Below are 57671 nucleotides of genomic sequence, written 5' to 3'. Positions count from 1 at the left end.
GCATACAAGGCCAATCCTACAAGCACCACTGTTGCAATCTGCATCATCGACAATACGCCTGAAGGGTACATCGAAGCGAAGGTACCGCCCAAAATAACTACCGCCGAAAGAATGACTGTTCCCATATTGCGCATAGCATGCAGGATCGCTTCCCGCACATCCCAAGTTTTATATTCGTTAAAGCGGGCCATTAAGAAAATACTATAATCTACTCCAAGTGCAATCAGCATAACAAAGCTGAAGAATGGCGTTGTCCAGGTAATCCCTTCAAAGTGCAGAAGGTGAACAAATATAGCCTCTGTAACACCCAATGCTGAAAAATAAGTAATCAAAAGAGAAATAATAAGGTAAATCGGCATTACGATTGAACGAAGCAGCAACACCAAGATAATGAAGATCCCACCCAGCATCAAGATTACTGTACGTGTGTAGTCTTCGTTGGAAATATTACGCAAATCGTTCTGGCTGCTTGTAACCCCGCTGATTGCAGACTCTGCATTTTCCAGCTTCGTACCTTTCACTGCACGATCTACTGCTGCTTGAATATCATCAACACTGTCAATAGCTTCTGAACTATATGGATTCTCAGTGAATACTACATCCAGCGTCATTACCTTACGGTCGTCAGACAAGTAGGTATTAAATACCTGCTCTATGCCTTCAGCTTCAAGAGCCTCAGCCGGTACAAAGAATCCACTCAGCTCATCATCCTTAGCCGCTTGAATCTGATTCAAATAATCTTGTGCAGAGCCCAGCCCACTGGTAATTTGTTCCAATCCGTTTGCACTGTCGCTTAATCCAGTAGTTAAGGCTCCTATCTGCCCTGTTAATTGACCAAACCCATCCGCAAGCTGCTGCTGTCCACCTTGCAATTGATCTAGGCCACTAGTAATGGATGGAATTTTATCTACGATCTGTCCTTGACCTGCTGCGGCCTGCTCCAGCCCAGATTGCAGCTGACCGATGCCCGCAACAAGCTTAGCTAAACCTTGTGCGAGTGCAGTTTGCCCAGCCGAAGCTTTGGCATAGCCAGCATTCGCCTCATTTAAGCCTGCTGCTGCTCCTTTAAGCTGCTCTGAGATCTGCCCAAGACCCGCTGCCAGCTGAGCAGCCCCAGTACCACTCTGCGTTACGGTGCCTTTAATGGTCAGATAATTAACATCCTGCAGAATTTCCGGATAACTGCTCTCAAGACCATTAAAAGAACCATCAAGTCCCTTCAACGCTTCTGCCACACCTTGCAGCTGCTGCGGAAGCTGCCCAAGCCCTTGATCCAGCGCAGTTAAACCGCTGCCGATTTTTTTATATCCCTCCAGCAGCTTCGTATTGGCATCCGCAAGCTGCTTGGCACTAGCAGCTGCCTGTTGAAGTCCTGCTTTGATCTCTCCTGCACCAGCTGAGCCGCTTTTTATTCCGCTCTCAATACGTGCCAGCCCATCGCCTAACGCGACGATTCCATCTTTCAGTTCTGCTGTGCCTTCCGTCAGCTTAGCGCTGCCTTGAGCAGCCTCTGTAAGCTTAGGTGCATTTTCACTCAGCTGTTTACTAGCTTCAGACAATCCCGTTTGAATCTTGGTCAGTCCCTCACTGGTCTGATCCAGACCGTCAGATAAAGTCCCCACCTGATTCGGGATTAAGAAATCACTGATCAGCTCTCCGGTTGGACGAGACATGCTGCGCACTGATTTTACGCTGTCCACTTTTTCCAGCTCGCGGCTGATTTTTTCTGCAAGTCCAAGATATTCTGAAGTATCCATCCGGTCATCATTTTTGATTACGATCTTGCCAGGCATGGATTCACCCGGCCCGAAGCTATCCGAAATGATGTTAAATCCTTTTACCGAGGCATATTCCGAGCCAATTTCCTCCAAGCTGTTGAAGGACAGCTTTCCGCTATAGGTAACAAGGAACGGAGCTACGATTACTGCAACAATTAGCAGCGCGGCCCATGGTCTTTTTAAGGAAAAAGAACCTGCTGCTCCCCAAATACGGCTCTCACTGTGCTCCAGCTTCCCGCGTGAAGGCCAGAAGAGCTTTTTGCCAAGTACCGCCATGAAGAATGGAACAATGGTTACAAGCGCCAGCAGCATAACCGCAATCCCCACGGCAACGGCTACCGCCGAGCGATACAGAATGAATTTGGATAATCCAATCGCTACAAAACCTACGAATACCGCAAGTCCGGAATAGAACACCGTTCCCCCAGCCTTACGGTAGGTTGCAATAATAGCACTTTTGGTATCTTCTGCTGTCATCATTTCTTCTTTAAAACGACTAATTAACAGGATACAATAATCCGTACCAATCCCGAACATGACCGCAACCATAAAGATTTGAGTAAATGTAGATAATGGAAAATCATAACGGTCCACTAAAAAAGCCACAACGGACTGAGAAACAATATAGCTGAGTCCTACCGTCAGTAGCGGAACAAACGGTGCCACGAACGAACGGAATACCACGAACAGGATAAGTAAAATAAAGACTACCGTAATATATTCCGATTTCTTAAGCCCGGCTTCCGAGCTAGCAATCATATCCTCAGTAATCAAACCCTCACTGGTTAAATAATGATCCGCCTTAACATCTGTGAGTAATTCATCCACTTTATCAGGAAGTGCGGTGACAGACTCTCCTCCGCCCTTGATAGACAACGCCACCATTATCGTCTTGCCATCCTTGGCAATCAACGTTTCCTTAAGCTCACTTTGTGAAAAAGAATCGGTGATGGAATCGATCTGCAGCGTCTCCTTATTCGCAGCCAACTTCTCAACGCCCTGCTGGATACTAGCTGTTTCATCGGCTCCGATTCCCTCTGGATTATTGAATACAAGAGCTACCTGATGCAGTGTCTCTCCGCCCTTATCATTCGCCGCTTCCTTTAAGATTTCTGCCGCTCTAGATGAGGAATAGCCATCAGGTACAGTAACCTGCCCCTTCTCACGTACAAGATCAGAGAACGAAGGGGCCGTCATGACCAAAACTACGGCCACAGCGAGCCAGATTGCGATAACCGCCCATCTTGCTTTTAGAATCGTCTTCATGGATTCTTCCCTCCATCATCATTCTGAATTAAATTCGCCAGCTTCTCGAACATCATGACGAACATTTCAATATCCTTCTCTTCAAAATGAAACAAATACGGGGAAATCACTTCATGTACCTGCGTCTCCGCTGCTTCAAAAACTTTTTTTCCGTGCTCAGACATCGACAAATACACCTGGCGGCGATCATTCTCGTCACGAGTTCGCTCGATTATACCCGCTTGCACCAATCTGTTAATGATTGCAGTAATGGAGCTTTTACCCACGCAAAAAGATTCAGCAAGATATGTAGACGTACATTGTTCCTGAGCATTAATCAACCGAAGAATTTGATACTGATCATTCGTTGTCTCCGCAGCAATACTATCTTTAATTCTTGCTGCTACTTGTCTTGTCACAATCAAATAAGCATCCATGTAGCGATTGATCCAATGTTGCACTTCGTTATCCAAAGCTTCCTACCTCCAAAATATAGTTCAACTATCGAACAGTTTCATTGTCAAACTATAATACCTGCTTTTATAAAAGTCAATTGGCTTTTTTTCGGGCATTTAAAGGCAAAACGCAAAAAAAACAGGCCGAGATTCCTCTCGACCTGCCATTTTATGACCTTCAAAGACTTTTTAGTCCTCATCCTCGGTCTCTTCAACTTCGTATACACATCTTAACATTTCAATTCCGGCTTCATTCTCTCCTAAGCTGTACACCATGAACCCTAGACTGCGATAAAAATCTGCGGCGATTTCATCCTCAGTCTCAGCTACCAGATAACGCGGCTGACGAGTAGCGAGCAGCTCCAGAATCATTCCCCGTGCATAACCTTTCCCTCTATTCTCTGGCAAGACGGCAATATGCCGAATGTCCAAAGAACCGTCTTCGGTTTCTTCGAAACCTACAAGACCAAGCAGGAGTTCTTCTTCTTCCCAGCCATATAACTGCAGCCCGGCTTGTTCGCTGTACTCAGACGATGTCTGCTCCAACGCGTTGGGGTCATCAATGACCGCATACGTCAACAGCTCGTTCACCTCAGGCGAACCAATAAGGGATTTAAGATCTACCAACATTGTTCACATTCCTCCTTCTCTGTTGCTTCTGTACCCGATTCGAAACATACAGTAACCTGTCCATATCCCTAACATGTTTAACAATAGATCATCAATATCAAAGCTTCCGACATGCAGCAGCATTTGCAGAGACTCCAAAAGCAGGATGCAAGGAACAGCATATAAAGAGATTCTTTTCCAAGAAATTGGCCGTGTCTTTGCAAGAGGAATTAGTATACCAAATGGAATAAACACAACAACATTTCCAAGCAGATTCACAAACCGGCTGATCAGCGATAACCCGTTATTCATGTCGAAATAAAGTGACACCGTACGTAATGGAATCAAATTGTACTGAAGCGGGCCACCTGTATGGATCTCACGCCCAAAACCGATGAACATCCAATAGATAACAGTAGCACTATACAGAGTCAGCCCTATCCGTGTCAATGCTCTCAGCTTCCGTAAACTGCTAGATTCTCCAGATCTACGAATGATCAATTGCCCGGCTTAGCTTCTATAATTTCAATACTTCCATCTTTTTTACCCACAATAGCCATTGCTGCAATTCCAATAAATAAGCCGTGTTCCACAACTCCCGGAATACTTTGGATGGTCAGTGCCAGCTTCGGTGCGGACTCAATGACTTCGAACCGGCAGTCTGCGATGTAATTGCCGTTATCTGTCTTGTACAGCTCTTCTCCGCTACGACGCAATTCAGGATTGCAACCCAGCTTGGCAAGTTCAGCCACAGTCCATTCCCATGCAAAAGGAACAATTTCCACAGGCAGCGGGAATTTGCCAAGTGTGTTTACCACTTTACTCTCATCAGCAATAACGATCATACGAGTACTGTTACTCGCAACAATCTTCTCCCGAAGCAGCGCGCCACCGCCGCCTTTAATAAGCTGTAGACTACTATCCAGCTCGTCCGCTCCGTCAATGGTCAGGTCCAGACTATCAATATCTCCAAAAGCTACGATTGGAATCCCAAGTTCACGCGCCTGTTCTTCGGAAGCACGGGAGGTTGCTACAGCGGTAATCTTTAGACCTTCACTGACGCGCTCACCAAGCTTGTTGATCGCCCAATAGGCAGTAGATCCAGTACCAAGGCCGATCTTCATGCCATCTTTTACAAATTCCACTGCTTTTTCCGCGGCTAATTGTTTAACATTGATACTCATTTTATTACCCCCATGTTATCCGTTATAATGATCTATGATGATGTTGAAATCACCTATTGTTCAGGAGGATTCCGGATGAGAACCGAAAACCAAATTCAATCTAAAATCAACGAATTGACACTGCAGCGCAGATCTCTGGAATCAAGATTAGCTTCATTAACAGAGAAAAGCCCACAGCAAGATAACCTGCAAACTCAGCTCACTAGAGTTGAAGATATGATCATGATGCTGGAATGGGTGCTTAATGCACCCGTAGGGAGATATCATGCCTAAGTGCTGACTGGCATCCATTATTTTACCAATCAATGTGCCGGTAGCTGTGTTTAACATAAAACGCGATTGCTTCCGGCTGTTTGATTTTTTTTTATATCCAAATTTGTATTATGCTTTGCGCAGAGCAAAAAATCAATATCTTTCACCCTACTCTATGTATATTGTAAATTCACTGCATCCTCTAGATTGAGAATCATCTCTTTTTCTGTGTGATTAGCCGTCCTGTGTAAGTAGGCTTTATGCTCAGAATACGCATTCAAAGGCATTGGCCTACTAATCTTCTCAAGCATATTACGCTCGACATCAGCCAGTAAGTAATCCCCTTTTCCCGCTGCAACTCTGCACAAAATAATCAAAGCTACAGGCTTGTTCACAACAACCGCTCCATTCGACCGCGCAAATACAGTGTATTGAAATAACGGAATGGCCTCAGGTTCTTCAACACCAGCTGCACTAGATTGGTCAAAGATAGAATACATAAGGGAAGGATCACCTGATGAAGTACCGAGTTTCTTCTGATTAGACACCAACTTGCTGTTTTGGTATGTAAGGAATCCCGCTGCTGCCAGCACAAGCACAAGTAAAATAACCAATATCGCATACATCATCCCATCCCCACCTCCCACTCCAAAATAACAATTCCGGTTATATATTATCATGGAGGGAGGCCTAAGCCAATCTTATATTATCTGAAATTCAGCGCATACAGGTAATACTGATTCTATAAAGTTATTTTGAAATATTCAAAATAACAGTTGAAACTTTGATTTGCATGTCTCATAATGTAAATATGAATGTTGCTTGTCAATCCATATGGAAATCAAGGGAGGAAATTTAAAATGAAGTTTTTCTTGGATACCGGAAACATTGAAGAAATCAAACGTATTACTCGCCTAGGACTAGTGGATGGCGTAACGACTAACCCTTCGCTGATCGCTAAAGAAGGAAGATTGTTCAAGGATGTTATCAAAGAAATCGTTGCAATCGTTCCAGGACCTGTAAGCGCAGAAGTAATCGGACTTACAGCAGAAGAAATGCTTAAAGAAGCATACGAAATTGCTGAATGGGCTCCAAACGTTGTAATTAAACTCCCTATGACTGAAGATGGCTTGGAAGCTTGTTATGAGCTTACTAAAAAAGGCATCAAAACTAACGTTACACTAGTATTTTCCGCGGCTCAAGGTTTGATGGCTGCTAAAGCAGGCGCAACTTATATCTCTCCTTTCGTAGGTCGTCTGGATGATATCGGTGTTGACGGAATGAAGCTGATCAAGGATCTGAAGACTATCCTGACTAACTACAACTTGAAATCCGAGATCATTGCAGCAAGTATCCGCAACATTGCTCATGTTGAACAAGCAGCTATTGCTGGTGCACACATCGCTACAATCCCAGGTTCACTTCTGCCAACCCTCTGGAAGCACCCGCTGACAGATAACGGTATTGAACGTTTCTTGAAGGATTGGGAATCTGTTCCACAAGCCTAAGAATATCTTTTATTCTTTTATCTAGAGGGCTATCCCACAAGCTGCGGCTACGCAGCTTAGGGATAGCCCTTTTTTCCATCCAGAGACATTGAGGAGGTTTGGCGAACACGTTTCGGCCAGATCGGAGGAATTATCTTCTCTTTGTCTTTAACGCCTGGCTCCCCCTTTTCCCCCTTACTCGGAGTTACTGCAAACAAGGTCAGTAATCCACCAATTGCCCCTACTGTAGCCATCAACGCGAACAAGACCCAATGCCCGCTGCTTAGCAGCAACGATACCACCGGCGGCCCCAACGCTACCCCTATAAATCTCATACTACTATAAAGAGCGGTTATTGTGCCGCTGTTCTCCTTCTCAATCCCCTCCGTGATTAAAGCATCCATACAGGGAAGTACAATTCCGATTCCAACACAACCTAACCCCATAAACCCTACTAAAAAATAAATACCTTTGTTGAACCCCGCACAAATCATCGCCGCAGTCAGTAACACCATGCCCCCAAAACCCAGCCATTTCATTAGCGTTTTATTCTGACCAATGATCTTTCCTGTTCCATAGGAGGACAGACATAAGAGGGCAAGCGGTATCGCCAGCACAAACCCCTTCGTCGCCCCGTGCATTTTATATTTAGTTTCCAGCATTTCTGATAAATAGAATTGGACACCAAAGGTCACAAACATACAGATGCCGCCTATGGCAAAAATAGCGTACAACCAACGTCCCTTTTTACGTAAAACGCTCACAATTCCAGATAAAAACGCCCGAAGTTCCTGTTTCTCAGGTTCATCCTTTGCTTCGGGTTTTCGGACCAGAAATAAGACTAACAAAAATGAAATTAGACATAGAATGGGAATTGCAATAAAAGGAGCAAACCAGAGCCATATCCCAAGATAGGCACCAAGAATTGGACTGAGTACTTTACCAAACGTATTGGAGGTCTCAATGATTCCCAGACTTTTGCTCACATCTTCTTCTTCCTTGAACAAATCGCCTACAAAGGGGATTACAATTGGAAAAGCACCCGCTGCACCAATTCCTTGCAACAGACGCCCCGCTAAGATCACCCAATAAGCGCTAACCCCCTTCATAAACCAAGCAGCCACCACGCAGACAGCACCGCCAATTGCGGCAATGATTAAACTCGGAAGAATAACCTTCTTTCGCCCAAAACGGTCTGACAGATAACCTGCAATAGGGATCATTACAATTGCCATCAATCCATACACGGTAATCAGCATACTGACTTGAAAAGCGCTAATGCCGAGTTCTTTGGAGATCTGCGGCAGAATAGGCAGCAGCATGGAGTTACCGAGGGTCATTATTAGTGGGATTGATGCTAAGGCAAGCAGATCCCATTTTCTTTCCTTCATGAACTGACCACCTTTGTCATTGTGTACAACATTCTTTATTGTGGTTTGTTCGCCCTTCTTTATTCATGAAAACAAAAAGACCGTCCCTCCGCTGCTGCGGAAAGGACGATCTTAAAATGAAGAAATCTATGCTTACAGCGACCCGGCGCTTAAAGATGCCACATTAGCGGACGGTATAAAATGGCTAGGTTCACCCAGACTAAAAATGTGCAGCAAGTGCATAGCCCGAGTGCACGCCGTATAAAACAATTTGCGTTCACTTTCTCTGCCATATTGTTCAGCCGAGCCATCATAGATGACGACCGCATCAAACTCCACGCCTTTGGCTAAATAAGCAGGCAGAACCAGTGTCCCCTTCTGAAAATTCGGTGTTTCCTTTGTAACAAGTCTCACCGGCAGGCTACGATTCAGTTCAGCATGAACCCTTGCGCTTTCCTCCGCTGTTTTGCAGATGACCGCCACATAATGATATCCCTCAGAATGCAGCTTGCGGATATCCTGTTCCACAGCATTCAGAAGCTCCTTCTCGCTGGATACCACACTTATCTGGGGTTCTTCTCCCCGCCGATTAAAAGGTACGATTCGTTCTCCTCCAGGGATCATTGACCGCGTAAACTCCACGATCTCATACGTTGAACGGTAGCTTTGGGTTAACGAGATCACTTCTGTGTTCTCTTCACCATATATACTTACGAGACTAGACAAATCCCCCAGTACCTCACCTTGCGCATAAATGGCCTGGTTCAGGTCCCCTAATACGGTCATTTTTGCTCTTGGAAATAAACGCCGCATGAACTCTAATTGGAATGGAGAATAGTCTTGTACCTCATCTACAATCACATGACGGATCAGTGTGTTGGTCCGGAAGCCTTGGCTTAACTCCTTCAGATAAAGGAATGGCGTAGCATCCTCATAAGCAAGCTCGTTCACTCCAATGGATTCCAATGTCTGCTCACAGATATCATCCCACACCTCTGGTAAAGGATAATCTCCATTGAGGCGCACCATAAGCTCGCGATCTGTAAATAACGTGCTGTACAAGCCCTTAACGTCCACAAAACGACCCCGTTTAGTCCAACCCCGCAGGGGTTTGAGCCGCTGGCTGACTACATAACGAGATAACACTTCTTTTTCCGTATCAAAATCGTCAAAGCTATCCTGCGAAGCTTTCTTCTTCCGACGCAACATCTGATATGCACGGTGATAATCGCTGGAATCCAGCAGCTCGATCTGATCTTCGACCCACTTCGCATTTCTTTCCTCATGAGTAAAATCTGCGATTTTCTTAAGCAGCCAGCGGATCATCAAATCCACACGATTTGCAAGCTTTATGGCAGGATCGTACGCATAGAACTGGCGTTCCATTTCTTCTTTACTGACCACTGCTTTCCCTTGAAACATTAAAGGCTTAAAAAGCATGCCCTCCTGTTCCAACAACGTAGCATACCGCCGAATCACATCAAGGAAAGGGACAGACGATTTATAGGCAATGCCTTCTCTGCGTATAGCAACCTCAGGACCCTCAGGAGCATTAAGTAAACTTTCGGTCTGACTAAAGACATCTTCCAGCAGGAATTCATGTCCAAGACGATGTTCTAAATACATTTGAAACGTTGTTTGCTGCATATTTTCTTCGCCTAGCTCCGGGAGCACTGTAGATACATAGCTGTTAAACAGCGGATTCGGTGAGAACAGCAGCATTTGATCTGCTGATAATACTTCACGGTATTTATATAGAAGATAAGCTACCCGCTGCAATGCAGCAGAGGTTTTTCCGCTTCCCGCTGCTCCTTGCACAACTAGCATCCGGCTTTTGTCGTTGCGGATTATCGCATTTTGCTCTTTTTGAATTGTAGCAACAATACTTTTCATTCGATCGTCAGCGCTATGACTTAGCACCTGCTGCAGCAGCTCATCCCCGATCGTAACCCCAGTGTCAAACATAACTTCAATTACACCGTCAGCAATAACAAACTGGCGTTTAAGATTCATTGTTCCGGAGACTAATCCTCCAGGTGTTTCATAAGCTGCAGGACCTGGTGCCCCGTCATAATACAGACTGGAGATCGGCGCACGCCAGTCATAGATCAAAAAGGTGCCATCATCCTCCATCAAAGATCCAATCCCTAGATAAATCTTTTCCAGCCCGCCCGTTGGTTCCTCTGTGAAATCAATGCGGCCAAAGTAAGGAGAGACAACCAGCTTTTTATATTTTTTCAGCGCCTTGCTTGATTGCAAATGATGACGTTCCCGTTCATTTAGGATTTGGGACTGTTGGCGAAGACTTGTTGAGGTTTCTCCCAAATCATCCGGGCTACTGAAGTTTACGGTTACCTCTTCCCAGAAGTCTTTCCGCATATCCACTACATCACTGCGATGAAGTCCAAGCTCCTCTGATAAATTGCGAATATGGGCGGACAAAAGCTTGGTTACTCCGTCAACCCGTTCCTGTTCCTCTTTCCACTGACTTTCATTGTTATCCACTACATTTCATCCCCTTTTGGAAGGTTGACTTTCCATTTGAATCATGATATGATAAATTTGCATATTTATGTTTTTAAATGCATACTTATTCGATATCTTACCATTTTAGCAATTTCAGTTTGAGAATTCAAGTATTCTCTTAAATAGATGATCCGGTCCCTGTGGAACCGGATTTTTTGCTGTTACAAAGCTTATATGTTGCTCTTCACAAGGTTATGTTTAGGCTTCATGCACAGATTCTTTATCCTCCGCTATACGATTCATCTGATCGGCCACTTTATCTAAGCGCTCCAATTGATATCCGTAATCATAAATCGCAGCAGCCACAACATATAAACGCAGCTGACCTATTTTCTCTGCATTATACCCCAAAATCGCGGTATTCAGGAATTCATCATTGTCTTCTCCCAAGGGTTCGGATTCATTGGCATTGGGCTTTAATTTGTCTTCAAACTTAAGTAAGATATGCTGATGATATTTGATTAAATGTTCCAAATGATTATCAAATAGAGCATCTGTATGTTCGGTCCGATCCGCCTGGAAATAATGCCGATCTACGGCCTCGAGAACATCGTAACCTTTTTGCAAAGAAGCTAACAGGTTCTTATACACAACCATTTGTCTTGTCTGGCTATACTTGGCCCGTTTTAACTGCTTCTGCTCCTCCTCAAACAATGCATACTTATCAGCCAACGATTTTATGGATGAATGCAAAGCATTTTTTTCATCACGAAATACACTTTCCTTCATCTCATGAGAAACCGCTGTTCTCAGCAATAAAGAGAGGCTTGAAAAAACATTCTCAATTTGCTTAATGTATTGCTTACGAGGTTTTGGAGGAACGACAATAATATTGATTAGAAATGCAGAAACAATACCTGTCAAAGTTAATAAAAAACGATTAAGTGCGAATTGCCATTCACCCGAAGCCTCCATCACTGTTATTACAGTAACTAACGTAAGACTTATCGTATCCGCCCGGTTGATTTTCATACTGATCATAATGACTAGAATACAGACCAAACCGACTGCTATTGGGCTGTTGGATAACAGCATCCCTCCAAGTAAAGCCAGGACGGCCCCCATTGTACTAGTCGTGAGCTGGTCAAGAAAATAACGCCAAGAGCGATAAATAGAGGGCTGCATAGCGAAAATCGCCGCAATCCCTGCACCCACGGCAGAAGGAAATTGAAGCATTACAGCTAAATACAGGGCTAGCGTAACGGCCAAACCTGTTTTAAATATGCGAGCTCCTAAAGCCAAAGCTATCCCTCCTAAAAATTAGCCCACGCTACAATATGAACATCAGCGAACCCTCGTACTTCTAATTACCCCAGCCTGGAGTTGATGAATTTTAAGAACATTTAAGCTCTCACTCATGTTTCTTTCAGCTTTCAGGGAATACTAATTCGAGTAGTGCCTATCACATAACATACGAGGTGAGTGAATGAATAACAATATCAAAAGATTAATGACTTTCACGACCGTTATTTTTCTCAGCCTGTCTCCAGCTCTTGCGCCAATCGGAAGTGCTTCTGCTGAGAAAGTAACCCCTACAGCCACCGCACCTGGTGCCCATCCTTCAGAGAAAGGTCACGGTCACCATCCAGGAAAAGACGGAAAGGTTAGGGCTGGTGGACATTTCATTATTTTTGAAACGGCTAAACTGCTGGAAATGGATCGTACAGAGCTAATCAATAGCCTGAAAGCAGGCAAAACGCTCCCGCAGCTTGCTCTTGAGAAAAAAGGCTGGACGGAAGATCAATATATTCAGAAGCTCTGCGAATCGGCAAACCAACGGCTGGATCAAGCCATCACCGAAGGACGTCTGACAAAAGACGAAGCCCAAAAGCTTAAAGCAGGACTTCCTGCGATGCTGAAGCAAAGAATAAGCAAAATGGGGCAATTCCAGGATCGCAAAACATCTGAACAACATGTGACGACTCCTTAAACAATCCTCTTACACATAAAGACGGATATCTTCATGCGCTATGAAAGATATCCGTTTTTGTATCTATCCTACTTCTTACGCGAGCTCTTGTAGATTTGAAATAAACAAATGGACAACATCAGCCAAGCGCCACTAGCCATATATCCCCCAATTACGTCACTCGGGTAATGAACACCCAGATAGATACGGCTCCAGCCAATCCCCACGGTCATGAATACGGCGAACATTATTAATAAGACCCGTTCATGCCTCCGCCGCAGATGACGCCACAATAAAAAGGCAATAACGCCGTACAAAGAGAATGCTGCCATTGAGTGCCCGCTCGGAAAACTATAACCAATCTCTTCAACAATGCGATGTAAATTCGGACGTTCTCTGTGAAAACATAACTTCATTATTGTATTCAAGAGCTGTGAGCCTAATCCAACCCACAGGAACAAGATTAATTCAAATCGGTGTTTCAGCAAAAAATAGAGCAGTGCCATGGTAACGATAGATAGGCCAATAGCGATCTTAGAGGAACCAATCAGAGATAAACCTTTGGCGAATGAGGTCAACCCCGGTGATTCCGCTGACTGTACCCCATCAATAATATAGTTATCAAAGGTTGATACCTTATTCATACTTACAAGGACAGCTATAACGGCGAAACAAGCAGCAAACCCTAAAAAAAAGCGAAAAGCTCTAGACCAGTTCTGATAATAAAGCATAAATACCTCCATGTCTATTCAGGTGACTGTTGATCTCATTTCCAGTGAGGGACTAACCCATGTTATAATTATTGAGAGAAAAAAATTCACAGAAGATGGAGTGCTGCCAAAGTGGAGAGTTTAAAATTGCAAGAACGATTGTTGAACCAGTTCATTTCCACAAAGGTGCCTGTGACGATTTTTACGACGAATGGTGTGAAAATGCAAGGGCTCGTAACCTCGTACGATGCTTTCACAATCACTTTACAAGGTCAAGGTGATGGCAGGCAAAATGTACTATTCAAATCTGCAGTATCCACTATTGTACCTCTTAAGCCCGTTTCGCTCAAATAGTCTACTCCCTCATTCACCTCATCAACCAGATAATCACAGGCTTTTATTTTCAAAAAAAGGGAACACCGGACTTTATATCCGGTGTTCCCTTTAGCATTTCCCAAGATCACTGATTCACTCTTCAAATGGAGTAACTTTATACAGGAACAATTACGGGCTTCACACATACCGGTTTGGATACTTCAGCTGTATTTCCAGTAAATTCGAGTCGGCCACTAGCCGCTTCAATTGAAAATACAACCAGATTATTCGCATCACGATTTGCCACGATAAGATAAGCTCCATCTGGTGTCAATGCGAAGTGACGTGGATGTCCCCCACGAGTAGATACATATTCCAGATGTGTAAGCTTAGCAGATGCATTATCCACAGCATACACAGCGATATTATCAGCCCCACGGTTTGAAGCGTACAGATATTTTCCGTCCTTGGAAATGGCGATTTCAGCGCAAGTATTCTCTTCGTTAAAATCATCAGGCAGCGTCGGCACTGTATCTACAGTGTGCAGAGTGCCTGCGGCACTGTCATATGTAAACGATGTAATGGTGGAATCCACCTCGTTAATTACATAAGCAGACTTTCCGTCTGGATGAAAAGTGAAGTGGCGTGGTCCCGCTCCTGGATGCAGCGCCGTATCACCATGCACTTCTAGCTTGTTGGTTTCTCTATTGATTCTATAGGCACGAATTAAATCAAGCCCAAGATCAGATACAAACACATACTGCCCGTCCGGACTGAAAATAGCGGAATGGGGATGAGGGCGGTCCTGCCGTTCAGGATGCTGGCCATGACCTGAATGTACGGCCACATCAACTAATTGATCCGCAGCTTTCTCTTCATTTAATTTGATCAAACCAACACTTCCACCATGATAACTACATACAACAACGTATTCATCATTCAAATCTCTATTGATATGGCAGGTGGTTGTTTGACGGTTGCCAGAAGCAGGCATGGAGGGAATGCGTTTCAGTTCACTCAATTTCCCGTCCTTTGGATCAATGGCAAAGGTAACAACCTCGCCTTCTTTTCCACCCTCACCATTCGGTTTTTCTCCTATAGCATATAGACGTTTTTCAGCGGCATCTACATTAACAAAGGTAGGATTAGTTAAGCCCTGCACCGAATCCAGCAGCTTTAGCGTACCACCTGCAGCTCCATCGAATTCAAACACCTGCACTCCGCTTTCCGCGGCACTTGCATAAGAACCTGTAAACAGCAATAACTTATTCTGCTCATTCATCTCTATATTCCTCCTCAAAAGTATTGCTACTTCACACTCATTAGATGTGATCATCTATATAATCTACAATTTTTAAACGTTAATTACAAACGATAAAGTTAGAAATGTACGAAACAATTCAAAAATGGGTCTTTCCAACGATTAACTGTTGTGATATAATGAAAGCGCTAACATTAGTCTTTTATTCCGTATAAAGGGGGAACATGAATGAGTAGCATCCTGCTGGAAGCCAGAAATGTGTACGAGGACTTCGAGGTGGAGACAGACATTCTGTTCTTTAAGGTCGGGGACCATGATTTGGTCATTTTTCACGGCAGAAACTATAACATAAAAAAGAGAATGACTGCCGAGCAATTAAATCGATTGTTGTCCAATTCAAGTTATTATCATGTGTACGGTGGCTGTTATGTCAACCTGAACAAGATCAGCTCTATCGCAGATGACTGCATTTATTTCGGTGAAATGGGCCTGTATGCTAAAAACGTACGTGTCCCAAGACGAAAACAAGAAAGCATTCGTCATCTTCTGAAAGGACTGAAGTAGACATCTTATTCCCATTAGCCGGAAGGGCATGTTACTGATGCCATTTCCGGCTTTTTGCTTTTTATTAATAGAAACTTAAAAAGATCCTGCCTTTTTTTATACTTTCTTAAGGTTTAGGATTAGGATTTCTGTTAAAGTTGTAAATAGACAAGCAACACCTATATTGAAGGGAGTCATTACTAATAATGGACAAAAAAGATCTGAATGGAAATGAGAACTTAGAAAACAATGGTACCACGGAAGAAGAATTGAACACTTCCGAGATTATCAATGAAGAGGTTGAAGTAGCGCAAGTTGCTGCTGAGGAACCTGTGAATACAACAAAAGCAGACAGTATTCCAGTAATGAACAAAGTCGGTGCGAACAACGCTACGCCACCTACACCTCCGACTGCTCCTAGAAGCAATAAAGCTTGGATGATTGCCTCTATCGTATTAGCTGCAGCACTAATCATTGTTCTGGTCGTCCAAAAAGACGACAGCAAAAAAGCTGTTGCAACAGTAAACGGAACAAAAATCACAAAAGAACAACTTTATGATAAATTGATCGAAGCAGGCGGAGAAAGCACGCTGCAATCTATGATTACAACTGAGCTTGTTGATCAAGAGGCTAAAAAAGCTAACGTAACTGTTACAGATGAAGACATCAACACTGAACTTGAAGATCTTAAAGCTCAATTCGGCGGAGAAGCTGCCTTTAATGCTGCTTTGTCCCAAAGCTCAATGACTGTAGACGACTTGAAAAAGCAAATGCCGCTGCAAGTAAAGCTGCGTAAAATCCTTGAGCCACAAGTCACTGTAACGGATGATGAAATCAAAGAATACTATGACACAAATAAAGCTACTTTCAGTGAAGAAGAACAAGTTCGCGCTTCCCACATTCTCGTTGAGACTAAAGAAGAAGCAGATGCAATTCTGAAACAACTGAAAGAAGGCGCAGATTTCGCTACTCTTGCCAAGGAAAAATCCTCTGATACGGGTTCCAAGGATAATGGCGGAGATCTAGACTTCTTCAAACGTGGCGATATGGTAGCTGAATTCTCTGATGTAGCCTTTAAGCTAAAAGTTGGTGAAACCAGTGATGCTGTGAAATCCGATTATGGTTATCACATCATTAAAGTAACCGACCATAAAGATGCTAAAGACTATACACTGGAAGAAAAGAAAGATGAAATTCGTAAAACTCTAGTTTCGCAAAAGGTTTCCACTCTGTCCTCCACTTGGTTGTCAGAAACAACTGAAAAAGCAAAAATTACGAACACACTTACTGACGCTAAAGAAGATGCAGCTGCAACAGCTGAGCCAACTGCAAGCGCAGCAGCGGGAAATGAATCCACTAAATAATTGTGCCCGTCAAAAAGCAGGACAAGCGTTAATAAACGCTGTCCTGCTTTTTTATTTCTATGCTCAGGCCTTTGATTAAGCCTTAATGGCCTTTTTTACGGATTTGTTTATCGTGGTTCTCCCCCCACTCTTTCGCCTGCGCTGTGGCAATTGAAATCGCCCGCCCCTCCTCATAACCATCTTCGAGGAGCGCATTCGCAATATCGATTGCCTTATGGCGAACAGGTGCTGTGAAGTTCTTTAATGATTCTGGATAATCCTCTTTGTTCCATGGCATACAAAAAACCTCCTTAACCAGTCTATATACATACTTAGCCTGGTTAAGGAGGTTTCAAACGCTTATCTCACTTATTTAAAGACTTTAACACGATCTTCAATCGGTTGGAATTGTTTCTCACCAGCAGGAGTAACGGTTTTACCAAATGGCAATTGAGCAATCAATTTCCATTCTTGCGGGATGCCCCATGCTTCTTTTACTTCATCATCAATCAGTGGATTATAGTGCTGCAAGGATGCACCTACACCTGCTTCAGAAAGTGCTGTCCATACTACAAATTGCAGAATACCAGAAGATTGGTTAGCCCAAATTGGGAAGTTCTCAGCATATAGAGCGAAGTTCTCTTGCAGGCTCTTCACTACCGTTTGATCTTCGAAGAATAGTACGGAACCGTAACCTGCTTTGAAAGACGCTAATTTTTGCGCTGTTCCTTCAAATTGTTCGGCAGGAACGATTTTACGCAATGTTTCTGTAGTGATATCCCATAGCTTATCGTGTTGTTCACCAAGAAGAACAACGGCTCTTGAGCTTTGAGAGTTGAATGAAGTTGGGCTATGTAGCACCGCTTGTTCAACGATTTCTACAATTTGTGCATCCGAAATCGGAGATTCTTTACTGAGGGCATATATGGAACGTCTTCCTTTTACTGCTTCAAAGAAATTGTTAGACATAAAATAACTACCTCCATTAATTTTAGTAACTTACTTTTGTATATCTTAGCACCTTTTTTCTGAAAACACAACAGTTATTCACAACTTATTTTGTCGGATATATTCGTTGCCAACTCTTATTGTCGCATTTATGGGCTTAATTATGCACCTGATCTATTAATCATTAATCACTTCATGCGGGCTAGAAACTGCCCTCTTCCTTTTCCGATATACACCACGAGCTAAAATGCGCTACAATAGTGCAGCAAATGTATAGAAGGAAGGTTATAATCATGAAATTCCCAAGCGAGAAAGCCCTTGTTCGGCATAGAAAATCAGCCTTAATCTCATTGTTGCTGCTCCTTTCCCTGAGCTTGGCTCTAACTAGCTGTAAAGACACAAATTCGTCTAATTTAACCTCGACAGCACTAGATCCGAACGATCTTCACCCCCTCACTTTCTGGGTGGCAACGGATACTCACTTCTTAGACAAAAAGCTACAGGATGGCGGTACAGCTTTTCAAAAATATGTAACTGGCGGTGATGGAAAAATGCTGCCTTACAGTGATGAAATCCTTGAAACCTTGGTTTATGACGCTGAGCAGCAGAAGCCTGATTTTCTCATCCTCAGTGGAGATTTAACAAATAACGGAGAACGCAGCAGCCATCAGGAGCTAACCCAAAAATTAAAGCGAATCGAAGCGCAGGGAACCTCTGTTTATGTCATTCCAGGCAACCACGATTTATTTAATCCTTGGGCCAGATCCTTCAGCGGGGATAAGCAGCTTGTTACGGATTCCATTACAGACAAAGACTTTACCAAGATGTATGAGGATTTCGGTTACAAAGAAGCTGCATCACGTGATAAAGAATCACTAAGTTACATCGTTAAGGCAGCGCCAAATTTATGGCTCCTTATGATTGACAGTTGCCAATATCATAACAATCAGAAATACGGTTTTCCCCAAACGGACGGACGCCTGACCGCCTCTACCCTATCATGGATAGATAATTCTGTTAAACTGGCTGCCAAGGAGCATGCTTCTGTTCTCACGGTTATGCACCACAACCTACTAAGCCACACCTCTATGTCTGTTTCAGGCTTAAAGCTTAACAACAGTCAGGAAACAATAAAGCTACTTCGTGAAAATGAACTTAATTTAGTCTTGTCAGGCCATATCCATATGCAGGACATCCGGGTAGAACCGGCAACTTCTTCGGAAGAAACACCAATTTATGATATCGCAACAAGTGCAATGGCTGTCTATCCACATCAATACGGAGCGATGACCTTCGATCCCCTGAGCAGAACCGTCAATTATGAAGCAATGCCCTTAAATGTAGAGGGATGGGCTAAAGCTAATGGCATTACAGATCAGAATCTTTTAAACTTCAAGACCTATGCTGAGGATACTTTTGCTACAAACTCTTATAACAAAGCTATCGATGGTTTAAAGGAGAGTTCCTTTACGCAGTCTGAAAAGGCATCGATGGCAGAGGTAATGGCCAAGCTAAATCTAAGATATTTCGCGGGGACAGCCGGCAGCTCCTCAGAAGATATTAAAGCGATGCCAGGCTACAAGCTTTGGGAAGGCCTACAAGAAGGCTTCTTAGGTGGATACATCCAAAGTATGACAGAGGATAAAGAACTTAGTAATATAGCTTTAGAGGTGGTATTAACGAAGCAATAACTGGATTATGCATTTCATATAAAAAACCCAGCCTCCACCCGCATTTATGCGTCAGATGGAAGCTGGGTTTATTGTGTTAATTGATCGTTAAGATACAACTATTTCCGTACAATAGTAATCCAACCATCTTCATCTACCGACACAGTAGCATGAAGCGCTTCAGCAAGCAGACGCAAGGATACATATGCATCGCCATACTCGTCAACAAATACAGGTTGGGCAAGCTTTACAGCCGTGCCGTTAATCAAGGCTTCGGAAGAACCGATTTTGAATACCAGTTTATCTCCGTACACCCCATCAGTAACGTTAATTGCACGATTGGCCGTATCCCATTCTACAGTAGCATCTAAATCTTCTGCCAAATAACGCAGTGGGATATAAGTAGTGTTCTTGTCTACAATCGGGTAATAATATTCGTCATCAGGTTCGATAACAATGGTTCTCTTCGTGATGCCCAGATCATCCTTCAATATACGATATACATCAGAATCTGGGGCAAAGTTTCTCAAAGTCTCTCCAGGCGTAAGCCCGGAAGAAATATCAAGTGCACCTTCAGTGCTGATTGGATCAGCAGTTACAGCACCGCCAATGTTCCAAATCTGACTGGAAGCTTTAAGCGAGAGGCTCTTCAGTGGGAAATCCTCGGTACCCGGAAGCGCCACTTTCAGATCAACATTCTGTTTACGCACATGCAAAGCACTATCAACGAAAATATCAACAGATAACTTCGTATCCTTACTCAACACGGTCTTCATCTCAGGAGTTGATTTGTAAAGACTGTCCACTTGATTGTCATATACTAGCAGCAATGCATCAACAGCCAATTTGGCAGCATCATGCAATACAGTTACGACAGCTTCTTTATCATCCAGTGGAATATCTCCGAATCCCAGATTGAAAATATCGCCAGAACCGTCTTCATCCATAGCTTTGATCACAGGGTACAGATAGTCGTAAAGACCACCCACCAATTCAGTAAAACCTTCTGTGTCTTTGGAAACAGACTTCAGGAAGCCTTTTAACAATGCAGGAAGCTCATCACCAGTCACTTCTGCATGCAGCTTCGTCATGTTCAACTGCTCACCATACACAGCATCACTAACCGGTGTAATGTTGATTACGCCAGGATTCGGAAGATTCTTAACAACGAATTTCGTCAACAGCTTACTGACATCTTCAGCTTTTGCCGTATCCAAGCCTACTTCACCTAAGATTTCATCGTATCCTTGTACAGGGAAGTAGAACGGTTGTTTTGCTCCTTCAACTGTAAAAGCAAGTGTTTGTTTGTCCATAAACAAGGTGAATGGAATATTCAATTGTTTATAACCAACAGTTCCTTGGGCCGATAAACTCCCATTATCTTGTAACTTAGCTTTACTAATATTCAAGGAAAAAGAATTAATAAGATCAACCATTTCCTTATCTTCCGCGCTAATTCCCTCTATGGGCTCAGCATTCATGGAAAAAGTCATACTGGATTCTGATGATTTAACATCAACATCCCCAATCAACGCCTTATTAACATCGAACCCCCCTACCGACTGACAGCCGGCAAGAACTAGCATCAGTGCGACAAAAGGCAAAAACCACTTCAATTTCGCTTTAACTCTACTCATAGCATGTCTCCTTCATCTTATTTTGTGAAATCAATCCATTATCTCAGCTAAGGTAAGTTTTGTAAATCAAAGTTCCTTTTATTGTAAAATGTTTAGATATTCAACAAACTTCGCCATTCGATCTGAGCCCAATCCTTGTAAATTACAGCCTTAATTATCGCCAACATCAGTAAATGTGCAGGATAAAATGACCACCACATCCAGCGCGGAACACGTTGCCGCTCCAAGCGATTCCAAATTAAAGGCGTAAAAGCAATCAGCAAGGTAGGTAAAATACTGAGCATCTGTACAATCCAATAATTATAAAACATATAGAATAGATTCAGTGCCAGGTGGGCTCCAACAAGCCAGTACGATTTCGTATAACGAAAAATCAATACTAAGAGCAAACCGTACGCATTATAATCTATAGGGTAATAATCCATTAACACTATAGCTGCAATTACCACAGGTATACCAAGCCATAGTGAAGGCAGCTTGTCCAAAATAACCAATACGATTGCCGACAGCAATAACGTAAACACCACGTTCCAGCCACCAGAATTTAGCGCTAGATTATAGGGAATCTGGGCAATAATCGCAATCAAGAGCAACCGAAATAAATATTTAGGTCTGGATGAAGTATGGATATGTCCCTGCACAAGCCCATAACAATAAATCGGAAAAGCTATTCTCCCTACATATCTCCAAGCAAGATTCTCCGGGAAAAAGATATAGCCAATATGGTCGATTAGCATCGTCAGCATGGCAATAATCTGCATTAAAATCCCCCTTAAGCATGTTGAAATATAAATTCGCCAAGTCCTTCCTCATTTCCTTTACCAATAAGCAAATGAAGTCCGCGGAGAAACGATCATCCGATTTCTGTGCACCTCCCCCCCTTGACTTTATTGAATACTATTGAGTAATATTAACTAGCAACAGAATATGGCAATGATCAAAGACATGATTTCCTACACGAACTGTCCAGAGAGAGAAGTCCAGGCTGCAAGCTTCTCCAGTTACCGGTTGTGAAGTTACCCCTTTGTAGCCGTGGCGCTGAATCCGTAGAACTTTGTTTTTTCGGTAGTATGTGGCACCGATTTATCCCCGATATCGGATACCAATGAGGTCCTGTCTATATGACAGGTCGAATTAGGGTGGAACCACGAGCTGAACGCACTCGTCCCTTTCTGGGAGAGATGCGTTTTTTTGCGTTCACAACTAACAATATTTGAGAAATGGAGGCTAAAATCATGAAGATCAAGGTAACACTGCAAGATGGAACAATTAGAGAGGTACTGCAAGGAACAACGATTAAAGAAGCAGCAGGTGCCATAAGTACCAGTCTGAAAAAAAATGCTGTAGCTGGAAAAATTGATGGAAAATCTGTTGATCTAAACCAAGCGATCGAACATGATTGCCGGCTCGATATTGTTACGTTGGATAGCAAAGACGGTCTTGAGGTTTATAGACACAGTACTGCACATATCATGGCGCAGGCCATAAAACGTATATATGGAGATAAAGCTGTCCAGCTAGGCATAGGTCCTGTTATCGAAGACGGCTTCTACTATGACATTGATATTGAGAAACCTCTATCCACTGATGATCTTGCTGCAATCGAACAAGAAATGGCGAAAATCATCCAAGAGAATCACCAGATTGTCCGCCGTGTGGTGAGCCGCGCAGAGGCCATTAAACTTTTTGAAGAGCTGAATGAGCCTTTAAAGCTGGAGCTTATTCATGATCTGCCGGCAGACACAGTATTAACTATTTATGATCAAGGTGAATTCTCCGATCTTTGCCGTGGGCCACATCTTCCCTCAACTGGCTTGGTCAAAGCCTTTAAGCTGTTGAATGTAGCGGGTGCCTACTGGCGTGGAGATTCCAATAACAAAATGCTGCAACGTATTTATGGAACTGCCTTTCCAAAAAAAGCGCAGTTAGAGGAACATTTACTGTTTCTTGAAGAAGCTAAAAAACGTGACCACCGTAAGCTCGGCAAAGAACTTGAGTTGTTCATGTTCTCAGAAGAAGCGCCAGGCATGCCCTTCTATCTTCCCAAGGGAATGACAATCCGTACAGAGCTTGAGAACTTTGCCCGGGAATTACAAAGACAGAGAGATTACGATGAAGTTCGTACACCGCTGATGATGAACAATCGGCTTTGGGAGCAGTCAGGGCACTGGGATCACTACAAGGACAATATGTATTTCACAGATGTAGATGAAACAAAATTTGCCCTTAAGCCGATGAACTGCCCTGGGCATATGCTAATTTTCAAAAATAATCTGCATTCCTACCGGGAACTGCCTATCCGTATCTCGGAATTTGGTCAAGTGCATCGCCATGAATATTCCGGAGCATTGAACGGGATGATGAGAGTCCGCACTTTCTGTCAGGATGATGCTCACCTCTTCGTTTTACCAGAGCAAATTGAGGATGAAATAAGACGGGTAATCTCACTGATTGACCATATTTATCAAGTGTTCGGCTTTGAGTATAAGATTGAATTATCAACTCGGCCGGCAGATTATATGGGATCTGAAGAATTATGGGATCAGGCTGAACAATCTTTACAAAATGTATTAGACAATCTCGCTATCGAATATCGTGTGAATGAAGGGGATGGCGCGTTCTATGGACCTAAGATTGATTTCCATATCTTAGATGCGCTAAAACGAAGCTGGCAATGTGGAACAATCCAACTAGATTGGCAAATGCCAGAGAAATTCGATCTTACTTACATCGGGGAAGATAATCTTAAACATCGCCCGGTCGTAATCCATCGCGCTGTTTATGGGTCGATCGATCGTTTTATGGGGATTATTACTGAACATTTCGCTGGAGCTTTCCCACTGTGGCTCGCACCTGTTCATGCGAAGTTATTGCCAGTCTCTGAGAACTATGTTGACTATGCACTGCAAGTGAAGCATCACATGGAGAAGGCTGGCATTCGTGTCGAAGTAGATATCCGAAATGAGAAGTTAGGCTACAAAATTCGTGAAGCTCAGCTTGAAAAAGCACCTTACATGCTCGTACTTGGAGAGAACGAAAAAAATTCCGACACTGTCTCTGTAAGAAAACGTGGTGAAGGTGATCTTGGTTCGAAGAATATCCAAGACATCATTGAACAGATTAATGAAGAGATTATTAGTAAGAGATAAATTTAAGGGGCTGTCAAATCGTAGAAAAACTACGTTTGAGACAGCCCCTTCTTTATAACCTATTCATGTTCACAGGAACTCTATTTTACGTACAGGCGGCTGCTTTCTTCCCAATATTCGCCTGGTTTCAGGCTGAATAAGCCGATTTCATCAGCAGGAAGATCTACCATTGGTGCATTCACCAAGTTAATTTGTGGCTCAGGGCAGAAGAACTGTTCTGTAGCACCGTTATTCCAGATCATCCATTGTTTGTACGAAGTCCCTACATCATACACCAAGGTTACTCCAGCTTTGCTATCGGTAAGCTCCATCCGGTTGCGTCCGTTCTGAGGTACAGCCGTGTAGTGATTGTCCATCGATGCAAAATATGGATTCACACCTTCTTCACGAAGCTGAACTTCCCCTGGCTCCAACGCCTGGAATTTGCCTGTTGGCAGCATGCGGTCGTTGAGCTCCCAGCGCTCGCCAATAGTAGCTTTTACGCGGTAATCTTGTGCACTGCTTCCTGGTGCGAAAGGTGCGTTAATGGCAGTGTGGAATGCCAGCAAGCAAGGCATCACATCTTCTCCATCATTGTGTACCAGCACCTGTTGAGATAATCCTCCTTCGCCGAGGGTATAACGCAATTTGATCGTATACTTATGTGGCAGGTACTGATAAGAAGGATGATTCTCATCCACCTTGATGAATACGGTTACGAAGCTTTCATTCTTACCGCTGCCAAATTCTTCGACTTCCCAAGCTGCAGTATGTAAAAATCCGTGTAAATGGTTGCCCGTTGCAACTTCATTTACTGGGAATTGATAAGTTTGACCATTCCATGGAAATTTACCATCCTCATAACGATTTGGAGGAAATAATACAGGAATTCCGTGAATCCCCGGACTTGCCTTGAAGGCTTCCATTTCTTCAGCTCCAGGCTCATGCAGGAAGCGATATCCGTTTTCGGTATCTCGGAAACAGATCAGGTTGCCGCCAATGCCTGGCAGAATAGCTGCCTCATAACGACCGGCTTTCAACCAGATAGCTGCTTCTCCTTCATATAGTTCTTCATACGCTGTGATTGTCATAATATATTGTTCTCCCTTCCAGTGTCTGATAATTGTCTCCACTTGATAGATTACCACATCTAGTCATGAGGTGACATGACCTTTTTACAATTGCTCCACTTCTACGCTCATTACATGTTCAATTTTCTTCACATCGTAATAGATTTCTGTTGCGTAATCCCGATCCGGTGCTGAGATCACCATATCGATCATTTGTCTGCCATCTTCCAAATCTTTAATTTTCATTCTTCGAATCGCTCGGGATGGACCTCTAGTACTACGCTGCGAACTGACCTGAGGCCGCTCGATTTTTTGGATCACTTCCGTAAGCACAAAATTAGCTTCCATAATGATCCTCACTGAAACTTCATGTTTATTCAGTACTTCTGGTCCTAGCGAGCGGATTAAATGAGGAACTAAATTCACAGCAAACATCAGCAGAATAACCGCATATGCTGCCTCAATATAGAATCCCGCACCCACAGCTATACCAATTCCAGAAGCTGTCCAGATGAGTGCTGCCGAAGTAAGACCCGAAATGGCATCTCCGCCTCTACGCAGAATAACACCCGCACCCAAAAAACCAATCCCGCTGACAATCTGAGCCGCAAGCCGCATTGGGTCCATGTTTGGATGCTCTGGTCCCGCGAACTTATCAAAGGCATGGATAGACACCACTGTGACAAGACAGCTCGCAATGCTTATGACCATACTGGTCCGTATCCCCAGCGGTTTCTGCTTGATCTGTCGGTCAATCCCGATGAACAGCCCGAACAGCATGGCCACTAGTAACTTCATTAATGATTCCAATTGAAAATCCATATCGCAATCTCCTTTCTCCAGAGATACTCCATTATAACGGAAATTGGAGATAATGATTAGCTTTATTTTACAACAAAAAACGGCATAACCATCCTCAGCGCATATGCTCTTTCGACCCGTGTGGTCCGGCATAGCGACGAGGATGGAATCCGTTATGAGAGGCCAAGATTATGTTGAAAAATTAACCATGCAGAAGCGACTCTGCACCGTCACAATAAATTTCCGTCCCCGTAATATGATCTGAATCTTCAGACGCCAGAAACAGCGCCAGCTTCGCTACTTGATCAGGTCGCCCCGGACCTTCTTCCAGCGGTTGATCTCCCTCAGGAAATTCTACTGGGATTTTCACTTCTTTCAGATCCTCTGATGGAAAAGTGTTGTCATCTATATTGGTTTTTATAGCCCCAGGACAGATCGCATTTACGCGGATTTGAAATTGAGCCAGTTCCAGTGCCGCCATTTTCATAAAAGCAACCTGTCCTGCCTTTGTCGTACTGTAAGCAGAAAAACCAACATTAGAAAATACACGATTTCCGTTAATGGAGCTGTTGATCAGGATGCTGCCTCCGCTTTCTTTTAGATGCGGTATCGCATATTTAACAGTCGCGAAGGTTCCACGCAGGTTAATATGAATGGTCTGATCCCAAGCTTCAATATCCATCGTTTCAATAGGCGTCATCGCCCCATTAATCCCTGCGTTGGCAAAAACAACATCAAGACGACCCCATTTCGCGGCCGCCTTATTTATCGCCGCTTCCACTTGTGGTGGTTCAGCAACATCACATTCGATAACTAGGGCTTCTCCACCCTCTTTCTCCACTTGCTGTCTAACCTTTTCAGCGTTCTCTACAGTTCTGTCCAATAATACAACTTTGGCTCCGTTACGTGCGAACTCAAGCACGGTTGCCCGGCCAATTCCTGAGCCGCCTCCGGTTACAACTGCAACCTTACCTACAAGCTTTTTATCTGCCATATCGTGATATCCTCCTTCTTATCATGCAAGTCTTCCAGTTAAGTTCTTTCCTTAACCTTAACCTTGCATACAGAAGTTGAACCGACAGATATTTACTTTTCCTTTAGGATTATTATTCTCCCTGACGAAGATGAATGATGAGATCGTTTAATCCGGCTTCCCGGATCCCTTCCACTATAAGCTCAGCTAGAAGACGAGCCCCTAAAATCTGAAAATGTGTATTATCCTGCACGCCACCTGGATGCGCAATAAATTCTCCTGGATAGCTCCACATGAATAAATCTTTTGAGCCCTCTGAGCCATAAGCTTCAAAGAGCTTGCGGCTCTTCTCGGCTAAATCAATCAGTGGAACCTGCTCGGTATCTGCGAGTTCCCGCATGGCGATTAAATAATCTCCATGCGTGTCTACAATTGCTTCTTCACTATCAAATCTTCGCCGATGTACAGAGCTCACAAGAACCGGATAGGCCCCCGTTTCTCGTGCGACTGTAATCAACCGGAGCAAATGTTCTTTATATGTAGTAAAGGGCTCGGTATGTCTTAAATCATCAGTTTTGGAATCATTATGTCCAAACTGGATGAACAGATAATCTCTGGGTCTGATATCTGCGGCAATGTCCTCCAAATGCCCTTCCTCAATAAAACTCTTCGAACTGCGTCCAGAAAGTGCTCGGTTATCTACAGCTATTCCGGCTTTGAAGCAGCGTGGAAGCAGTTGGCCCCACCCCGCATAGGGGTAACCTTCTTCCCCTTGATCGGTCACCGTGGAATCTCCCGCCAGGAACAAGACTAGCGCTTCATTGTCCACCTGAATGTCCAAGGCATTGATACGCGGTGCCGCACCCGAGAACGATAGCTTTAGCTGCCCATCCTTAATCCTAATTGCAAAGGATTCGCGTAAGTATTGGCCTGCAGGCACATTTAGCGTGTCCAATACGAACTTGCCTTTTCCAGCTTTGATAAATGTGCTGGTATCTGCCAGAGCATCACCCAACAGCAGCGTAACACGGTAGATCCCATTCGGGAGATCCAGAAGAAAAACTGCTTTCTGTGGGATGCAGCAATCGCTTCGCAGTATATCTGTTCCCCCTCTGAAACGACCAAAGACGGTGGAATCAGAAGTGAAACCATACCCTGTTTCCTTAGAATAAGATGTGTCCGGCCGAATTTTGGTGTAGCCAGGCTCAGCTTCCTTAATCCCAAAATCAAAACGATAGCTATCCAAATTCAGCCGCACCTTTCTTAATTAGAGATTTAAAACATTAATATTCGTTTGCTGAAATCAACCTTTCAAACCACTGGTGCTGATTCCTTCTACAATCTGCTTTTGGAAGATAAAGAAGATAATCATGACTGGTGCCAAACTTAGAACAGACATGGCGAACATTGGACCCCAGTTGGATACAGACTCACTGTCCAGGAACATTTTCAACCCCATCGAAACTGTGTATTTAGAAGGTGAGTTCAAGTACAATACCGGTCCAAGCAAGTCTTCCCAACGCCAATAGAAGGAAAAGATTGCCGCAGTAGCCATAGAAGGACGGATAAGCGGAAGTATGATTCTGAAATAAAGTCCAAATTTCCCACAACCATCGATGGTAGCCGCTTCATCAAGTTCAACAGGAATGGTCCGAATAAACTGCAGCATTAGGAAAATGAAAAACGGGACACCGAAGAACTGTGGAACAACGATCGGTTTGATACTGTCGAGCCATTCCAATTTGGCATAGATAATGTATTGAGGGACGAGCACCACATCGGAAGGAAGCATCAGGGTCATCATCATGATTCCGAACCATAAGCCATGGCCTACAAATTTATTGCGGGCAAAACCAAAGGCAACCAGTGAAGATGAAATGACTGCGCCCAGTGTTGCGACAATGACAATTACAAAAGAGTTCTTGATGAAGACACCAAAGGAGTAACCTGCAATACCTTCCCAGCCTTTAGCATAGTTCCCCCATTCCCATGGATCAGGTATAAGGTGCTGCGCTGTAACAAACACAAGCCGGCTCTCTTTAAAAGAACTCATGATCATCCACAGAATCGGATACAGCATAACGATAGCGAGGCCACCTATAAGGATGTGATAAAGCGGCCATTTCAGTTTAATTTTCGCCATGGATTATTTTCCTCCTTCCGACTCGTAGAAGACCCACGATTTGGATGTCTTGAACAAGATTCCGGTCATGATGCCGACAAGCAACAACATCACCCAAGCCATAGCCGAAGCATAACCCATATTATTAAACATAAAAGCCTGACGGAATAAATAGAGAGAATACAACATAGTGCCGTCCATAGGTCCGCCTTCACCTTTAGAGATAATATAAGCTGGAACAAAGGTCATAAATGCGCTGATCGTCTGCATAACTAGATTAAACAGAATCACTGAACTTAAGAGTGGCATAGTAATCTTGAAGAACTTTCTGAAGAATCCGGCTCCATCCACACTAGCTGCCTCATACATTTCACCAGGAATATTTTTGAGACCTGCCAGAAAGATCAACATGGATGAGCCAAACTGCCACACAGATAGAGTTATCAACATGATAAGCGCAGCGTTCGGATTGCCAAACCAACTTACCGGTCCAATTCCGAAAAAGCCAAGCATGCCGTTAATAATTCCAGTATCACTAAAAATATTACGCCACATGATGGAGACCGCCACACTACCACCTATAATAGAAGGTAAATAATAAGTTGTCCGATAGGCTCCTACCATACGTGATTTCGTATTTAGAATCATGGCCACAAATAATGCGAAGGTTAGACGTAAAGGCACACCGATAAATACGTAAAGCAGCGTTACCTTTAGTGAATGCAAATATTTCGGGTCATTTGAGAACATTTTGATGTAATTATCAAATCCAATCCACTTAGGTGGAGCGAATAAATTGTATTTGGTAAAAGAAAGATACAGCGAAATGATCATCGGGATCAGTGTGAAGCAAAGGAAGCCAATGACGAACGGACTGATGAAGGCATATCCTGTAAGGTTGCTTCGTAACCGCCGGCCGGTGAGGTTCTTTTTCTTAACAGCCAATGGATTCGAAGGTAGGGGATTCGTTAATGCCAAGGGTCTCCAACTCCTTTTTATGTGAATAATATGGGAAACGGGATGCCGCCTAGCGAAATGGCACGCCGTTTCCCATGTGAGACGCAGTATAGTTATCTGTTACCCTACGATTAACGGCTGGAGAGAATAGAGTTCGCTTCTTTTCGGAACTGTGCTGCTGCTGCTGCTGGATCGATTTTTCCGAAGTTCATTTGTTCAGCAAGGTCTGTAAGCAGGGCTACAACCTCTGGTGATCCTACCGGTGGACTCATAGGTGAAGTAGTAGGCTCCATGTCAGCAACAAACTTAAATACTTGCTTACCGGAATCAGTTAATTGTGTAGCTACAGATTCTTTGATTTTGCTTGAAATCGGTACTCCGCGTTCGCCTTTGATCAGGTTGTTAGCTTCCACATCATTAATCCAGAAATCAACGAACTTCGCTGCTTCTTCCTTCACTTTAGAGTTAGAAGTAATTGACCAGTACATACTTGGCTGCATGTAAAGCCCTTTATCCATATCTGGACCAGGCATTTGTGCCAGCTCCATAGGACGATTTACAGCGATTTGCAAAGCAACGTATTGGTTCGACCATTGCCATACACCGATACCTGTCCCTTTAACAATATCCGACTCTTCAATAACCCCTTTATTTTGGCTCAGTTTGTCTTGTGATGGGACCGCTCCATCTTTAATCAAACCAGACAACATTCCGAAAAAGTCAGTGAACAACGCATCGTCCTCATAGCCAAGTGCGGAACCATCATTGTTATAGAGTGCCAGCCCTTTTGTACGCAGATAATAGTTGAAGAACACGTCTGCTGCCATGGAACCGTCCATATACAGTCCAGCCGACTTAGCTTTTGCGGCGATTTCCTTGTATTGATCCCAAGTCCAATTCTCTGGGATAGAATCAACACCTGCCTTTTTCAGCAATTCTGGATCATATTGAAAACCAAGTACGTTAACCCCTAACGGAATTCCGTATTGCTTCTCACCGATCACTCCAGTACTCAGCACGTTCTCATTCACATCGCCGACTTGAATCTGAGAGTTCAAATAAGGTTTCAAATCTTCGAGCTGTCCATTAGATCCATATTGATTAATATAGGAAATATCCATTTGAACGATATCAGGAAGTCTATTTGCAGCAGCTTGCGGAGCAAGCTTTTTCCAGTAATCATCAAAGGATGCATATTCAGGCTCAATGGTTACATTCGGATATTTGGCTTCATACATATCAATAACTTGTTGTGTATAAGAATGTCTTGTATCTCCACCCCACCATGCGATTCGCAGGGTTACTGGTTCTGCTGAGGTTGTGGCCGCAGGTTTCGTTTCTGAAGGAGTATTTGTAGCGGAATCCGTAGCGGCAGCATTATTATTGTTGTTACCTCCACCGCAACCAGCTAACATCGACGACAGCAATAATGGTACGGCTAGTAAAGCGAATCTCTTTTTCAATTTCATGTCCCCTTTTCCTATGATAGTGTAAAGGCTCTGATCCCTTTAGGTAGCGCTTTCATTGGTTAAATTTTCTCAAATATTCCGTGATTATTGAATACAAAAAACCGTCTTGTTTGTTCAATAATCAGTTCGCTTGAGGGGGTTTCATGAAATCTGTAGGGGTCTGGCCGGTTACTTTTTTAAATACCTGACTGAAATATTGTGCATTTCCACCGAAGCCGAACATTTCAGCCAGCTCAAATACTCTTACATCCCCACTTCTCAAAATATGCTCCGATGCTTTAGCAATCCGGTAATTGGTTACGTAATTCGAGAATTTCTCTCCGGTAATTTTCTTGAATATTTTGCCTAGATAGTCGGGATTCATATATAACATTTCAGCAGCGACCGAGCTAAGCGACAGCTCTGCATTCTTGTAATCCTCTGCGATAATTTTGAACATTTTGTCTACAATAAGTGATTGCCGGGAACTAAAATGTCGGTCATACATCGCTGTTAAGCGAACCGCTGCCTCTTTGACGTATGCTTTTAAACCTCCCAAGGTTCTAATTTCGGCAAGCTCCGCCAAGCCTGATGTGAAGCTATTTCTTTCATCAGGGACTGCTAAACGAATCATAGCGGAATATAACTGTAAAACATAAGAACGCGTCACGTTAATATCTAACCGCTCATCTGCGAGCAAGTTGAATAATCGTTCCAATTCCAGCTCAACCGTATTTTGATCGCCTGCTTTTATAAGTAGACAAATATGCTCTTCATCTAGCTCGATATCATTTCTTCCACTTAGCTCATCACTTGGGATATCACTCCCGGTAATCAAACCGCCCGCCTCCAAATAAAAACGATGGTTCAGGCACTGCAAGGTCTGACGATACAATCTCCGGGAATGAATCATAAGGTCAGCATCACTAATCGCGATTGTCACATCCATTTTATAAAACTTGCAGAATACCTCTCTTACTTCAGCGATACGTTTAAGCAAGGGGCTATTCCGCATCGTATTTCCTTCGTCTTCCAGTAATATTAATAAATGACCGCCTATCGTCGCACTCAGGAGTGTTTCCTGAAGTACGTCCTGGGCAATATTTTGCAGAGCGAACAATTGCTCATATTCGTAAGAACCTTCTAGTCGGAACAGGAGCAAGCGTACCGTTTTGTCATTGAGTTCAATGCCGAATAATTCCTGATAGTACTCTAGATCCTGACTTCCATAAGTTTTGTTAGAGATCCATTCCTTCAAAAATTGTTCTTTCACATGGGGCAATACCTTCTGAAGACGTTGTTTCATGCTATTTACGAATTCGCCCCGGCTCTTCTGTTCATCGAGCTCTGCTACCAGCTCAACCAGTGCATCATGGATCTGATTCTCATTGCACGGCTTTAAAAGATAATGTTTAACCCCGTTCTGCATAGCAATACAAGCATAATCAAAATCCTTATAACCAGTCAGCATAACGAATTTCACGTCTGGAAATCGTTCACTGCATTTTTGCACCAGTCCCAAACCATCTAAACCAGGCATAGAAATATCCGTAATCACTATTTCAGGGTTAAGCTCCTCTATTTTCACCAAAGCCTCAATCCCGTTCCACGCCGTGCCTACAAGCTCTGTTCCCGCTCGTCCCCAGTCCACAACCTGCGATATCCCTTCCAGAATCAAGCGTTCATCATCCACCAGCAGCAGTTTATACATTCTCTAGCACTCCTTTTAAGTAAGGTATACGCACATGTATAGTTGTTCCTTGACCCGGTTTACTTTCTATGGAAGTGCCCCATTCAGGGCCAAAGACGATTTGAATCCTTTCCGCGATGTTAGCTAAGCCGATGCCTTCTCCACGGGTCTTAACTCTTCCCATCTGCAAATCTTTGATAAATTCAGCGCTCATTCCCGGTCCATTATCACTGACTCTGATATCGAGGCCCTGCTCTTCTTCACTAACTGTTATAGAAATGGTACACGGTTCAATATTAGGCTCTAGTGCATAGCGGATAGCATTTTCGATTAAAGGCTGCAAGGTCAGCTTCGGAATCAAAGCGTCATGCAGATGTTCAGGTACATCCATCCGGAAATCAAGCCTCTCATCAAACCGTGTTTTCTGGATAATGACATAATTGCGCACGATAGTGATCTCTTTTTCTAGTGTAATCAGCGGATCCTTTAGACCAATAGAGCTGCGGAACAAGTAACCGAGCGCTTCTACCATTTCTGAGATTTTGGCTTGTTTGTTCATTTTGGCTAACCAGTTGATTGATTCCAGTGTATTGTACAAAAAATGCGGATTAATCTGGGCCTGCAAAGCTTTTAGCTCTGTCTCTCTAATAATCAGCTGCTTCGCATAGTTCTCATCAATAAGCTCTCTGATCCTGCGGATCATCATTTTAAAAGTCCGGTTTAGCTGACTAACCTCGTCCTGCGCAGTCTGTGAAACCACACCTAATGACTGTTCCTCCAGATTGTCCAGATCGCCCTTCTCGATTTGCTTCATTTTTTTGGTCAGCTTAGAGATCGGACGTACAATACTGCGAGCAAGCCTGTAGCCTAAAAGGAGACCAATTAATAAGATTAGTGCGAATATGATGACGACCAGCTTTTTGACAAAAGTAATATGTTTGAACATCTCATTAAATGGAGTGGCATTGATGTAGATCCAATCTATATAAGATGATTTCGTCTTGGTTATAAAATAAGTACCTTCTTGATATTTGGCCGTGCGATATAGCTCCGGACGTTCTGTCTCTTCTTTAAGCTCTTCTGGCAAAAGAATCGGCGCTTCAGGATAGATTGCCTGTCCCGTCGTGGCATCAACTGCGATTAATTGGTCAGTTTCGCTCGTACTATCCGCAATGATTAGATCGATCCGAATACGGATCACGAGTGTACCCAGATCATCCAGCGTAAACGTTGACCCTGTATAAGATTTAATCTGCCGAACCGCCAAAAGTGAATTTCTGTTTCCTTGCGGATACCACACTATACTCCCGCTAGCTTCCGCAGCTAACGGCTTTAACTGATCCTGCAGATCCTGTGATACTCCTTCACGATTGCCCGCAGTCATTACTCCGCCACTCGTATCCATCAGCATCATGGAATAAACGTATTTCTCTGCCCCTGCAAAAGCAACCAGCCTGTTTATGATCTTGTTATGTAGAACTTGTCTTTCATAAGGCTGTGGATCATTCTGCAATTGGCGCAGGCATTCCTGAATTTGCTCATCAGACACCACTGTAAAAGAAAGCTGATCCAATTCTCTTAGGGCATTTTCGATGCTAATGGAGGACATCCCCAGTACCTCAGAGGCCTTTTCATAAATTTGCTTGTCATAGATACGATACACATATTGTAAAACGGTCAAAGAGAATAAAAAGGAAAGTAGAAGCAAAAAGGAAATAATCAGTATCATTTTGTTGAAAATGCCCGAACTTCTGTAAGCGCTAACATTTTTCCAAATCATCTGCATTCTCCGCTCCCTAAATATGATAATTTTCATTTATTATCACTATAATTCCATTATAAACCATAATGTTCCATTTGGGTAAATTTCCGTGAACTGAAAGATAAGGATAGTATAATGGCTCGGCGAAAAAATTCCTATGTAAAAAAGGGCTCGAAATGAAATCCAGAATCAGACTTCACTTCAAGCCCTTATATTGAGCTACCTTCACAGCTACAACTGACTAGCCCAGCATCATTCGGTCATCTGCCAATTTATGTCCGCTGATTGTCTCGAATTCTCCGAGCAGCCGTTCTACAGTAAGATCTTTTTTACGTTCCTCATCGATATCCAAAATAATACGGCCCTTATCCATCATGATCAGACGATTGCCAAGACGAATGGCCTGTTCCATGTTATGAGTAACCATTAGGGTGGTTAACTTCATCTCTCGGACAATGGACTCTGTCAGTTTAGTAATCAGCTCCGCACGAGAAGGGTCAAGGGCTGCTGTATGTTCATCTAAAAGTAAAATTTGCGGTTGAGTAAAGGTCGCCATTAGCAGACTTAGCGCTTGTCTCTCTCCCCCTGACAACAACCCTACTTTTGCCCGCAGGCGATCTTCCAGCCCAATCCCCAGACGGCTTAGCTCATCGCGAAACAAAGCTCTTTTAGCTTTATTTACGCCAAAGGTTAACCCTCTGCTTTTGCCTCTTTTATAAGCCATAGCTAAATTTTCTTCAATCGTCATATGTGGAGCCGTACCCGCCATTGGGTCCTGAAAGACACGGCCGATCCAACGACTCCGTTGAAATTCCGCCAAATGGCTGATTGAATTTCCCTCAATGCTGGCTGTACCCAGATCCGGCTTCATGACACCGGAAATAATGTTCATCAACGTAGATTTACCAGCTCCATTACTTCCAATGATGGTGACAAAATCACCGGGAAGAAGCTCCAAGTCAATGCCGAGCAGCGCTATTTTCTCATCGGGTGTTCCGGGATTGAACAGCTTAGATACGTTCTCCAGTTTAAGCATCGATGGTGCCTCCTCTCTTGCTGCTTAGCGCCTGCTCAGCTAATTCAACGGAACGCCTCCGCGCCATATTCTTCTGCTTCAGGAAACGCTGAATCGACGGGAATACAAGAGCGAAAATAACGATAATTGCTGTGATCAGCTTAAGATCCGAAGCTTTCAGCCACGGTACCCGCAAGGCAAGTGCAACTACGATCCGGTAAACTATGGATCCGAGCACAACAGCCAATGTGGCCCGAAATACATTTTTAGCACCGAATATGGCTTCACCGATGATCACCGAAGCTAACCCGATTACAATCATCCCAATACCCATAGAGGAATCCGCAAAAGTAGAATACTGAGTGATTAACGCCCCCGAGAGCGCCACCATTCCATTGGATAAACTGACACCAAGAATAGTGGTATTATCCGTGTTCACACCCAGACTACGGATCATTCTTGCATTATCTCCGGTAGCCCGCAGCGCAAGTCCAAGATCTGTACGCAGGAATAAATCCATTACTATTTTCACAAAAATAACTACAAACGGCAGAACGAGCAGAGGATCAATGGAAGTGAACAAGGTAGTGTCGCCCATTAAAGACCAGTTCGGTTTGCCACCAAATATCCGCAGATTAATGGAATAGAGTGCAATCATCATCAAAATCCCGGATAACAGTCCATTAATCTTGCCTTTCGTATGTAATAGGCCCGTACACATTCCTGCCAGCATTCCACCAGCAATAGCGGCCAGGGTAGCAAGCCATGGTGCATAACCGTTAGTAATCATAACAGCGGCAATGGCACCACCAGTGGTAAAGCTCCCATCTACAGTCAAATCAGGGAAATCAAGAATACGAAAGGTAATGTATACACCTAAAGCCATAAATGCGTAAAGCAGTCCCATTTCAACGGCCCCGAGCATCGAATTTAACATAGATGACTTCCTCCTTCGAGCGGAAAGGGGCGTTCTCACGAAATCGCCCCTATATAATGGCTTATTGAATAATATTGTTAGCTTGATCGGCAACTTCTGCCTTCATTGCATCAGTCACTTCTATGCCTTGCGCTGCTGCAGATTTCAGGTTAAGAATGAGATCGAGTTTTTCTTGCATGGTTACTTTCATATCAGCTGGCTTTTTACCATTTTTCAAAATATCCACGGCCATTTGACCCACTTGATAGCCATGATCGAAATATTTAAAACCAACGGTGGCGAAAGCTCCCTTTTCAACCGTATCACGGTCACTGGAGAAGAAGGGAATTTTCTTGTCATTAGCTGTTTGAATAATGGTATCCACTGCACTTACGACTGTGTTATCCAAAGTAATGTAGAATGCATCTACACGACCCACAAGTGATTCTGCAGCTTGTTTGACTTCAGAGGTATTCGTGATGGCAGCCTTCACTAGCTCGATTCCATGTTTATCCAACTCTTTTTTAGCAATCTCAGCCATAATTACTGCATTTGGTTCACCTTCATTAATAACGATGCCCAGCTTTTTCACGTTAGGAAATTGGGTAGCTATAAATTGCATTAATCTGTTAATCGCTTCGGGATTGGTGTCCGATACCCCTGATACATTGCCACCTGGATGCTCCAGATCCGTGACAATCTTCGCGTCGAGTGGGTCAGTTACGGCTGCGAATAAAATCGGTGTATCCTTACTTGCTTTGCTGAGTGCTTGAACAATTGATTGAGCGGAAGGCGTTGCAATTGCCAATACCAAATCATTAGAGTCAGCGGCAATCTTTTGAGCAATGGACAAGTTATTCGCTTGATCAGCCTGAGCATTCTCAAGGTCAACCTTCAGGTTCTCACCTTCAACGATTCCTGCATCCTTCAAAGCAGCGAGAATTCCTTCACGTGTAGCATCAAGTGAGGGGTGCTCCACATATTGCGAGATCGCAATTTTGTACGTTTTTGAATCTGCTGCTCCTGCATTCGTAGGGGAATTACCGGAATTCGCTGCATTTCCTGCGTTTCCCGCAGTGTTATTGTTACCACAACCAGCTGCTACGAGCATGAAGCATAAGCTTAATCCCGCCAAAATGTTTCTCTTTTTCATCAAAGTACCCCATTTCATTAGTTTATTAACGCATACATCAAGGTGAGCGACTCAGCATTATCACTTTTATCGATAAAAGCATTAAAGCATAAGCTTACACGTACCTCACATTAATGATAGAAATCTATTAAACCTATATTATATGGAGGTTGTTTATCCGTCAATCACTTATCATATTTCCATAGATTTCAAATTCTGAAGAATATATGACATCAAAACAGGTAATGCTTGGTTGTCTCTTACAACGATTGCCTTCGTTTCTTTTACATAAAAAAAATCGCCCTGCACAAACTTAATTTACAGTTTGAAGATGGAGCGTGTTAAATGGCTAATAATCACAAAAGACTACTAACCACCGCTACTGTATTGCTTGCTGTCGCTTTAACGAGTTCATCCTGCGGTTATTCATCTCAATCGCAAAAACCTAAGGTTAACGCGCTAACTCCTGATGGAACAAATGCCTCCAGTTATTATGAACAATCTGCAATTACTGACGCTCAGGGAAAGTACTGGATTCCACTTAAGCCTGCGGTTACTTCGCTCGGATATCGGATGAAAGATGATGGTTCAAGTGATGGATACACTAAAATCGGTTATAGCGATGTTATGTATATGCTGCGCCCTGGCTCACCACAGGTATTCTCACTTGGGGAAAAAATCACACTGCCACAAGCCCCTAGACGACAAGAAGGGCAAATCTATATCACCCCTTTAGCCTTGTCCAAATTTCTGCAAACAGAAGTAGGCTGGAATCCCCAGTCGGGTGAGATAAACATTGCTACACCGTCCGAACGTAAGACTATCGAAAAATTATCGACGGTCGAATCCACGAGTGAATCTAAATCTTTACGCATTCAAAGTATTTCTGAAGCGGATAAAAAGGAGTTAGTCGCTTTTGCCAAAAATTTCTTAGGTGTACCCTACGACTTTGGCGCTGGATCTTATGAAGAAACCAAAAAATTTGATTGCTCTTCTTTTACAAAGCATGTTTTCAAAAAATTCGGTGTCAGCTTACCTCGTTTAGCTAAAGATCAAGATAATTTAGGTACTCGTGTAAGTCGAAGCGAACTGGATGTAGGAGATCTTATCTTTTTTACCGTTCCCGGCCGATTTGAAAGTGATGCTATACCTGGTCATGTCGGTATTTACATTGGAGACGGAAAGTTTATCCACACTTGGGGCGAACCCGGAGTTCAGATCAGTGACCTCGACTCAGGTTATTGGAGTAATGTAATCCTCCACATGCAACGTGTTTTATAAGCTTCCCATACTTTAAAAGAAATCATTCAAAAAGCCTGAATCCCTATTGAAGGGATTCAGGCTTTTTGACTACAACTCTTAACCAAATTCTTAATCCCAGCTCTTGCCCCTTCCGCTTATCCGGACAAACAGCTTTACAAGTTCTACTATGACAATAATCGCTACAGCTGCTGCACATACTATTCCCCACTGTAATCCACTTAAATGTGAGACACCAAACCAGTCGTTTAAGCCCGGGATGATGATCACAAGCACAAGCATTAGTATAGAGATCAGCGACGCCCATAACATATACCGATTGCTGAACCAACCGATCTGGAATAGCGATTTTTTATTGGATCTGACGTTAAAAGCATGGGCAATTTGCAGTAATCCTAATGTGGCAAAGGCCATTGTAACCGCAATACCTTCATTGTAATGCGTATGCGCCCATTGGTACACGAATAACGTAAGCGCCGCTTCTATAATCCCTTGATATATAATCCCAATCCCCACGCCGCCAGCAAAGATGCTACTGCTTGCTTTACGCGGCTTCTTCGCCATTACATCCTCACCGGCTTTCTCAAGCCCGAGGGCAAGTGCAGGTAAAGTATCCGTAACGAGATTAATCCACAGGATATGGATCGGCTCTAGAATACGCCAACCAATCATAGTGGCAATAAATAATGTCAGCACTTCCCCAAGGTTAGCGGAGAGAAGGAACTGGATTGCTTTGCGGATATTGCTGTAAACTTTCCGTCCTTCTTCAACGGCAACAACTATAGTCGTAAAGTTATCGTCGGCAAGCACCATATCTGATACACCCTTGGCAACATCCGTTCCGGTTATCCCCATACCCACACCGATGTCGGATGATTTAAGTGCAGGAGCATCATTTACACCATCTCCGGTCATCGCCACAATTTTTCCTTTTTGCCGCCAAGCCTTAACGATACGCACCTTGTGTTCAGGAGAGACGCGTGCATAAACCGAATAATCGGTAACCTTCTCCGCAAATTCCTCTTCGCTGAATTTATCCAGCTCACTGCCCGTTAATACACCTGATTCATCTTCAATAATCCCTAATCTTTTGGCAATAGCCGCTGCTGTATCACGATGATCCCCTGTAATCATTACAGGTCTTATTCCCGCTTTACGGCAGATGGCTACCGCATCCCGTACTTCCTCACGCGGCGGGTCTATCATACCAACCAAACCAATAAATACTAACTCTTTCTCCGTGGTATCTGGTGAGAGATCGGTCGGCAGCTGCTCCTCATCTCGGAAAGCAAACGCCAACACTCGAAGTGCGTCATTTGCGAGCATTTTATTACTCTCCATGATATTCCGCTTATGTTCGTCTTGTAGAGGTACAATTTCTCCAACCACATAAATATGGCTGCATTTGGACAAAAGTACATCTGGTGCACCCTTTGTCAGCACACGATATCGACCATCTTCTACCTCATGAATCGTTGTCATCAGCTTGCGATCAGAGTCAAAAGGCAGCTCATTTTTACGTGGATATTTCTTTTCAAGCTCCCTTTTGTCAGTACCTATACTAAGCGCATAATCGACTAACGCGGTCTCTGTCGGGTCGCCGATGATTGCTTTTCCGCTCTTGGTTTGGGGATCCTTGTTTCCAGCTTTTGCTTCAGTTTCACTAGGAGTCTTTCCTTCGTCAATGCTGGAGTCATTACAAAGCGTCATAGCTTGAAGCAATAACTCACCACCAGGAATCCCTTCAAGTCCTGCACTGGAATCAGTGGTCTTTCCGTTGACATGTACTTTTTCGACAGTCATTTTATTTAATGTTAAAGTACCTGTCTTATCGGAGCATATAATCTCTGTACTTCCGAGTGTCTCCACGGCAGGAAGCTTGCGAATGATCGCTTTTCGTCCCGCCATTCGCTGCACACCAAGCGCGAGAATGATCGTAACAATTGCTGGCAGCCCTTCCGGGATAGCCGCTACCGCAAGTGAGATCGAGGTGAGTAGCATATCCATTAGCTCTCTTCCCTCGAAGATCCCAACGGCAAAGATAATCACGCAAACGCCAAGAATAATAAAGGTGAAATATTTCCCTAGTTCATCCAGCTTTTTTTGCAGCGGTGTTACATCATTATCTTCCTCCGAGATATAACCGGCAATTCTACCGACCTCCGTCTGCATTCCTGTTGTTGTAACGACACCAACCGCCCGGCCATAAGTAACACTGCTGCTCATATAAGCCATATTGGTGCGGTCACCGATTACAATGTCGCTGCCTTCAAGCACACCGGCCCGCTTTTCTGATGGCAATGATTCTCCTGTAAGCGCGGCTTCCTCCGTCTTTAACGATGCGGCTTCCAAAAGTCTTATATCCGCCGGAACTACATTTCCGGCTTCCAGTAATACGATATCCCCGGGTACGAGGTCTTCACTTTTTATCTCAGTAACCTGACCGGAACGTCTTACTCTGGCATGCGGAGAGGACATGCTTTTAAGCGCATCGAGTGCCTGCTCCGCCTTATTTTCCTGAATAACTCCAAGCACCGCGTTCAGAATGACTACAAGCAAAATAATAATCGTATCCGTCCATTCCCCCAAAACTCCTGACAATACAGCTGCTACTAGCAAAATAAAGATCATTACATTTTTAAATTGTTCGATAAACTTTTCTAATAGCGATTTAGCCTTCGCTTCTTGCAGTACATTCTTCCCATATCGCTCCAGAAGTTTAGCCGCTTCATCGGAAGATAAACCCTCTTTCCGAGTTTCCAGCCTATTCAGCACTTCTTCCTCGCCCAGTGTATGGAAGGGTACCAGCCCTTGCGATTGTGAATTATTTGAATTCAAGACCATAGCCTCCTTCCAGAATTGAGATCTGGTAAAACCTCTCATATGAGTTTTACCCAAAACAGGCATGGTGATTCTTAAATGGTATGTACTTTTTTAGAAATTTAGATGTTCTTTCTTCAAATCGCGATTGAAGCTTTTAAACCTAGTCCCTTGATATAGGAGTTCACCTCGGTCCCCTTCTACAATCAGGCCAAAATCCTGATCTCTTACCTGCAACTCTAAACGAGAGCCATCGGCAAACTCAAACGTAACGTAATAACTAGTATTTGCTCTCGATTCACCGGATCCACCCCATACCTCGGTTCGTTTGGTGACCGCTGTGCAGTTTGCTTTTATCAAAGGACTTGCGTTATTGGACATCCAGATTCTCACTGATTTAACAATTATAAAAACGAAAAGGCCAAGAAAAAGCAAAGCAAATAATTTAAAAAACAGTGGCATCTCATGAATGAAACTTCCGAAAAAGCTGCGCTCATCAAAACCGTTAAAATCCTGCCATTCGCTCAAATTTATCCCTCCTGACTGAAACTAGATAATAAAAGTTATCTATGCTGCGAAATACGTCATTTTTCCCGTTCGGTTTCATGTTTTCATCATCTATATATGAATTTTTTTCACAAAACAATTTGGATTCAAAGGAAAAGGTATGGTATGCTTTTTATACTACATACAGTTGGGAGGTGTTATTTCGGTGCAATATATAGCGCGTTTATCACTACATTGGTTTCTTCGTATCGTCCTAATTCTGGGAATGATGTTTTCTTTTCCACCTGCCTGGTCTGGAGGAATATTCACTACGGAGCAAGAATCAACGACATCCGAAATTGAACGCTACGAGCGAAAGTTTACACCTCCCGTAAGGATTGCACCTCAAATAACCCCTCAGGTAGGAGCCATCAAAATAACTGAACAGTGGGGAGCGAAGTCCCTTGCGGTAATTGCAATACTCCCTGTACTTTCTTTACTGTTCCGTCCAGTGATTTATAAATTCCTGCTTCGACTGCGGCTGTACCTGTTAAAATTCACGTCTCATTTTCTAATTTCACTCCACTAACGAAGTTCACCTCTGCCCTAAATGAATGTCGGCTGAAGGGAATTTAGAACTTCAATTGATAAAAATCTTAGGTTCATGAATTATAGAGATGCGGATTTCCCGGTGGCTATACATGCTCGCATTGCTCATCATCCACTGGAAGAAAGCAAGTATCTTGGCTGAACCATGTTCTGGATATCCGTTCCGGAGCGCTTTTACATTAGTAATATTCGCAGCACTATTCTTGATTGCTGGATTCTCCGAGAGTACTCGTCTAGCAGACAGAAGTTATTGGCGCACTACTAGTGGACTTGTCCTCGCTGAAACCGAACATGTTAGACGAATTGAAAAGCTCGTGATCCTATTTCGTTATTTCTTAGGTGCCATCTTCTTCTTCAGCTTGAGACTAAGTTACATCCACCCACCTTAGGCGGTGAGGCGCTCTGGTACTCCCTTGCAGCAGTTATCGTTATACTGATTGGCGCAACTTCGTTGCAGGCTTACTGGCCGGACGTAGCGTTGGTCACAGCCTTCATGCTTCATCTATCATTGGATGCCTATAGTCTCACGGGATAAACTTTAAATTGTTTTAGCCAATTTGGGTAAAGCAGGCGGAGTGCTGGCTAGTCTTCACTATTTGCAGCCATTTGCAGCCGTTCGCAACCATTTGCAACTATTTGCAGACATTCCCAGCCATTTACGTGCTGATCCATGTTATCCTTGGACATCGTCTGACGAAGGAATCTAAATAGATTTGTAAAATAACGGATAAAGTATTCAACTTTGAGAAACGACATGATGCACGAATATTCAAAAAATCTGCCATAGCCACTGAAAATAAGTAAGGTCGTTTCCCCTGTTGAAGGAGGAAAAACTATGCAGAACAAAATAAATCAACGTCAACAGCTACAAAGAAGCTCTACCTTCCGAGTTCTCACAGTCATTGCCGGCGCATTGCTTGCTGCTGTAGGATTGGAATTATTTTTAATGCCACATGGCCTTGTTGTCGGCGGGATTACAGGTTTATCCGCATTATTCGCTCATACTACTGAAATGCAGCTTGGATTGTTTCTATTTCTATTCAACCTGCCCTTTATATTTATGTCGCGAAAACAAGTAAATCTCCGCTTTGCTCTTTACACTGTTTTGGGATTAACCTGCCTAACCATCGCGTCTCTTGCGCTGCATCGTTTTCCTGCTGTGATTAGCGATCCTTTACCTGCCGCAATGGCAGGAGGCATCTGTCTTGGAGTAGGTATTGGAATATCTGTGAGATTCGGCGGTGTAAATAAACAAGCCAGTGACCAGGGGTATTCTCTGCTGAGCGGCGGACCTCCAAAATCAACGGAAGTCGTTATTATGATCCTGAACTGTGCAATTCTGCTTTTTGCAGGAACATTGTTCGGTTGGGAGCAAGCAATGTATTCTATTATTGCCTACCTGCTGGCTTTCGAAGGTGTTCGTATCTCACTACGGGGATTATCCCACTCCCGCACTGCTTGGATTACCAGCAGCCGATGTTTGGACATTCAGCAAGCAATCGCAAGCTCCCTAAACCGAGAAGCTGCGATTGCTGAAGGTTCAGGGCAAGATGGAGAGGTTAGCACGTTGTTTTGTCTGACGAACAGAATGGAAGAAGAGCATCTTCGGGCACTCGTTCTACAGTGTGATTCAGAGAGCCAAATTGTGTTCAGATCAGCCACTAAAGATCATAGACAAACACGCTTACACGAATAAAAAAAGGGAGCGCCCTTAAGCCATGAAAATGGCTGGAACGCTCCCTTCTTTTTGAATTTAGCCTTTGATCGCAACCAATTTTTCTGAGCGAGACCTAATTTCTTGAGCGAAGACTCCTTTTTTTTGTTTGAGACCCAAAACTTCTTGATCGAGGCCTCAAACTTCGCTTAATCTAACATGTTTGCGCGATTGAGGCAGCTATCGGACTTAGGAGACCTTATACGCGAAATAATCCTGAATTTTGGATGCTATCGGACCCATAGCTCCTATTGGCACAAAAAACGCCAACTATGAGCTTATTTCTTATGAATAACTGCACTGGGGTCCGAAACCTTGCTCCAAAGGCGATATATTTGTGAATAACGTCATTGGAGTCCGAATGCCACAGCGGATGATCATGATTCGGCGGTAGCGACTTGCGGATGATCATGATTCGGCGGTAGCGACTTGCGGATGAACAAGATTCGGTAGTACCCTACAGCAGATGAACTTGATTCGGTAGCATCAGACGATGGATAAATATAATTCAGCGGTACCCCACGGCAGATGAATGGAATTCGGTGGCATCGGGCACAGGAGACCTTATACGCGAAATTACCCTGAATTTTGGATGCTATCGGACCCCATAGCTCCTATTGGCACAAAAAACGCCAACTATGAGCTTATTTCTTATGAATAACTGCACTGGGGTCCGAAACCTTGCTCCAAAGGCGATATATTTGTGAATAACGTCATTGGAGTCCGAAAGCCACAGCGGATGATCATGATTCGACGGGATCGACTTGCGGATGAACAAGATTCGGTGGTACCCGACAGCAGATGAAGTTGATACGGTAGCATCAGACTATATATGAACATGAATCGGTAGCATCAGACGATGGATAAACATAATTCAGCGGTACCCCACGGCAGATGAATGGAATTCGGTGGCATCGGACACAGCGGACCTTATACGCGGAATTATCCTGAATTTTGAATGCTATCGGACCGCATAGCTCCAATTGGCACAAAAAACACCAACTACGAGTCTATTTCTTATGAATAACTGCACTGGAGTCCGAAACCTTGCTCCAAAGGCGATATATTTGTAAATAACGTCATTGGAGTCCGAATACCTCAGCGGATGAACATAATTCGGCGGGATCGACTTGCGGATGAACATGATTCGGGGTCAGCGGACGGTGGATGAACTTGATTCGGCGGGATCGGACAGTGGATGAACATGATTCGGCGACATCTTACGGCGGGTGAATGTGATTCGGGGTATCGGACGGCGGATGACTATGATTCGGTGGTATTAGACGTAGGATGGATATAATTCGGCGGGATCGGATAGCGGATGATCATGATTCGGCGGGATCGGACGATAGATGAACATGATTCGGTGGCATCAAACGATGGATGAACATCATTCAGCGGTACCGGACGACGAATGACTATGATTCGGAGGCAACGGTTGTCCGGAATAGAGACATATTGCAGCTTGCCGTAACTACGGCCAAAAAAGCAAAGCAGCGATCCTCCAGTAATAGGAGGATCGCTGCTTGCAGACTGTCACATACGATGAAAAAAACATCTATGGACAACCCCTACTTTTCATTTAATACGCTACTTAACGGAACATTCCCCACAAGCGGATCAAATGAAAGGTGTTGTTCGGATCGATTTTCTGCGCGATGATAAACTTCACAATTTGTTCTTCCTGTGTCGAGGTCAATTTCTCGTTCAATACACCTGACGCTTTTCGTACCAATCTGCGAACAACCGCAGGATCCTGCAGCTCCTGTTTCGAGATGCCCTCAATCATACTTTTGATACGATCCTTCACAGTCGAGTTTTTCATCTTCAGCTTGATGCGATCCACCAACTGAGGGCTAATTCCGAATTGTTGATAACCCAAGTGTAGCACCTCCCGTCATATCCAATCTTTCACAGTATATGAGCCTTCGGTGCTACATGTGCCTAGTTAGTCAATTAATTCTCCTTGGAAGATCTGTTCACTCTGTAAATAATGCCGAAGAGATGCATATTCAGGTGATGTCCAAAAGGCTTCATCCTTAAGCAGCTCTGCAACATCATCCCGCGCCTGCTCGAGAATTTCAAAGTCAGCCGTCATATCTGCCAGCCGAAACTCCGGTAATCCACTCTGCTTTGTCCCAAAAAAGTCTCCCGGACCACGCAGCTCCAAATCCCTTCTGGAAATCTCAAATCCGTCATCCGTATCGGTCATGGCAGTCATTCGCTCACGTCCGATTTCAGATTTTGGATCAGCTACCAACACACAAAAAGAGGCATGCTGCCCTCTTCCTACCCGTCCACGCAGCTGGTGCAGCTGTGACAGGCCAAAACGATCCGCATCCATAATGATCATCAATGTAGCATTAGGAACGTCTACACCCACCTCCACCACCGTAGTGGACACAAGCAGCTGCAGCTCATTGTTATAAAACGCCCGCATCACTTCATCTTTTTCAGCGGGAGTCATTTTACCATGTAAAAGCCCAACTTTATAGCTAGGGAAAGCTTGGCTCATCTGAATATGCAAATCAATAGCATTCTGCACATCCAGCTTCTCGGACTCTTCAATAAGCGGACAGATCAGATAAGCTTGACGACCGAGATCAATTTCACGCTTAATCAGATTCAGCACACGATCCATGAGATCATGCTTTACCCAGTAGCTAGTTATTGGCACCCGGCCTTTCGGCCTCTCAGATAAAGTGGATACATCCATATCTCCAAAAACAGAGATAGCAAGCGTACGAGGAATAGGCGTCGCCGTCATCGTCAGTACATCTGGATTATATCCTTTACGCCGCAATACACCACGCTGATTCACACCAAAACGATGCTGCTCGTCAGTTACTACAAGACCCAGATCACGGAAAAATACATCCTCCTGAATCAAAGCATGTGTTCCTACCACGATATCAAGCATCCCCATTTGCAACGAGGCCAATAATTCTTTACGTTTTCGGCCAGTCACACTGCCCGTAAGGAGTCCTACAGTAATCCCAAACGGCTCAAACATTCTGGTAAGTGAACGCATATGCTGCTCTGCCAAAATCTCTGTAGGCACCATAAGTGCACCCTGAAAACCAGATCTTACCGTAGCAAAAAGCGCCACTGCCGCAAGCACTGTTTTACCTGAGCCAACATCTCCTTGCAGCAGACGATTCATGCAATATGGTGAACGCAGATCATGTAAAATCTCCAGCTCTACACGTTTCTGCGCATCTGTAAGCTCAAAGGGCAGACTGCGTACGAACTGGCGTACCGTCGCGTTATCCACTGTGTGGACTACCCCATCCATCCGCCCGCGGTTCAGAACCCTGAACGCTTGCATCTTCAACTGGAACAGGAATAGTTCCTCATACACCATCCTACGGCGCCCCTGCTGCCCTTCACGAGTGTCCTCAGGCCTATGAATAGTGGCAATGGCCCGTTTACGCGGCATGAAGTCATATTCCCTCATAATAGAATGCGGTAAAATTTCTGGAATCAGATCCCCATACTGCTGAAGTCCCTGATTAATAACCTTCCTGATCCATGACTGCGTGATCTTACCACCTACTGAATAGACCGGCTGCAGTGTTCCCGTCTTCCCTTCACCACGATCCGGAAATTCATAATCAGTCACTGTAATCTGATTGCGCTTCTGATCCCATTTTCCGGTCAGCACAATTTCCCGTCCCACAGTGAGTTGCTCTCTTACGTAATGGCGGTTAAACCAGGTTGCTGTGAACATCCAGGGCTCTGCAACCAGCTTACAGCTGAGACGTGACTTGCCGCCAAAGCGCTGCAGCACAGGGATACCGATCACTTTTGCCTCAACGGTCACTTTATCCCCGTGTTTAGTCTCGCTAAGCGAGCGGGGCCGATAATCCTCGTAGCGGAACGGATAATACTCTAATAAATCCTTTACTGTAAAGACGCCAAAGGCGTGAAGCTCGCTTTGCTTTTGAGCACTCACGCCAGTTATGTTTTTTACTTCAATTTGATTTAATGCCAGTGTCATATTTATCCCTCATTTTGCAGGCCAAATGAACACAGCTAATGTACCGTTACCGACATGGCTGCCCACGACAGGGCCGACGTTCGTCAGCACTTTTTCTTCCAAGGTGAAGTGTCCTGCAAGCTCATTCAGGAACTCCTCGCCGGAAGCCGGTTCAGCCGTATGACCCACGGCCACATTGATTTTGTTTACACCCTGCAGATCCCGCTTGAACAGTTCAATCATACGGGCGACAGCCTTCTTACGGCCTCTAACTTTCTCCACCGCATAAATAATTCCTTCTGCATCAATGGACAGGATCGGCTTAATATTCAGAAGTGTCCCCAGAATAGCGGAGGCTTTCCCAATTCTCCCGCCTTTTTGTAAATATTCAAGTGTATCTACTAAGAAGTAAAGCTTACGCGATTGACGTAGGCTTTCTACAGCCTCAAGTATCTCTTGAGGTCCTTTGCCCTCAGCAGACATTCTGGCAGCTTCCACTACCATAAATCCAAAACCATAAGAAGCGGAGAGAGAATCCACAACAGTGATTCCTTCTCCCTCTTCCTCCAGCATCGATTTAGCCAGCAATGCAGATTGATAAGTCCCGCTCAGTCCAGAAGAAATATGAAAGGAAAGGATAGAACAGCCCGGGTTACGCTCCAGAATACTGCGGTACACATTCATATATTCAACCGGTGAGGGTTGAGAAGTAGTCGGCAGCTGTGAGGTACGGGGAAGACGCTCATAGAACTGCTCCGGAGTCATATCCAGATTGTCCCTAAAAGCCTCTTCGCCGAACATTAAGGTCAACGGTACTACCTCAATTCCGTACGTTTCCGCCATTGTTGGCGGGATATCTGAAGTGCTGTCGGTGACGATAATGGTACGATTCATGGATTTTCTCCCCCAAGCTATAATTTTGCCAACTACGCAATAGCAAATTTCTACTCCATTGTTAAAGAACCATTAATTCCTACCTATGGCTCTACAGAGAACAGATAATAATACAGGGGTTGGCCACCCTCATGAATCTCAACTTCCACATTCGGATAAGTCTCTTCCAGCCACTCACTCAAAGAATCAGTAGCCTCGGATTCTGTTTCTGCACCAATAAGGATCGTGACGATTTCGTCGCCATTCTCCAGCATGTTGGATAACAGCGCCTGACTTGCAGCTAAAAGATCATCTGCCGCAGCAACAATTTTGGAATTAGAAATCCCAATAAATTGGCCCGACTTAATCTCCAGCCCATCAAAGCTTGTATCACGCACAGCGTTCGTTACTTGTCCGGATTTCACATGAGAGATTGCTTCCAGCATATTCTCAGAATTAGTCTCCACAGCATCTTCCTCTTGGAACGCAAAAGCTGCTGCTATTCCCTGTGGAATACTTTTACTTGGAATCACCGTAATCTCACGTTCGCCTTCTAGAAGATCTTTAGCTTGTTGAGCGGCAAGAACAATGTTCGAGTTATTCGGCAAAATATAAACATGCTTCGCAGATATAGAAGAAATCGCGTTCACGAAATCCTCCGTGCTAGGATTCATTGTTTGACCACCAGCAAGGACTACGTCCACTCCAAGGCTTTTGAAAATATCAGCAATACCTGCGCCAGAAGATACCGCAATGAAGCCGTAAGGTGCCAAATCATCAGCTGGTGGCTCAGCAGGAGACATTTGCACTGCACTCTTCTCATTCGGCATATCAGCGAACACATCAGGCATCGGTGCAATATCCATACCCGCAGTCAGCAGGTCACGATGCTGCTCTCGCATATTAAGAATGTGAATCTGCGTGATCTCCCCATAAAGAAGAGCCAAGTTCATCACTTCACCTGGAGCCTTAGAGTGCACATGCACTTTAATCGTCTCATCATCCGAAATTACAATAATGGAATCGCCATTAACTGACAACGCTTTCCTAAAAGCTTCCTCATCAAAATTAGTTCTCACGTTAACGCCTAACTGGCGATTAATGAAAAACTCCATATCATATAGAAATTCTATATCTTCAGTAGATAGCTGTGACTGTGCAGAAGACTGTACAGAAAACAGTTCATTTTCAGGTTTCGTTAACACGGGTTTAGGCGCTGGTGCAACTGGTGTGTGGGTTTGTCCTTGCACAGATTCAGACAGACCGGTACTTCCGTTCGTCAGATGCTGGTGAAACCCTTCATAAATGTAGACCAAACCTTGACCGCCAGAATCTACAACACCGACTTGCTTCAATACAGGTAATTGCTCAGGCGTATAAGCTAAGGCTTCTTTTGCTTTGGCTAATACCTCTGTCATCAGCTCCACAACGTCAGTAGTACGGCGGGCATAATAAACAGCATGTCTTGCAGCCTCTTTAGCTACAGTAAGAATAGTTCCCTCTACAGGCTTTACAACTGCTTTATACGCAGCGTCCACTCCGGTTTGCAGCGCAGCAGCGAACTGCTGTGTGTTAAGCTCATCATGTTGAGCCGCATACCTGCTAAACCCTCTGAATAACTGGGACAAAATAACGCCGGAATTCCCGCGAGCTCCCATTAATAAGCCCTTGGAGAGTACACCTGCACATTGGCCCACAGAAGTGGTGTTATTTTTCTTTAATTCATTCGCACCTGCGGTCATCGTCAAATTCATGTTTGTACCGGTATCTCCGTCTGGGACCGGAAAAACATTTAGGGAATTGACGTGTTCTGCATGCTGTTGCAGCTTATCCGCTCCAGCCAATACCATAGCGGTAAAATCTGTTCCGTTTATAGAACGCTTACTCAATTGAGAATTCCCCTTCCTAACTTCATGCCTAATCATTCTATGATTAACAGGACATAATGCACTAATTTACATTGTACTATAAGTATTAAAAGAAATAAATGTTTTTGAATCGGTTGACGTAGCAAAATTTGCTGTGATATTATAGATAAGTATTGTTTATGCAGGTGTTAGAAATAAGGAGGTGTAATCTATGTCCCGCAAATGTGCAGTAACAGGCAAGAAACCGAGCAGCGGCAACCACGTGTCTCACGCTAATAACCGCAACCGTCGTTCTTGGGGAGTTAACGTTCAGAAGGTCCGTATCCTCGTGAACGGTAAACCAAAACGCGTGTACGTCAGCACCCGTGCTTTGAAAGCCGGTAAAGTTGAACGCGTTTAGTCTTTAGCAATTTTTAAGACCGAACGATAACTTATATGAAGCAAAAAGCACCCTTTACATTTGTAAGGTGCTTTTTTTCATGTTTTCTTTTCTGTTAGAGGCTTAACTCTTCTGAAATGTGTTCAATATTGCTTTAACAAAACCTCCCAAAAACCTTGGCAGCTTAAACGTGTAAAATTTCATGATTTACCCTCCCATCAATTCATGCCGTACGCAGGAGACTTTCCTCTTGTCAATAACGGAAACGAACTGCAGTCCTCCCTGCCAAAACAAAAAAAGGCTACATGAGATTTCTGCTCATGTAACCATATTTATGCACCGAGGACTTGGCCTATACCTCTAGTCTCAATCGCCTATTTTTTAACACAGTGCTGATTCGGCTGCTTCTCGAATTCCTTGGATCGCCGCAGCACGATCACTCCGGCCAAAAACTGCATTCCCCGCTACCAAAACATCGGCTCCAGCTGCCACAACCAATGGTGCTGTATCTTCCGATACTCCACCATCTACTTCGATCAATAAATCTGGATTCACTTCATTCGCCCATTCTCGAATTTGAGTGATTTTGCGCAAAGTGTTAGGAATGAATGCTTGACCACCAAAGCCTGGATTAACGGTCATCACCAGAATCATATCCACATCCTCCAGCACCTCACGCACCGCTGAAGCCGGAGTACCCGGATTAATTGCTACACTTGCCTTCAGCCCCAGTTCCTTGATCTGATGAACCACACGATGCAAATGAACGCATGCCTCAGCGTGAACGGTGATCACACTTGCACCAGCTGCAGCAAAATCAGGGATATAACGTTCTGGTGACTCAATCATCAAGTGAACATCAAGTGGCAGCTTGGTATGTAACGATACAGCTTTTACAATAGGTGGACCCAACGTGATATTCGGCACAAAATGACCGTCCATTACATCCACATGTATCCAATCTCCACCACTGGCTTCCGCCTCTGCAACTTCTGGACCTAAACGCGCGAAATCCGCCGACAATAAAGATGGTGCTATTCGTATCATGATGTTAGTACCTCCGCTTTTTATCTTTCATTTCATTAAAAAACAGTTTGTAATGATCATAGCGACTATCCGCAATTTCCCCTGCTTTCCAAGCCTCTATTACACGGCAGCCGGGTTCATGCTGATGACTGCAGCCCCGGAACTTACAATCGGATGCGTATTGAGCAAATTCACGAAAACAAGTGGACAGCTCTTCTACACCAAGCTCCAAGAAATCAAGCTGACTAAAACCTGGGGTATCTGCAACAAAACCTCCACCACCAATATCCATCAGCTCCACATGACGGGTCGTATGACGACCACGTCCCAATCGTAAACTGATCTCTCCAGTCTCCAGTTTAAGCCCTGGAACAATACGATTCAATAAGGTGGACTTACCAACCCCGGATTGACCCGCAAATACGCTGATGCCTCCAGTAAGCCTTTGTCTTAGCTCATCGCTTCCGGCACCAGTAAGTGAACTTGTGACCATCACTTCATATCCGATATCCTCATAAAGTTCTTTAACATAACGGGTAGCTTCACCATCATCATCCGCCAAATCCTGTTTAGTCAGAACAATTAGGGGTTCCAGACCCGAATGCTCAATATGAACTAGAAACTTGTCCAACAGATTCAGGTTCATATCGGGCTCCCGAACGGAGAATAAAAGCACTGCGAGCTTAACATTCGCTACAGGTGGACGAATCAGTTCAGATTCTCTAGGTAGAAGTTCATCCACCATTCCTTCTCCATGCTCAGTAAGGATATAAATAACCCGATCTCCAACTAGCGGAGCGATCCCTTTTTTCTTGAGAATTCCTCGGCCTCTGCATTGAACAGAATGCTCTTCAGTCGCAATTAATCCTTCGCGGAGCGGTTTCACATAATAATAACCGCTTAACGCCTTAACAATTATTCCTTCAGGCATACATAGTGAGCCTTCCTCTCCTGATTTTGCGAAAATGACCCAAGTCTGATATCCCCGGGTCATTTCGCTACGCCAACCGTTCAGGTTAAACCCTGTTTAGTTGTTGTTTTTATCTTTAGATTTATCCTTGCCTTTATTGTTGTGCTTATTATTGCCATTATTAGTCGATTCACTATTTATAGAACTATTGTTTACGAACCCTGTCTGATTCACCGCCCCGTTATTCCCTCCGTCATTCTCTGAACCTGAACCCGGCAAGATCTCCGGTTCAATCGTAGGTTCAATTGTAGGCGTAGGTTCAGCAGAAGGTGTTGGAGTTGGCTGTGGTGTTGCTATAACTGGTGGTTCAGGCTCCTGAACGGTTCCGTTCTTCGCATCGATATAAGGAATGACATAAGTGTCCAAAAGCACACCGTCACGGGTAACAATAACCGAACCATCTTTATTAGGAGCCAATACTAGATTAACGGATAACACTTGGCTCTTTCCAATGGTACGTGTTCCCCAATCCTGTTTCTCTCCATTATTGCGCGCATCCACGAATTCGATACGAATCTTGCTCTTTTTCCCATCCTGAGCAGGAGCGACTGGCACATTAAAGGTATAATTCAGGGCTTCAGGTGGATAACCTGTACTTAAGTAAATCGTAATCGCTGTTCCAGGTGGAACAGAAGTACCTGTCCCTTTATCAAATGCCCAAGTCTTTGTTACTTTACCTTCTTCAATGCTGAAGCTGGATTCTTTCTTCACTTCTCCAAGAACAAGCTTGGCGCCTTCAAGCAGCGCCTTTGCCTCACTCTCCGTCTTACCGATGAGATCTGGCAACAGTACACTTTCTTCTCCTTTACTAACGTAAAGGGTGATTTGAACCGTCTCAGGATCGAATTCAGTATTTAATGCAGGGTCAGATTTTACAATGAGACCTTCATCTGTATTTTCGTCATAGAGAGGTTTATTATCAATCCTGTCCTGGGCTACACCCAGCGCCATCAATGCCTTAACCGCATCATCAAAGCTCTTGTTAACTACATCTGGCATCTTGGGTAATGGCTTAGCCGTATTCACAGTGAGTATAAGGGACGCTCCTTTTTTCACTTTGGCATCCTTTTCCCTACTCTGCTTAATGACCACATTCTCTTCAAAATTCGGACTGTAGTCATACAGAATAGGATCAGCAACCTCAAGCCCCAAATCCTCAAGCTCAGTTTGTGCTTGTTCTATCTGTTTACCTACTACATAAGGAACGGAAACCTCAGGAACAACTAGCTGTGATTTAACGTACCATACGAGACTGGCCATAGCCAACAGCAACAGTAAGGTAAGCCCAATCCATAATGTGGGTTTTGCCCATTGTTTTTTACCTTTGCTTGAAGGCACCGGTTCATCATCTTCATCACGAACCATCCGTTCCTCACGATGATTACGATTACCATTGCTTCTTTGAATCGGTTTTATCGCCGGGATAACCCGCGTACGATCCTCGTCTTCTTCATCGTTGAACAGAATCTTCGCCTCACTGCGACGCTCCGGCAATAAACATGTTTCCAAATCCTGTAACATTTCTTTGGCAGAGTCGTACCGCTCCTCCGGGTTTTTACGCATTGATCTCAGAATTACATTCTCAACGCTTTGCGGAATGAGTGGATTCAGAAGTTTTGGCTCTTCAAACTCTTCTTGCAGATGTTTTAAAGCTACACTAATCGGACTCTCTCCCAAAAAGGGCAGGCTTCCAGTAAGCATTTGATAAAGTACAATACCTAATGAATACAAGTCAGACTTTTCTCCTGTAGAGACACCTTTGGCATGCTCTGGCGAGAAATAATGTACTGAACCGACCACAGAACCGGTCTGTGTAATGGTTGTTGACGTAACTGCGCGGGCAATCCCAAAATCGGTTACTTTCACCCGTCCATTGCGTCCGATCAGGATATTATGTGGTTTTATATCACGATGAATAATTTGATTCTGATGCGCATGATCTAGGGCATCACAGATTTGTGAAGCGATCCGTACGGATTCATCAACCTGCAATGGCGCTCGTTCTTTTATAATTTCATTAAGATTCTGACCCTCAATATACTCCATGACAATGTAATGAATTTCGTCTTCTTGTCCTACATCGTATATGCTGACGACATTCGGATGAGACAAAGATGCGGCAGACTGCGCCTCACGCCTAAAACGGCGAATAAATTCCTCGTCATGCACAAACTGATTGCGCAATACTTTGATGGCGACATTTCGGTTTAAAAGAATGTCATGTGCTCTATAGACGAGCGCCATTCCACCTCCGCCGATCCGTTCGATGACTTGGTAACGGCCGCCCAATTCGTGACCGATCATCAATCCCACTCCTTTGTTTCGGGCACAGCGGCCTCTCCATGATGTTCTAACAAAGCGACGCTAATATTATCGCCACCGCCGGCGAGCAGTGCCAGCTGAAGTAAACGGTCCGCTCTTTCCTCTAACGATATCTCATGTATACCTGCTACTTTGCCTAAATGCTCATTTGTGACAAAGTTGCTTAAACCATCGCTGCATAGAAGCAAAATTTCCCCTGGTAACAGAGCTATAGGCGCCATATCAACCTCAACCTCAGCATCTGTTCCAAGCGCCCTCGTCAGCACATTACGACGCGGATGATTATCCAATTCCTCCACACTGATCTGACCGTTCTTGAACAGCTCATTGACTAGCGTATGATCCTCGGTTAGTTGAACTGCCGCACTGTCTTTTATTAAATAGGCTCTGCTGTCTCCGATATGGCCAATATATCCGTTTGATCCATTCAAAAGAACAGCAACGACAGTAGTACCCATATTATGATACTTATCGTCACCGGAAGCCTCCCTGAACACAGTGCTGTTAGCTTCCAAAATAGCAGCTGACAACGCATCACGCAGAGCTTCGTCTTGAAGTTCAGGCTCTAACCCGTCCAGGTTATTCCTCATTGTCTCCAAAGCGAGCCTGCTTGCGGTTTCACCAGCCTGATGTCCACCCATCCCATCGGCAATTATGCCGAGTGTATAACCGTGGCGCGTCGCGCCGATCCAGACCGAATCCTCATTGACAGAGCGCACTCGGCCAATATCGCTGGCATGAACTGTTCTGATCAAATATCCTCACCCCAACTCCATATGTTTGGCACGCAGCTGTCCGCATGCGGCCGCGATATCATGGCCTTGCTCACGGCGAATAGTAACATTCACCCCGTTATCAGCCAAAATACGTTGAAACTCAAAGATATCATTGCGTGAAGTACGTACATATTTCCGCTCAGGCACATGGTTTACCGGAATCAAATTGACGTGGCACAACATGCTCTTAAGCACCCCAGCCAATTCCTCAGCATGCTCCGGTTGGTCATTTACCCCGCCGATCAAGGCATATTCAAAGCTGACACGTCGTCCCGTCTTAGCTTGATAATAACGCAATGATTCAATTACATCATCAAACGGAAAACGGCGGTT

The 57671-nt window shown here is 44.0% G+C and carries 51 protein-coding genes (2 of these 51 only partly in view); 12 read left to right on the top strand and 39 right to left on the bottom strand.

Annotated elements, in window-relative coordinates; genetic code table 11:
* The 5 genes from MHB37_RS13635 to rpiA form a co-directional block, all read right to left on the bottom strand.
* Positions 1-3044, bottom strand: partial view of an MMPL family transporter gene (locus MHB37_RS13635; RefSeq protein WP_405169496.1) — the 5' portion only. The gene continues 118 nt to the left of window position 1, outside the view; 3044 of the gene's 3162 nt are visible here — the first part of the coding sequence; its start codon is at positions 3042-3044; its stop codon lies off the left edge, out of view.
* A complete protein-coding gene (locus tag MHB37_RS13630) occupies positions 3041-3496 on the bottom strand; it encodes a MarR family winged helix-turn-helix transcriptional regulator (protein ID WP_038570382.1) in 456 nt (151 codons plus the stop codon). Before MHB37_RS13630 ends, MHB37_RS13635 begins: the two co-directional genes overlap by 4 nt.
* Positions 3497-3667: 171 nt before the next feature.
* Positions 3668-4108, bottom strand: a complete 441-nt coding sequence (locus MHB37_RS13625; RefSeq protein WP_076125920.1) for a GNAT family N-acetyltransferase — start codon at positions 4106-4108, stop codon at positions 3668-3670.
* A gap of 3 nt (positions 4109-4111) precedes the next feature.
* The gene (locus tag MHB37_RS13620; RefSeq protein WP_139329837.1) at positions 4112-4537 is read right to left on the bottom strand and encodes a VanZ family protein; all 426 of its coding nucleotides are present in this window, start codon (positions 4535-4537) and stop codon (positions 4112-4114) included.
* A 47-nt stretch (positions 4538-4584) separates the two neighbouring features.
* Positions 4585-5265, bottom strand: a complete 681-nt coding sequence (gene rpiA / locus MHB37_RS13615; protein WP_139330165.1) for a ribose-5-phosphate isomerase RpiA — start codon at positions 5263-5265, stop codon at positions 4585-4587.
* Between the two features lie 81 nt (positions 5266-5346).
* Here rpiA and MHB37_RS13610 point away from each other — a divergent pair, with 81 nt between their 5' ends.
* Positions 5347-5544: a hypothetical protein gene (locus tag MHB37_RS13610; protein WP_076189897.1), complete on the top strand. Its 198-nt coding sequence runs from the start codon at positions 5347-5349 to the stop codon at positions 5542-5544.
* A gap of 152 nt (positions 5545-5696) precedes the next feature.
* On the opposite strand, the gene MHB37_RS13605 is transcribed toward MHB37_RS13610, so the two are convergent.
* On the bottom strand, positions 5697-6152 hold the full coding sequence (locus MHB37_RS13605) for a hypothetical protein (protein ID WP_076304174.1): 456 nt from the start codon (positions 6150-6152) through the stop codon (positions 5697-5699).
* 231 nt (positions 6153-6383) lie between these two features.
* On the opposite strand from MHB37_RS13605, the gene fsa reads away from it, so the two are divergent.
* Positions 6384-7031, top strand: coding sequence for a fructose-6-phosphate aldolase (gene fsa / locus MHB37_RS13600; RefSeq protein ID WP_036686257.1), 648 nt, complete (start codon positions 6384-6386; stop codon positions 7029-7031).
* A gap of 56 nt (positions 7032-7087) precedes the next feature.
* Here fsa and MHB37_RS13595 read toward each other — a convergent pair whose 3' ends face one another.
* From MHB37_RS13595 to MHB37_RS13585, 3 genes are all read right to left on the bottom strand, one after another.
* Positions 7088-8401 carry an MFS transporter gene (locus MHB37_RS13595; protein ID WP_081387369.1) on the bottom strand — a complete coding sequence of 438 codons (1314 nt, stop codon included), beginning with the start codon at positions 8399-8401 and terminating at the stop codon, positions 7088-7090.
* 132 nt (positions 8402-8533) lie between these two features.
* A complete protein-coding gene (gene helD, locus MHB37_RS13590) occupies positions 8534-10885 on the bottom strand; it encodes an RNA polymerase recycling motor HelD (protein WP_076279786.1) in 2352 nt (783 codons plus the stop codon).
* Positions 10886-11104: 219 nt separating this feature from the next.
* A complete protein-coding gene (locus MHB37_RS13585; RefSeq protein ID WP_076125912.1) occupies positions 11105-12148 on the bottom strand; it encodes an aromatic acid exporter family protein in 1044 nt (347 codons plus the stop codon).
* Positions 12149-12332: 184 nt separating this feature from the next.
* Here MHB37_RS13585 and MHB37_RS13580 point away from each other — a divergent pair, with 184 nt between their 5' ends.
* On the top strand, positions 12333-12836 hold the full coding sequence (locus tag MHB37_RS13580; protein ID WP_076183438.1) for a hypothetical protein: 504 nt from the start codon (positions 12333-12335) through the stop codon (positions 12834-12836).
* A 68-nt stretch (positions 12837-12904) separates the two neighbouring features.
* On the opposite strand, the gene MHB37_RS13575 is transcribed toward MHB37_RS13580, so the two are convergent.
* Entirely contained in the window at positions 12905-13546 is a 642-nt protein-coding gene (locus MHB37_RS13575) for a phosphatase PAP2 family protein (protein WP_076125909.1), read from the bottom strand.
* A gap of 111 nt (positions 13547-13657) precedes the next feature.
* On the opposite strand from MHB37_RS13575, the gene hfq reads away from it, so the two are divergent.
* Positions 13658-13879 carry an RNA chaperone Hfq gene (gene hfq, locus MHB37_RS13570; RefSeq protein ID WP_036686247.1) on the top strand — a complete coding sequence of 74 codons (222 nt, stop codon included), beginning with the start codon at positions 13658-13660 and terminating at the stop codon, positions 13877-13879.
* A gap of 136 nt (positions 13880-14015) precedes the next feature.
* Here hfq and MHB37_RS13565 read toward each other — a convergent pair whose 3' ends face one another.
* The gene (locus MHB37_RS13565; protein WP_076189893.1) at positions 14016-15122 is read right to left on the bottom strand and encodes a lactonase family protein; all 1107 of its coding nucleotides are present in this window, start codon (positions 15120-15122) and stop codon (positions 14016-14018) included.
* A 207-nt stretch (positions 15123-15329) separates the two neighbouring features.
* Between MHB37_RS13565 and MHB37_RS13560 the strand changes: the two genes are divergently transcribed.
* Complete coding sequence (locus MHB37_RS13560) at positions 15330-15665, top strand: LytTR family transcriptional regulator DNA-binding domain-containing protein (RefSeq protein WP_036686243.1); 336 nt, start codon at positions 15330-15332, stop codon at positions 15663-15665.
* A 185-nt stretch (positions 15666-15850) separates the two neighbouring features.
* A complete protein-coding gene (locus MHB37_RS13555) occupies positions 15851-17008 on the top strand; it encodes a peptidylprolyl isomerase (RefSeq protein WP_280752790.1) in 1158 nt (385 codons plus the stop codon).
* Between the two features lie 82 nt (positions 17009-17090).
* On the opposite strand, the gene MHB37_RS13550 is transcribed toward MHB37_RS13555, so the two are convergent.
* Together MHB37_RS13550 and MHB37_RS13545 are read right to left on the bottom strand one after the other, a co-directional pair.
* Complete coding sequence (locus MHB37_RS13550) at positions 17091-17285, bottom strand: hypothetical protein (RefSeq protein ID WP_076135486.1); 195 nt, start codon at positions 17283-17285, stop codon at positions 17091-17093.
* 71 nt (positions 17286-17356) lie between these two features.
* Positions 17357-17956, bottom strand: a complete 600-nt coding sequence (locus tag MHB37_RS13545) for a nitroreductase family protein (protein WP_280752789.1) — start codon at positions 17954-17956, stop codon at positions 17357-17359.
* A 272-nt stretch (positions 17957-18228) separates the two neighbouring features.
* Between MHB37_RS13545 and MHB37_RS13540 the strand changes: the two genes are divergently transcribed.
* On the top strand, positions 18229-19626 hold the full coding sequence (locus tag MHB37_RS13540; protein ID WP_280752788.1) for a metallophosphoesterase: 1398 nt from the start codon (positions 18229-18231) through the stop codon (positions 19624-19626).
* A gap of 98 nt (positions 19627-19724) precedes the next feature.
* On the opposite strand, the gene MHB37_RS13535 is transcribed toward MHB37_RS13540, so the two are convergent.
* Positions 19725-21242: a copper amine oxidase N-terminal domain-containing protein gene (locus tag MHB37_RS13535; protein ID WP_076125900.1), complete on the bottom strand. Its 1518-nt coding sequence runs from the start codon at positions 21240-21242 to the stop codon at positions 19725-19727.
* A gap of 92 nt (positions 21243-21334) precedes the next feature.
* Positions 21335-22003: a TraX family protein gene (locus MHB37_RS13530; RefSeq protein ID WP_076301820.1), complete on the bottom strand. Its 669-nt coding sequence runs from the start codon at positions 22001-22003 to the stop codon at positions 21335-21337.
* Between the two features lie 474 nt (positions 22004-22477).
* Between MHB37_RS13530 and thrS the strand changes: the two genes are divergently transcribed.
* Complete coding sequence (gene thrS, locus MHB37_RS13525) at positions 22478-24391, top strand: threonine--tRNA ligase (protein WP_076301819.1); 1914 nt, start codon at positions 22478-22480, stop codon at positions 24389-24391.
* An 80-nt stretch (positions 24392-24471) separates the two neighbouring features.
* On the opposite strand, the gene MHB37_RS13520 is transcribed toward thrS, so the two are convergent.
* The 12 genes from MHB37_RS13520 to MHB37_RS13465 form a co-directional block, all read right to left on the bottom strand.
* Entirely contained in the window at positions 24472-25461 is a 990-nt protein-coding gene (locus MHB37_RS13520; RefSeq protein WP_405169495.1) for an aldose 1-epimerase, read from the bottom strand.
* Positions 25462-25545: 84 nt separating this feature from the next.
* The gene (locus MHB37_RS13515; RefSeq protein ID WP_036686231.1) at positions 25546-26262 is read right to left on the bottom strand and encodes an MgtC/SapB family protein; all 717 of its coding nucleotides are present in this window, start codon (positions 26260-26262) and stop codon (positions 25546-25548) included.
* A gap of 181 nt (positions 26263-26443) precedes the next feature.
* The gene (locus tag MHB37_RS13510) at positions 26444-27235 is read right to left on the bottom strand and encodes an SDR family NAD(P)-dependent oxidoreductase (protein WP_076105002.1); all 792 of its coding nucleotides are present in this window, start codon (positions 27233-27235) and stop codon (positions 26444-26446) included.
* Positions 27236-27347: 112 nt separating this feature from the next.
* A complete protein-coding gene (locus tag MHB37_RS13505) occupies positions 27348-28460 on the bottom strand; it encodes a rhamnogalacturonan acetylesterase (protein WP_076301817.1) in 1113 nt (370 codons plus the stop codon).
* A gap of 57 nt (positions 28461-28517) precedes the next feature.
* A complete protein-coding gene (locus tag MHB37_RS13500) occupies positions 28518-29357 on the bottom strand; it encodes a carbohydrate ABC transporter permease (protein WP_038570347.1) in 840 nt (279 codons plus the stop codon).
* Between the two features lie 3 nt (positions 29358-29360).
* On the bottom strand, positions 29361-30281 hold the full coding sequence (locus MHB37_RS13495; protein ID WP_076105030.1) for a carbohydrate ABC transporter permease: 921 nt from the start codon (positions 30279-30281) through the stop codon (positions 29361-29363).
* Positions 30282-30424: 143 nt separating this feature from the next.
* On the bottom strand, positions 30425-31762 hold the full coding sequence (locus MHB37_RS13490; RefSeq protein ID WP_036686225.1) for an extracellular solute-binding protein: 1338 nt from the start codon (positions 31760-31762) through the stop codon (positions 30425-30427).
* Between the two features lie 121 nt (positions 31763-31883).
* On the bottom strand, positions 31884-33452 hold the full coding sequence (locus MHB37_RS13485; RefSeq protein WP_076301816.1) for a response regulator: 1569 nt from the start codon (positions 33450-33452) through the stop codon (positions 31884-31886).
* Entirely contained in the window at positions 33445-35211 is a 1767-nt protein-coding gene (locus MHB37_RS13480; protein ID WP_076301953.1) for a sensor histidine kinase, read from the bottom strand. The genes MHB37_RS13485 and MHB37_RS13480 overlap by 8 nt, the downstream gene beginning before the upstream one ends.
* Before the next feature lie 223 nt (positions 35212-35434).
* Positions 35435-36229, bottom strand: a complete 795-nt coding sequence (locus MHB37_RS13475) for an ABC transporter ATP-binding protein (RefSeq protein WP_076135466.1) — start codon at positions 36227-36229, stop codon at positions 35435-35437.
* Positions 36222-37145, bottom strand: a complete 924-nt coding sequence (locus tag MHB37_RS13470; protein WP_036686219.1) for an ABC transporter permease — start codon at positions 37143-37145, stop codon at positions 36222-36224. Before MHB37_RS13470 ends, MHB37_RS13475 begins: the two co-directional genes overlap by 8 nt.
* Positions 37146-37206: 61 nt before the next feature.
* Complete coding sequence (locus MHB37_RS13465; RefSeq protein WP_076125887.1) at positions 37207-38277, bottom strand: ABC transporter substrate-binding protein; 1071 nt, start codon at positions 38275-38277, stop codon at positions 37207-37209.
* A 324-nt stretch (positions 38278-38601) separates the two neighbouring features.
* Between MHB37_RS13465 and MHB37_RS13460 the strand changes: the two genes are divergently transcribed.
* On the top strand, positions 38602-39537 hold the full coding sequence (locus tag MHB37_RS13460) for a C40 family peptidase (RefSeq protein WP_076189887.1): 936 nt from the start codon (positions 38602-38604) through the stop codon (positions 39535-39537).
* A gap of 90 nt (positions 39538-39627) precedes the next feature.
* Here MHB37_RS13460 and MHB37_RS13455 read toward each other — a convergent pair whose 3' ends face one another.
* On the bottom strand, positions 39628-42324 hold the full coding sequence (locus MHB37_RS13455) for a calcium-translocating P-type ATPase, SERCA-type (RefSeq protein ID WP_218642197.1): 2697 nt from the start codon (positions 42322-42324) through the stop codon (positions 39628-39630).
* Between the two features lie 126 nt (positions 42325-42450).
* The gene (locus tag MHB37_RS13450) at positions 42451-42864 is read right to left on the bottom strand and encodes a DUF2500 domain-containing protein (protein WP_254848946.1); all 414 of its coding nucleotides are present in this window, start codon (positions 42862-42864) and stop codon (positions 42451-42453) included.
* Positions 42865-43048: 184 nt separating this feature from the next.
* Between MHB37_RS13450 and MHB37_RS13445 the strand changes: the two genes are divergently transcribed.
* Positions 43049-43411, top strand: a complete 363-nt coding sequence (locus MHB37_RS13445) for a hypothetical protein (RefSeq protein ID WP_076189885.1) — start codon at positions 43049-43051, stop codon at positions 43409-43411.
* Positions 43412-44266: 855 nt separating this feature from the next.
* The gene (locus tag MHB37_RS13440; protein ID WP_076125880.1) at positions 44267-45127 is read left to right on the top strand and encodes a YitT family protein; all 861 of its coding nucleotides are present in this window, start codon (positions 44267-44269) and stop codon (positions 45125-45127) included.
* A gap of 1612 nt (positions 45128-46739) precedes the next feature.
* On the opposite strand, the gene MHB37_RS13435 is transcribed toward MHB37_RS13440, so the two are convergent.
* The 4 genes from MHB37_RS13435 to MHB37_RS13420 all read right to left on the bottom strand — a co-directional run bounded on the left by MHB37_RS13435 (position 46740) and on the right by MHB37_RS13420 (position 51886).
* Complete coding sequence (locus MHB37_RS13435) at positions 46740-47027, bottom strand: stage VI sporulation protein F (protein ID WP_036686212.1); 288 nt, start codon at positions 47025-47027, stop codon at positions 46740-46742.
* A 66-nt stretch (positions 47028-47093) separates the two neighbouring features.
* Positions 47094-49145, bottom strand: a complete 2052-nt coding sequence (gene recG / locus MHB37_RS13430; RefSeq protein ID WP_405169494.1) for an ATP-dependent DNA helicase RecG — start codon at positions 49143-49145, stop codon at positions 47094-47096.
* Between the two features lie 9 nt (positions 49146-49154).
* The gene (locus MHB37_RS13425; RefSeq protein WP_405169493.1) at positions 49155-50018 is read right to left on the bottom strand and encodes a DegV family protein; all 864 of its coding nucleotides are present in this window, start codon (positions 50016-50018) and stop codon (positions 49155-49157) included.
* Positions 50019-50101: 83 nt separating this feature from the next.
* Entirely contained in the window at positions 50102-51886 is a 1785-nt protein-coding gene (locus MHB37_RS13420) for a DAK2 domain-containing protein (RefSeq protein WP_076217713.1), read from the bottom strand.
* 190 nt (positions 51887-52076) lie between these two features.
* Here MHB37_RS13420 and rpmB point away from each other — a divergent pair, with 190 nt between their 5' ends.
* Positions 52077-52265, top strand: a complete 189-nt coding sequence (gene rpmB, locus MHB37_RS13415) for a 50S ribosomal protein L28 (RefSeq protein WP_036686205.1) — start codon at positions 52077-52079, stop codon at positions 52263-52265.
* Positions 52266-52367: 102 nt separating this feature from the next.
* Here the strand turns inward: rpmB and spoVM are convergent, their stop codons facing one another.
* The 6 genes from spoVM to rlmN all read right to left on the bottom strand — a co-directional run.
* Positions 52368-52448, bottom strand: coding sequence for a stage V sporulation protein SpoVM (gene spoVM, locus MHB37_RS13410; protein WP_020431362.1), 81 nt, complete (start codon positions 52446-52448; stop codon positions 52368-52370).
* 177 nt (positions 52449-52625) lie between these two features.
* Complete coding sequence (gene rpe / locus MHB37_RS13405; protein WP_076189881.1) at positions 52626-53291, bottom strand: ribulose-phosphate 3-epimerase; 666 nt, start codon at positions 53289-53291, stop codon at positions 52626-52628.
* A gap of 4 nt (positions 53292-53295) precedes the next feature.
* Positions 53296-54201 (bottom strand): ribosome small subunit-dependent GTPase A, encoded by a 906-nt coding sequence (gene rsgA / locus MHB37_RS13400; RefSeq protein ID WP_076179562.1) that lies wholly within the window; start codon positions 54199-54201, stop codon positions 53296-53298.
* Positions 54202-54297: 96 nt separating this feature from the next.
* Positions 54298-56544 carry a Stk1 family PASTA domain-containing Ser/Thr kinase gene (pknB, locus tag MHB37_RS13395; RefSeq protein WP_076179563.1) on the bottom strand — a complete coding sequence of 749 codons (2247 nt, stop codon included), beginning with the start codon at positions 56542-56544 and terminating at the stop codon, positions 54298-54300.
* Positions 56544-57317 (bottom strand): Stp1/IreP family PP2C-type Ser/Thr phosphatase, encoded by a 774-nt coding sequence (locus MHB37_RS13390; protein ID WP_076129149.1) that lies wholly within the window; start codon positions 57315-57317, stop codon positions 56544-56546. Before MHB37_RS13390 ends, pknB begins: the two co-directional genes overlap by 1 nt.
* Positions 57318-57323: 6 nt before the next feature.
* Positions 57324-57671: the 3' end of a 23S rRNA (adenine(2503)-C(2))-methyltransferase RlmN gene (gene rlmN / locus MHB37_RS13385; RefSeq protein WP_036686196.1), read on the bottom strand. Its footprint extends 693 nt past the window's final position; 348 of the gene's 1041 nt are visible here — the last part of the coding sequence; its start codon lies off the right edge, out of view — the gene reads right to left on this strand; it ends in the stop codon at positions 57324-57326.

It is taken from the genome of Paenibacillus sp. FSL H3-0286 (assembly GCF_045040705.1).
GTDB lineage: Bacteria > Bacillota > Bacilli > Paenibacillales > Paenibacillaceae > Paenibacillus_AQ > Paenibacillus_AQ odorifer.
The sequence above is the reverse complement of the archived record's forward strand: the minus strand, read 5'-3'. Positions and strand labels throughout refer to the sequence as shown.

Bases quoted from the DNA above. Each gene is read 5' to 3' on its own strand.
- MHB37_RS13515 (WP_036686231.1), bottom strand. From the start codon at position 26,262: ATGGATTTTCAATTGGAATCATTAATGAAGTTACTAGTGGCCATGCTG.
- MHB37_RS13550 (WP_076135486.1), bottom strand. From the start codon at position 17,285: ATGCCATGGAACAAAGAGGATTATCCAGAATCATTAAAGAACTTCACA.
- MHB37_RS13625 (WP_076125920.1), bottom strand. From the start codon at position 4,108: ATGTTGGTAGATCTTAAATCCCTTATTGGTTCGCCTGAGGTGAACGAG.
- rpmB (WP_036686205.1), top strand. From the start codon at position 52,077: ATGTCCCGCAAATGTGCAGTAACAGGCAAGAAACCGAGCAGCGGCAAC.
- MHB37_RS13530 (WP_076301820.1), bottom strand. From the start codon at position 22,003: ATGCAGATTATTGCCATGCTGACGATGCTAATCGACCATATTGGCTAT.
- MHB37_RS13470 (WP_036686219.1), bottom strand. From the start codon at position 37,145: ATGTTAAATTCGATGCTCGGGGCCGTTGAAATGGGACTGCTTTACGCA.
- thrS (WP_076301819.1), top strand. From the start codon at position 22,478: ATGAAGATCAAGGTAACACTGCAAGATGGAACAATTAGAGAGGTACTG.
- MHB37_RS13440 (WP_076125880.1), top strand. From the start codon at position 44,267: ATGCAGAACAAAATAAATCAACGTCAACAGCTACAAAGAAGCTCTACC.
- MHB37_RS13490 (WP_036686225.1), bottom strand. From the start codon at position 31,762: ATGAAATTGAAAAAGAGATTCGCTTTACTAGCCGTACCATTATTGCTG.
- MHB37_RS13560 (WP_036686243.1), top strand. From the start codon at position 15,330: ATGAGTAGCATCCTGCTGGAAGCCAGAAATGTGTACGAGGACTTCGAG.
- MHB37_RS13610 (WP_076189897.1), top strand. From the start codon at position 5,347: ATGAGAACCGAAAACCAAATTCAATCTAAAATCAACGAATTGACACTG.
- MHB37_RS13555 (WP_280752790.1), top strand. From the start codon at position 15,851: ATGGACAAAAAAGATCTGAATGGAAATGAGAACTTAGAAAACAATGGT.
- MHB37_RS13545 (WP_280752789.1), bottom strand. From the start codon at position 17,956: ATGTCTAACAATTTCTTTGAAGCAGTAAAAGGAAGACGTTCCATATAT.
- MHB37_RS13520 (WP_405169495.1), bottom strand. From the start codon at position 25,461: ATGACAATCACAGCGTATGAAGAACTATATGAAGGAGAAGCAGCTATC.
- pknB (WP_076179563.1), bottom strand. From the start codon at position 56,544: ATGATCGGTCACGAATTGGGCGGCCGTTACCAAGTCATCGAACGGATC.
- MHB37_RS13510 (WP_076105002.1), bottom strand. From the start codon at position 27,235: ATGGCAGATAAAAAGCTTGTAGGTAAGGTTGCAGTTGTAACCGGAGGC.
- MHB37_RS13425 (WP_405169493.1), bottom strand. From the start codon at position 50,018: ATGAATCGTACCATTATCGTCACCGACAGCACTTCAGATATCCCGCCA.
- MHB37_RS13485 (WP_076301816.1), bottom strand. From the start codon at position 33,452: ATGTATAAACTGCTGCTGGTGGATGATGAACGCTTGATTCTGGAAGGG.
- MHB37_RS13595 (WP_081387369.1), bottom strand. From the start codon at position 8,401: ATGAAGGAAAGAAAATGGGATCTGCTTGCCTTAGCATCAATCCCACTA.
- MHB37_RS13500 (WP_038570347.1), bottom strand. From the start codon at position 29,357: ATGGCGAAAATTAAACTGAAATGGCCGCTTTATCACATCCTTATAGGT.
- MHB37_RS13460 (WP_076189887.1), top strand. From the start codon at position 38,602: ATGGCTAATAATCACAAAAGACTACTAACCACCGCTACTGTATTGCTT.
- rsgA (WP_076179562.1), bottom strand. From the start codon at position 54,201: ATGCCTGAAGGAATAATTGTTAAGGCGTTAAGCGGTTATTATTATGTG.
- recG (WP_405169494.1), bottom strand. From the start codon at position 49,145: ATGACACTGGCATTAAATCAAATTGAAGTAAAAAACATAACTGGCGTG.
- MHB37_RS13480 (WP_076301953.1), bottom strand. From the start codon at position 35,211: ATGATTTGGAAAAATGTTAGCGCTTACAGAAGTTCGGGCATTTTCAAC.
- MHB37_RS13605 (WP_076304174.1), bottom strand. From the start codon at position 6,152: ATGATGTATGCGATATTGGTTATTTTACTTGTGCTTGTGCTGGCAGCA.
- MHB37_RS13565 (WP_076189893.1), bottom strand. From the start codon at position 15,122: ATGAATGAGCAGAATAAGTTATTGCTGTTTACAGGTTCTTATGCAAGT.
- fsa (WP_036686257.1), top strand. From the start codon at position 6,384: ATGAAGTTTTTCTTGGATACCGGAAACATTGAAGAAATCAAACGTATT.
- rpe (WP_076189881.1), bottom strand. From the start codon at position 53,291: ATGATACGAATAGCACCATCTTTATTGTCGGCGGATTTCGCGCGTTTA.
- MHB37_RS13575 (WP_076125909.1), bottom strand. From the start codon at position 13,546: ATGCTTTATTATCAGAACTGGTCTAGAGCTTTTCGCTTTTTTTTAGGG.
- MHB37_RS13465 (WP_076125887.1), bottom strand. From the start codon at position 38,277: ATGAAAAAGAGAAACATTTTGGCGGGATTAAGCTTATGCTTCATGCTC.
- MHB37_RS13475 (WP_076135466.1), bottom strand. From the start codon at position 36,229: ATGCTTAAACTGGAGAACGTATCTAAGCTGTTCAATCCCGGAACACCC.
- spoVM (WP_020431362.1), bottom strand. From the start codon at position 52,448: ATGAAATTTTACACGTTTAAGCTGCCAAGGTTTTTGGGAGGTTTTGTT.
- MHB37_RS13580 (WP_076183438.1), top strand. From the start codon at position 12,333: ATGAATAACAATATCAAAAGATTAATGACTTTCACGACCGTTATTTTT.
- MHB37_RS13535 (WP_076125900.1), bottom strand. From the start codon at position 21,242: ATGAGTAGAGTTAAAGCGAAATTGAAGTGGTTTTTGCCTTTTGTCGCA.
- MHB37_RS13540 (WP_280752788.1), top strand. From the start codon at position 18,229: ATGAAATTCCCAAGCGAGAAAGCCCTTGTTCGGCATAGAAAATCAGCC.